The organism is Limisphaera sp. VF-2 (assembly GCF_049537125.1).
Lineage (GTDB): Bacteria > Verrucomicrobiota > Verrucomicrobiia > Limisphaerales > Limisphaeraceae > Limisphaera.
Genome location: NZ_JBMVQY010000005.1, coordinates 57,672 through 115,342, shown reverse-complemented (window position 1 = coordinate 115,342; position 57,671 = coordinate 57,672). Strand labels below are relative to the sequence as shown.

At 65.3% G+C, this 57,671-nt stretch carries 44 protein-coding genes (2 of these 44 cut by a window edge); 20 read left to right on the top strand and 24 right to left on the bottom strand.

Features of this window, described 5'->3' with window-relative positions; genetic code table 11:
* Nucleotides 1–107, bottom strand: the start of a protein-coding gene (locus ACPDIT_RS14230) for a DUF3568 family protein (protein WP_423444568.1). Its footprint begins 310 nt before the window's first position; 107 of the gene's 417 nt are visible here — the first part of the coding sequence; the start codon lies at nucleotides 105–107; the stop codon falls past the left edge of the window.
* Nucleotides 108–403: 296 nt separating this feature from the next.
* On the opposite strand from ACPDIT_RS14230, the gene ACPDIT_RS14225 reads away from it, so the two are divergent.
* The gene (locus ACPDIT_RS14225) at nucleotides 404–1,312 is read left to right on the top strand and encodes a DMT family transporter (RefSeq protein WP_423444566.1); all 909 of its coding nucleotides are present in this window, start codon (nucleotides 404–406) and stop codon (nucleotides 1,310–1,312) included.
* A gap of 42 nt (nucleotides 1,313–1,354) precedes the next feature.
* On the opposite strand, the gene ACPDIT_RS14220 is transcribed toward ACPDIT_RS14225, so the two are convergent.
* The gene (locus tag ACPDIT_RS14220) at nucleotides 1,355–1,879 is read right to left on the bottom strand and encodes a putative molybdenum carrier protein (protein WP_423444564.1); all 525 of its coding nucleotides are present in this window, start codon (nucleotides 1,877–1,879) and stop codon (nucleotides 1,355–1,357) included.
* Nucleotides 1,880–2,176: 297 nt separating this feature from the next.
* Between ACPDIT_RS14220 and ACPDIT_RS14215 the strand changes: the two genes are divergently transcribed.
* The 5 genes from ACPDIT_RS14215 to ACPDIT_RS14195 all read left to right on the top strand — a co-directional run bounded on the left by ACPDIT_RS14215 (nucleotide 2,177) and on the right by ACPDIT_RS14195 (nucleotide 10,866).
* Entirely contained in the window at nucleotides 2,177–3,403 is a 1,227-nt protein-coding gene (locus ACPDIT_RS14215) for a DUF362 domain-containing protein (protein ID WP_423444562.1), read from the top strand.
* A 334-nt stretch (nucleotides 3,404–3,737) separates the two neighbouring features.
* On the top strand, nucleotides 3,738–5,327 hold the full coding sequence (locus tag ACPDIT_RS14210) for an AbgT family transporter (RefSeq protein ID WP_423444560.1): 1,590 nt from the start codon (nucleotides 3,738–3,740) through the stop codon (nucleotides 5,325–5,327).
* 492 nt (nucleotides 5,328–5,819) lie between these two features.
* On the top strand, nucleotides 5,820–6,512 hold the full coding sequence (locus tag ACPDIT_RS14205) for an alpha/beta hydrolase (protein ID WP_423444558.1): 693 nt from the start codon (nucleotides 5,820–5,822) through the stop codon (nucleotides 6,510–6,512).
* A 316-nt stretch (nucleotides 6,513–6,828) separates the two neighbouring features.
* Nucleotides 6,829–9,270 carry a glycoside hydrolase family 95 protein gene (locus tag ACPDIT_RS14200; RefSeq protein ID WP_423444556.1) on the top strand — a complete coding sequence of 814 codons (2,442 nt, stop codon included), beginning with the start codon at nucleotides 6,829–6,831 and terminating at the stop codon, nucleotides 9,268–9,270.
* A 231-nt stretch (nucleotides 9,271–9,501) separates the two neighbouring features.
* Nucleotides 9,502–10,866, top strand: a complete 1,365-nt coding sequence (locus ACPDIT_RS14195; protein ID WP_423444554.1) for a dipeptidase — start codon at nucleotides 9,502–9,504, stop codon at nucleotides 10,864–10,866.
* Between the two features lie 213 nt (nucleotides 10,867–11,079).
* Here ACPDIT_RS14195 and pyk read toward each other — a convergent pair whose 3' ends face one another.
* The gene (gene pyk / locus ACPDIT_RS14190; RefSeq protein ID WP_423444553.1) at nucleotides 11,080–12,525 is read right to left on the bottom strand and encodes a pyruvate kinase; all 1,446 of its coding nucleotides are present in this window, start codon (nucleotides 12,523–12,525) and stop codon (nucleotides 11,080–11,082) included.
* Between the two features lie 997 nt (nucleotides 12,526–13,522).
* On the opposite strand from pyk, the gene ACPDIT_RS14185 reads away from it, so the two are divergent.
* Nucleotides 13,523–14,935: a GntP family permease gene (locus tag ACPDIT_RS14185; RefSeq protein ID WP_423444551.1), complete on the top strand. Its 1,413-nt coding sequence runs from the start codon at nucleotides 13,523–13,525 to the stop codon at nucleotides 14,933–14,935.
* Nucleotides 14,936–15,013: 78 nt separating this feature from the next.
* Here the strand turns inward: ACPDIT_RS14185 and ACPDIT_RS14180 are convergent, their stop codons facing one another.
* The 3 genes from ACPDIT_RS14180 to ACPDIT_RS14170 form a co-directional block, all read right to left on the bottom strand.
* Entirely contained in the window at nucleotides 15,014–15,760 is a 747-nt protein-coding gene (locus tag ACPDIT_RS14180) for an SDR family oxidoreductase (RefSeq protein ID WP_423444549.1), read from the bottom strand.
* Between the two features lie 89 nt (nucleotides 15,761–15,849).
* Nucleotides 15,850–16,989 (bottom strand): Gfo/Idh/MocA family protein, encoded by a 1,140-nt coding sequence (locus ACPDIT_RS14175; RefSeq protein WP_423444547.1) that lies wholly within the window; start codon nucleotides 16,987–16,989, stop codon nucleotides 15,850–15,852.
* Nucleotides 16,990–17,038: 49 nt separating this feature from the next.
* Nucleotides 17,039–18,115: an NADH-quinone oxidoreductase subunit D gene (locus ACPDIT_RS14170; RefSeq protein ID WP_423444621.1), complete on the bottom strand. Its 1,077-nt coding sequence runs from the start codon at nucleotides 18,113–18,115 to the stop codon at nucleotides 17,039–17,041.
* 804 nt (nucleotides 18,116–18,919) lie between these two features.
* Between ACPDIT_RS14170 and ACPDIT_RS14165 the strand changes: the two genes are divergently transcribed.
* Nucleotides 18,920–21,307 (top strand): FG-GAP repeat domain-containing protein, encoded by a 2,388-nt coding sequence (locus ACPDIT_RS14165; protein WP_423444546.1) that lies wholly within the window; start codon nucleotides 18,920–18,922, stop codon nucleotides 21,305–21,307.
* Nucleotides 21,308–21,341: 34 nt separating this feature from the next.
* Here ACPDIT_RS14165 and ACPDIT_RS14160 read toward each other — a convergent pair whose 3' ends face one another.
* The 3 genes from ACPDIT_RS14160 to ACPDIT_RS14150 form a co-directional block, all read right to left on the bottom strand.
* Nucleotides 21,342–21,998 carry a response regulator gene (locus ACPDIT_RS14160; protein ID WP_423444544.1) on the bottom strand — a complete coding sequence of 219 codons (657 nt, stop codon included), beginning with the start codon at nucleotides 21,996–21,998 and terminating at the stop codon, nucleotides 21,342–21,344.
* A gap of 60 nt (nucleotides 21,999–22,058) precedes the next feature.
* Entirely contained in the window at nucleotides 22,059–25,235 is a 3,177-nt protein-coding gene (locus ACPDIT_RS14155) for an ATP-binding protein (RefSeq protein WP_423444542.1), read from the bottom strand.
* Nucleotides 25,236–25,812: 577 nt separating this feature from the next.
* Entirely contained in the window at nucleotides 25,813–26,778 is a 966-nt protein-coding gene (locus tag ACPDIT_RS14150) for an ArsR/SmtB family transcription factor (RefSeq protein WP_423444540.1), read from the bottom strand.
* Nucleotides 26,779–26,932: 154 nt separating this feature from the next.
* Between ACPDIT_RS14150 and metK the strand changes: the two genes are divergently transcribed.
* A complete protein-coding gene (gene metK / locus ACPDIT_RS14145; RefSeq protein ID WP_423444619.1) occupies nucleotides 26,933–28,129 on the top strand; it encodes a methionine adenosyltransferase in 1,197 nt (398 codons plus the stop codon).
* A 30-nt stretch (nucleotides 28,130–28,159) separates the two neighbouring features.
* Nucleotides 28,160–29,644 carry an adenosylhomocysteinase gene (ahcY, locus tag ACPDIT_RS14140; RefSeq protein WP_423444538.1) on the top strand — a complete coding sequence of 495 codons (1,485 nt, stop codon included), beginning with the start codon at nucleotides 28,160–28,162 and terminating at the stop codon, nucleotides 29,642–29,644.
* Nucleotides 29,645–29,860: 216 nt separating this feature from the next.
* Here the strand turns inward: ahcY and ACPDIT_RS14135 are convergent, their stop codons facing one another.
* From ACPDIT_RS14135 to ACPDIT_RS14125, 3 genes are all read right to left on the bottom strand, one after another.
* Nucleotides 29,861–30,286, bottom strand: a complete 426-nt coding sequence (locus ACPDIT_RS14135; RefSeq protein WP_423444537.1) for a cereblon family protein — start codon at nucleotides 30,284–30,286, stop codon at nucleotides 29,861–29,863.
* A 177-nt stretch (nucleotides 30,287–30,463) separates the two neighbouring features.
* Complete coding sequence (locus ACPDIT_RS14130; RefSeq protein WP_423444535.1) at nucleotides 30,464–30,925, bottom strand: aminoacyl-tRNA deacylase; 462 nt, start codon at nucleotides 30,923–30,925, stop codon at nucleotides 30,464–30,466.
* Nucleotides 30,926–31,233: 308 nt separating this feature from the next.
* Entirely contained in the window at nucleotides 31,234–34,044 is a 2,811-nt protein-coding gene (locus tag ACPDIT_RS14125; RefSeq protein WP_423444533.1) for a DUF5703 domain-containing protein, read from the bottom strand.
* A gap of 277 nt (nucleotides 34,045–34,321) precedes the next feature.
* Between ACPDIT_RS14125 and ACPDIT_RS14120 the strand changes: the two genes are divergently transcribed.
* The 8 genes from ACPDIT_RS14120 (at nucleotide 34,322) to ppk1 (ending at nucleotide 44,276) form a co-directional block, all read left to right on the top strand.
* Complete coding sequence (locus tag ACPDIT_RS14120) at nucleotides 34,322–35,584, top strand: glycosyltransferase family 4 protein (protein ID WP_423444531.1); 1,263 nt, start codon at nucleotides 34,322–34,324, stop codon at nucleotides 35,582–35,584.
* A gap of 332 nt (nucleotides 35,585–35,916) precedes the next feature.
* Nucleotides 35,917–36,771, top strand: coding sequence for a sigma-70 family RNA polymerase sigma factor (locus ACPDIT_RS14115; RefSeq protein ID WP_423444617.1), 855 nt, complete (start codon nucleotides 35,917–35,919; stop codon nucleotides 36,769–36,771).
* Between the two features lie 40 nt (nucleotides 36,772–36,811).
* Nucleotides 36,812–37,342, top strand: coding sequence for an adenine phosphoribosyltransferase (locus ACPDIT_RS14110; RefSeq protein ID WP_423444529.1), 531 nt, complete (start codon nucleotides 36,812–36,814; stop codon nucleotides 37,340–37,342).
* Between the two features lie 415 nt (nucleotides 37,343–37,757).
* On the top strand, nucleotides 37,758–39,005 hold the full coding sequence (locus ACPDIT_RS14105) for a phosphoribosylglycinamide synthetase C domain-containing protein (protein ID WP_423444527.1): 1,248 nt from the start codon (nucleotides 37,758–37,760) through the stop codon (nucleotides 39,003–39,005).
* Between the two features lie 39 nt (nucleotides 39,006–39,044).
* Nucleotides 39,045–40,304 carry an alanine racemase gene (gene alr / locus ACPDIT_RS14100; protein WP_423444525.1) on the top strand — a complete coding sequence of 420 codons (1,260 nt, stop codon included), beginning with the start codon at nucleotides 39,045–39,047 and terminating at the stop codon, nucleotides 40,302–40,304.
* Entirely contained in the window at nucleotides 40,301–41,158 is an 858-nt protein-coding gene (locus ACPDIT_RS14095; protein ID WP_423444523.1) for a hypothetical protein, read from the top strand. The genes alr and ACPDIT_RS14095 overlap by 4 nt, the downstream gene beginning before the upstream one ends.
* Nucleotides 41,159–41,202: 44 nt before the next feature.
* Nucleotides 41,203–41,931 carry a zinc ribbon domain-containing protein gene (locus ACPDIT_RS14090; RefSeq protein ID WP_423444521.1) on the top strand — a complete coding sequence of 243 codons (729 nt, stop codon included), beginning with the start codon at nucleotides 41,203–41,205 and terminating at the stop codon, nucleotides 41,929–41,931.
* A 149-nt stretch (nucleotides 41,932–42,080) separates the two neighbouring features.
* Nucleotides 42,081–44,276: a polyphosphate kinase 1 gene (gene ppk1, locus ACPDIT_RS14085; protein WP_423444519.1), complete on the top strand. Its 2,196-nt coding sequence runs from the start codon at nucleotides 42,081–42,083 to the stop codon at nucleotides 44,274–44,276.
* Between the two features lie 247 nt (nucleotides 44,277–44,523).
* Here the strand turns inward: ppk1 and ACPDIT_RS14080 are convergent, their stop codons facing one another.
* The 3 genes from ACPDIT_RS14080 to grpE form a co-directional block, all read right to left on the bottom strand.
* Entirely contained in the window at nucleotides 44,524–45,288 is a 765-nt protein-coding gene (locus ACPDIT_RS14080) for an RsmE family RNA methyltransferase (protein WP_423444517.1), read from the bottom strand.
* A 169-nt stretch (nucleotides 45,289–45,457) separates the two neighbouring features.
* Nucleotides 45,458–46,612 carry a molecular chaperone DnaJ gene (dnaJ, locus tag ACPDIT_RS14075; protein WP_423444515.1) on the bottom strand — a complete coding sequence of 385 codons (1,155 nt, stop codon included), beginning with the start codon at nucleotides 46,610–46,612 and terminating at the stop codon, nucleotides 45,458–45,460.
* A gap of 15 nt (nucleotides 46,613–46,627) precedes the next feature.
* Nucleotides 46,628–47,308: a nucleotide exchange factor GrpE gene (gene grpE / locus ACPDIT_RS14070; protein ID WP_423444513.1), complete on the bottom strand. Its 681-nt coding sequence runs from the start codon at nucleotides 47,306–47,308 to the stop codon at nucleotides 46,628–46,630.
* 334 nt (nucleotides 47,309–47,642) lie between these two features.
* Between grpE and zwf the strand changes: the two genes are divergently transcribed.
* Together zwf and pgl are read left to right on the top strand one after the other, a co-directional pair.
* Nucleotides 47,643–49,190 carry a glucose-6-phosphate dehydrogenase gene (gene zwf / locus ACPDIT_RS14065; RefSeq protein WP_423444511.1) on the top strand — a complete coding sequence of 516 codons (1,548 nt, stop codon included), beginning with the start codon at nucleotides 47,643–47,645 and terminating at the stop codon, nucleotides 49,188–49,190.
* The gene (pgl, locus tag ACPDIT_RS14060; RefSeq protein WP_423444510.1) at nucleotides 49,187–49,921 is read left to right on the top strand and encodes a 6-phosphogluconolactonase; all 735 of its coding nucleotides are present in this window, start codon (nucleotides 49,187–49,189) and stop codon (nucleotides 49,919–49,921) included. The genes zwf and pgl overlap by 4 nt, the downstream gene beginning before the upstream one ends.
* Nucleotides 49,922–50,058: 137 nt before the next feature.
* Here the strand turns inward: pgl and ACPDIT_RS14055 are convergent, their stop codons facing one another.
* From ACPDIT_RS14055 to ACPDIT_RS14015, 9 genes are all read right to left on the bottom strand, one after another.
* Nucleotides 50,059–51,096 (bottom strand): beta-ketoacyl-ACP synthase III, encoded by a 1,038-nt coding sequence (locus tag ACPDIT_RS14055; RefSeq protein ID WP_423444508.1) that lies wholly within the window; start codon nucleotides 51,094–51,096, stop codon nucleotides 50,059–50,061.
* Nucleotides 51,093–52,136, bottom strand: coding sequence for a phosphate acyltransferase PlsX (plsX, locus tag ACPDIT_RS14050; RefSeq protein ID WP_423444506.1), 1,044 nt, complete (start codon nucleotides 52,134–52,136; stop codon nucleotides 51,093–51,095). Before plsX ends, ACPDIT_RS14055 begins: the two co-directional genes overlap by 4 nt.
* A 61-nt stretch (nucleotides 52,137–52,197) precedes the next feature.
* Nucleotides 52,198–52,386 (bottom strand): 50S ribosomal protein L32, encoded by a 189-nt coding sequence (gene rpmF, locus ACPDIT_RS14045; RefSeq protein WP_423444504.1) that lies wholly within the window; start codon nucleotides 52,384–52,386, stop codon nucleotides 52,198–52,200.
* Nucleotides 52,387–52,396: 10 nt separating this feature from the next.
* Nucleotides 52,397–52,888, bottom strand: coding sequence for a YceD family protein (locus tag ACPDIT_RS14040; RefSeq protein WP_423444502.1), 492 nt, complete (start codon nucleotides 52,886–52,888; stop codon nucleotides 52,397–52,399).
* On the bottom strand, nucleotides 52,885–53,385 hold the full coding sequence (gene coaD / locus ACPDIT_RS14035) for a pantetheine-phosphate adenylyltransferase (protein WP_423444500.1): 501 nt from the start codon (nucleotides 53,383–53,385) through the stop codon (nucleotides 52,885–52,887). The genes ACPDIT_RS14040 and coaD overlap by 4 nt, the downstream gene beginning before the upstream one ends.
* Nucleotides 53,386–53,490: 105 nt before the next feature.
* Nucleotides 53,491–54,381: a LysR family transcriptional regulator gene (locus tag ACPDIT_RS14030; protein ID WP_423444498.1), complete on the bottom strand. Its 891-nt coding sequence runs from the start codon at nucleotides 54,379–54,381 to the stop codon at nucleotides 53,491–53,493.
* A gap of 869 nt (nucleotides 54,382–55,250) precedes the next feature.
* Nucleotides 55,251–56,108 carry an aminotransferase class IV gene (locus ACPDIT_RS14025; RefSeq protein ID WP_423444496.1) on the bottom strand — a complete coding sequence of 286 codons (858 nt, stop codon included), beginning with the start codon at nucleotides 56,106–56,108 and terminating at the stop codon, nucleotides 55,251–55,253.
* Nucleotides 56,105–57,592, bottom strand: a complete 1,488-nt coding sequence (locus tag ACPDIT_RS14020) for an anthranilate synthase component I family protein (protein ID WP_423444494.1) — start codon at nucleotides 57,590–57,592, stop codon at nucleotides 56,105–56,107. The genes ACPDIT_RS14025 and ACPDIT_RS14020 overlap by 4 nt, the downstream gene beginning before the upstream one ends.
* Before the next feature lie 27 nt (nucleotides 57,593–57,619).
* Nucleotides 57,620–57,671, bottom strand: partial view of a TIGR00730 family Rossman fold protein gene (locus ACPDIT_RS14015; RefSeq protein WP_423444492.1) — the 3' portion only. 629 nt of this gene lie beyond the right edge of the window; the window shows 52 of its 681 coding nt (coding positions 630–681); its start codon lies off the right edge, out of view; it ends in the stop codon at nucleotides 57,620–57,622.

Sequence of the window (57,671 nt, the reverse complement as noted above, 5' to 3'; positions counted from 1 at the left end):
CCGCCCACCAAGAGGGCCACACAGCCGACATTCAGGATGCAGCCCAGCAGCAGCCCGAGCAGCAGCACCGGTTTTCGGACACCGTTCCCAATCTTCTCGGCATGCATTCCGTGCCACCAAACGCCAGCCGCGCCCGCCTGTCAATGCTCAAACCGAAGACCCCCGAACGGGCGACAGATCGTGATCGAGCCCCGGATTCGGGAAGCCCGAAGAGACGACGCCGCACCTCGGGTTCCCCGGGCCGACGACGCCGGATCTTCCGTCCAGCCAAGGGGAGGATAAACCTCAAGTGGGTCCCCCGTTTCGCCGGCGGACTTCGCAAAACCCCGCGGCTCGGGGCAGTGACGTGCGTGCGGAGCTCGCGGATTGTGCTTTTGCGCGCCAATTCGCAAAACTGGACCCCGTGTTGGCCGCGTGCCTCACCACCATTTGCTGGGCAGCGTCTGCTGTGTTCGCCGCCCGTTCCAGCCGTCTGCTGGGCGGGACGGAGGCAAATTTCTGGAGGCTGACGGTGGCGCTGGTGCTGCTCGGGCTCTGGGTCCTGCCCCGGGGGCGCGGCCTCGAGAATGATGGTTGGCCGTGGTTTGCGCTGAGCGGCCTGGTCGGGATTGGCCTCGGCGATACCGCGTTGTTTCAGGCGCTGCCGCGATTGGGGCCCCGGCTGACCATACTGCTGGTGACCTGTTTCACGCCGCCTGCTGCGGCAGTGCTCGAGTGGGTGTGGCTGGAAACAACGCTGCGCTGGGACCAAATCGTGTGCGGGCTTTGTACGCTGGGCGGGGTTGCTCTGGCCCTGTCGCCGGGTCACGGACGTGGGGCTGATTCTGGTTGGATGGCCGGCGTGAGCTGGGCGTTGGCCTCCGCCGTGGCCGGCGCGGTCGGGGCGGTGCTCAGCCGGGTCGCTTACGGCATCGCAGCGGCGGGAAGCGCCGTTCCGGATGGGGCGACGGCTGCGTTCGAACGGGTGTTGGGCGGATATGGAGTCGTGGCCCTGGCCTGGTACTGGGGGAAACGGGCAATCTTCGCAACGTCCACCGGTACCGGCCAGCCTGACGATCCCGCCGCGCGTCGGCGCCGGGCAGCCCCATGGATTCTCGGAAACGCGGTTTCCGGCTTGGTGCTGGGCGTAAGTTGTTATCAATGGGCGCTGTCTCAATTGCCCGCAGGGATTGTCCTTGCCGTCGTGAGTCTCACGCCCTTGACCATCATTCCGTTGGCCTGGTGGCTGGAAGGCGACCGGCCCACGACCCGATCGTTGATCGGCAGCATCATCGCTGTAGCGAGCGTCATCGGCCTGGTGCTGGTTTCGTGACGGAGAGGGCACAGGAGCGGCGCACGGTTTTCTCGGCGGCGCTCAAGGTCCGCTCAGGGGCCGGCCGGAGGCGTCCGCGGGCCAGCGTCCGTTGGTTTCCGACGGGAGATCGCCGAGGGCCCACTCGAGCACGCGCGCCGCGTAGAGGGCGGCTTCGGGTTCCGTGCTGGCGCGGGGCCCCGCCACGTTCAGGACCCGGACCCGGAGAGTATGCAAGAAGTCGCGCAACAGCCGGGCCGCCTCCTGCTCGGGACAAGTGGCCCGGGCCAGATGCAGCCAGGGCTTGCCCATGCGTTCGGCCGCCTCACGCGTATAAGCCGACCCGCCGGTCAACTCCGAAGAGATGCTGAAAATCACGGTGGCGTCCGCGTCGCGCACGTTCCATTCCGTGCGTTGTTCGCAGGCGTCGCTGGGAGTTTCGCGCAACTGATACACGTCGGGAATGCGGCCGTCCTCGGCCCATCGTCCCCGTGGGCACCAGCCTCCGTGGGGAATTCCCAGGCGAAGGGCAACGTCGAGAGCGGCCCGGTCGACTCCGGTCTGCCCACCGGAAATGATGCGTTCCAAGGACCGGCCGCTTCGCCCCAGAGCAGTGGTTTGAAGCTCTCGCGGTGCCCGTGCACCGGTCTCCCCGGGACCGGAGTCCCTCCCTTCACGCCATGGGTTTTGCATTCCCGTCATCTTGCGTTTCTTCAGGCGCTTGGTAGCGCGGCTACCGCAGGGTGCATTGGCGGATCTGCTGCGGCGCGCCCGCGGATGCAACGCCATGGATGCTCCTGTCAGCGCTTCCGGCCGCTGTTCCGCCCGTCCCGATCACAATGACAATTGCCCAAGAACCGAAAGTCGGCAAAGCTGGGATTGGCCATGACAGCCGGCCCGACTGCCCTGGTGAGCCTTACAAAGCTCGCAACTTATGAGCCAACGGCCGTCTTGCAGGCCATGCGGACCTGCCTGGAGCCGTTCGGCGGCATGGCCACGTTTGTCAAGCCGGGCCAGAAAGTGTTGCTCAAGCCGAACCTTTTGGGGCCCTTCCCGGCTGATCAGGCCGTCACCACTCATCCTTCGATCGTGCGTGCGGCGGCCATCCTGGTGCGTGAAGCCGGTGGCCGGCCCTACATTGGCGACAGCCCGGCGGTGGGCAGGCTTTCTCAGGTGGCTCGCGTCACAGGCATGCTCGATGTCGTCGCCGAGACTGGCGCACCTTTGCTGGAGCTCGAGGAGCCGGGGGAGTTCGAGGTGCCGGGCCATGGCATTTTCCCCCGCCTTGTGCTGGCCCGGGCGCTTTCGCAAGTGGACGTGGTGATCTCGCTGCCCAAACTCAAAACCCACTCCCAAATGATCCTGACGGGCGCGCTGAAGAATCAATTCGGCTGCGTTCCCGGCCTTCTCAAGAGCGAGTGGCATTTCCGGCTCCAGGAACGGAAATGGCTGGCAGCGTTGCTCTTGGACATTCACCGGGCCATTCGGCCCTGCCTGGCGATCATGGACGCGGTGGTCGCCATGGAAGGGCCGGGGCCCAGTGCAGGTCATCCCCGTTCTTTGGGCGTTTTACTGGCCGGGACCGACTTTGTCGCCGTGGACGCAGTGGCCTGCCATCTGATCGGTTTGAGCCCCGCCCAGGTTCCCTCGTGCCGCGCAGCCCACGAACAGGGAGTCGGCGAAACGGATTTGCAGCGGCTTCGCCTTGTCGGACCCGACTGGCGGACACTGCGTGTGTCCGACTTTCAGCCGCCGCCGCAGCCGGCCGAGGTCTTGCGCCTGCTGCCGTTGCCGCCTGCACTTCTGCGCGGGTTGCGCCGCCAGTGGACGCTTCGGCCCGTCATTCTCCCCGGACGTTGCACCCGATGCGGCATTTGCGAGGAACGTTGTCCGGTCCGCCCCTCCGCCATCCATCCTCGAGCGTGTCCGTCCCACCAGCTGGACGACCGACGCTGCATCCGTTGTTACTGCTGTCATGAATTCTGTCCGGCCCATGCCATCGTTCTGCGATCGTCCCGGACAAGTCGTTGGCTTCCGCTGCGACCGGTGGCCCGGGGAGTGAACCGATTGCTCGGCTGGCTGGGCGCACTCCGACAGGATCGCACCCACTAGGCATGGGCTTTCCATTTGCGCTTTCCAAGGCCGGAGCCGGGCGACCTGCCGAGGGGATGCCCCGGTGCAAGCTCGCGGCCGGCCGGCTGTTTTCCACAATGAGAGCGGATCCGCCAATCGCATCTCCCCGCACTGACGCAGTCCTTCCGCCAGCGATGCCGCGTGCCGTCGCTCCCCGGGCAACACATGCAGGCAGGTCGCTGGAAGTGCCCCCGGTCTCGGGCCGCCCCCGGTTGCCCGCGCGGGTGACGTTCTTGGGGAATGGCTCGATGCGGGGCAACCGCGGTCCCGGCTTGACCCTCGGCCGGCGCCCGCGGCACATGCAGGACCTGGTATGAACGCAAACCCGGACCTCACCCAGTCACCGCCTCCTCCCGCCTCACTCAGTCAGCGGTTTCTGGATCTCTTGGAGCGCTGGGGCAACAAACTGCCGGATCCGGCTTTGATTTTTGTGCTGGCGCTGGGGTGCACGTGGCTGCTTTCGGCCTGGCTGGCTGCGGTCCCGTTTACGGAGACGGATCCGCGCACGGTGGTTCGCAACGCGGCGGGAGAAGTCGTTTCCGCCCAACCCATCCGGGTGCAAAACCTGTTGACGGGCGAGCGGATGACGCAGTTCCTCACCCGGATCGTGAAAAACTTCACGGAGTTTCCGCCCCTGGGGGTGGTGCTGGTGGCCATGCTCGGGGTGGGCGTGGCAGAACATTCGGGATTCGTTCGTGTCGCGATGCGATCTCTGCTGCAAATCACGCCGCGGTGGGCGCTGACTCCCATGCTGGCGCTGGTGGCCGTTCTCAGTCATTCGGCCGGGGACGTGGGTTATGTAATGGTGATTCCGCTCGGGGGAGCCATGTTCGCGGCGGCGGGTCGGCATCCGCTGGCGGGCATTGCCGCAGCCTTTGCGGGTGTCTCCGGCGGATTCAGTGCCACGTTTCTTCCGTCGAGCCTGGATCCGCTGCTGCAGGGTTTCACCCAGGCGGCTGCCCAGATTCTGGAGCCCGAGCGCACCGTCAACCCGTTGTGCAACTGGTATTTCATGAGTGCCTCGTCGCTCTTCATTATCTTGGCCATTTGGGTTCTGACCGACCGCGTCCTGGAGCCCCGGCTGCGCCGGATTTCGGTCGACGGTGAAATGGCCGGTGAGTTGCGCCTGGAAAGGGTCAGCCCGCGGGAACGGCGGGCCTTCTGGATGGCGCTGGTCGCCGTGGTGGCCTTGCTGGGGGGCCTGGCACTGGCAGCTGCCCCGACGGCCTCGCCCCTGCGCGCTCCCGATGGTCGGTTGACCTCGCACGGCGCGCCGCTGATGGAGGCCCTGGTTCCGCTCATCGCCCTCTTTTTCTTCATCCCCGGCCTGGTCTTTGGCTATGTCGCCGGCACCCTTCGGAACCACCGGGATGTGATTCACGGCACTGCCCGGGTCATGAACACAATGGGCTATTACCTGGTGATGGCGTTTTGTGCTGCGCAATTCACCTGGGCCTTTCGCGAATCGAACCTGGGAGCCCTCACGGCTATCAAGGGGGCGACCTGGCTCCAGGCAATTGGCCTGCCGGCGGCCGTGACCGTGGTCGGCATCATTCTGCTGTCGGCAGGAGTCAATCTTCTGGTGGGATCCGCCTCGGCGAAGTGGGCGTTGCTCGGCCCCATTTTCGTGCCGATGCTCATGGAGCTGGGCCTCTCCCCCGAATTGACGCAGGCGGCCTATCGCATCGGCGACTCCAGCACCAACATCGTCACGCCGTTGCTGCCCTATTTTCCGCTCATCTTGGTTTGTTGCCAGCGTTATTGCCGCTCCGCCGGGGCCGGGACCTTGCTCACGACCATGGCCCCGTACTCGATCGTTTTTCTTACGCTGTGGAGCCTCCTGCTTCTGCTCTGGTGGGCGCTGGGAATCCCGCTCGGGCTGCAGGCGACCTATTCGCGGTAAACTCCGGGAACCCGGGATGTTCCGGTCGGAGCAACGTCCGCGGACCCGCAGGGCGTTCTCCGGCCGGGCTGAACCGCAGGCAACAGACCCGTGTGCGGAAGGGAATCTTTCGTTGGCATTGCACCCCGGCCACGGTATGAGAAGCGCATGACGAGTGCCTTGTATCACCGGAGCGCCCGTGGACGTCCCATGGTCCGTTGCTGCGGAGCCGATCCAGCGAACCCTTCCAGCGTTTTTGGTTGCGGGCTGTGGCGCCGACTTCTCCTCGTGGTTCTTGCGGGATGCGGGTGCATGCTGTGCGCTTCGAAAGTCCCTGCTCAGTCCAACACTGAGTCGCGGGTCACGGCACCTTCGTCTCCCGGCGCGACCGGGCCGCGCCGGCCCGGGGCCGCCCCCATCACCCTGCAGTCGGACGACAAACCTGCTTTCCCCGATCCGCCGGCCGGCTTCGATCAGGCGCGCCCGGGGGAGCCTCGGGGGCGTTTGGAGTTCATGGAATACGATTCCAAAACCGTGGGCACGCGCCGGCGCCTCCAGGTTTACCTTCCCCCCAACTTTTCTCCGACCCAACGGTATCCCGTGCTCTATTTGCTCCACGGCATCGGAGGCGATGAAACGGAGTGGGAACGGCTGGCCAACGCGTCCACCATCCTCGACAACCTGATCCGCGAAGGGAAAGCCGTGCCGATGATCGTGGTGATGCCCAATGGCCGCGCCCAACCGAACGATCGGGCGGAGGGAAATGTTTTTCAGCACGCGCCGGCGTTCGCACGTTTCGAGCGCGACCTGCTGGAGGACGTCATCCCGGCCATTGAGGCGCGCTATCCGGTCCGGGCGGATCGGGAACACCGCGCGTTGGCCGGGCTTTCCATGGGCGGAGGTCAGGCGCTGAATTTCGGGTTGGCCCATCTGGACGTGTTTGCCTGGGTGGGTGCCTTTGCCCCGGCGCCCAACACGAAGCCGCCAGCGGAGCTGATCCCGGAGCCGGCAGCGGTCCGGGGCCGGCTGAAGCTGCTCTGGCTGGGTTGCGGCAACAAGGACGGTCTGCTGCGCATCAGCCAGCAGTTGCACGCCCATCTCAAGCAGCACGACATTCCCCATGTTTGGCACGTGGACAACCACGGCCACGATGCCGGGGAATGGAAGAGCAACCTGTACTGGTTTGCCCAGCACGTTTTCCGCTAAACGGGAGCCGTCGGGCGCTCGGCGATGGAAGCTCTAGCCGCCGTTCGCGTTGCATGCCGGAGGGACCGACTCGATCACTCTGGGGGGCGCCATTTCCGGGCACGGATCTGCGCCGGGCCATCGGGGTTCGGCTTCCGGCCAGCTTCTCGGTATCGGCCAGAGGCAAGGCTTTCGCTCGAAAGCGATCGCCAGGCTGCTCCTGCCTCTCACGTCGCGTTTCTTTAATGCGGGGGACACCTGCCCGAGGAGCCCCCGCGCCATCTCACCGGACCAGAAGGTCTCGACAACCCGGGCCCGGCCGCACTATTTCCCAGACATGCGGACTCTCTGCCACTGCTTCGTCGCTGTCTGGGTGGTCGCCCTCCCCGCCTTGGCCACGACCCTGTCCGGGCTCGAGTTGTGGTATGACCGGCCCGCGGTGCGCTGGACGGATGCCCTCCCCGTGGGCAACGGGCGACTCGGCACCATGGTGTTCGGGGGCGTACCGCGCGAACGCCTCCAAATGAACGAAGCCACCCTCTGGTCCGGTGGACCGCGCGACTGGAACAATCCCGCTGCGCGCGAGGTCCTTCCACAAGTGCGCGAGGCTTTGTTCGCCGGGGATTTCGTCCGCGCCACGGCCCTGTGTCGCAAAATGCAGGGCCCCTATAACCAATCCTATCAGCCGCTGGGCAATCTCTGGCTGGAGTTTCCGCATGGCGAGTACGAGACGAACGGTTATCGCCGGGCTTTGGACCTGGATCGGGCCGTGGCCACGGTGCAATACCGTGCAGGCGGGGTGACCTTCACGCGCGAGGTTTTCAGCAGTTTTCCCGATCAGGTCATCGTGGTTCGCGTTACGGCGGATCGGCCCGGCCAGCTTCACTTCACAGTCAAGGCGGACTCGCCGTTGCGGCACGAAGCAGTGGTGGAGGAACCGCATGCGCTCGTCGTGCGGGGCCGGGCCCCTTCCCATGTGGATCCCAACTATCTGCGCTCCGAACGTCCGATCGTTTATGACGAGGGACCGAACCCGGAAGGCATGACCTTTGAGTTCCGCGTCGAGTGCCGCGCCGAGGGTGGGCGGATCTTGCCCGGGCCCGGAAGTATCACAGTGAGCAACGCCAACGCGGCGACCCTGCTGATCTCGGCTGCGACAAGCTTCAACGGGCCCGACAAATCGCCGGGGCGCGAGGGACGGGACCCCCACGTCGAGGTGATGAAGCCCTTGCGTTCCGTCCGGGATCGGAGCTACCGGCAGCTACTGCGTCGTCACACTGCGGACCATCAGGCGCTGTTCCGGCGGGTCCACCTGAACCTGGGGCGCAATCCGGCGGTGCAGCATCTTCCGACCGATCAACGGCTCTTGCGCTTCATGCGTGGCGGCGAGGATCCGGAGTTGCCGGTCCTGCTGTTTCAGTTTGGTCGTTATCTGTTGATCGCCAGTTCGCGCCCCGGGGGCTGGCCGGCCAATTTGCAGGGGATTTGGAACGAATCCGTGCGTCCGCCCTGGAGCGCCAACTGGACGCTCAACATCAACACGGAGATGAACTACTGGCCGGCCGAACCCGCCAACCTGGCCGAGTGTCACGAGCCGCTCTTTCGACTGATCGAGCACCTGGCCCGTCACGGCCAGGAAACCGCCCGGGTCAACTACGGCTTGCGCGGCTGGTGCGCGCATCACAACGCGGACCTTTGGTGCCAGACCGCGCCGGTCGGCAATTACGGTGCTGGCGATCCGGTCTGGGCCAACTGGTGCATGAGCGGACCCTGGCTGGCCACTCATCTGTGGGAACACTTTGCGTTCGGACTCGACACCAACTTTTTGCGCCGCGCCTGGCCCCTGATGAAAGGCGCTGCCGAGTTCTGTCTGGACTGGCTTGTCGAGGATCCTCAAGGTCGCCTTGTCACCGCTCCCTCCACCTCGCCGGAGCTCCGGTTCGTACTCCCAGACGGCCGCCGGGCCGCCGTGGGCATCGGCGCCACCATGGATTTGTCCCTCATCTGGGAGCATTTCCAGAACTGCATTCGGGCGACCCGAATCCTGAACACCGATGCTGAATTCGCCCTCCAACTGGAACAGGCCCTGCGCCGATTGCATCCGTTGCAGATCGGCTCGCGGGGCCAACTGCAGGAGTGGGCCCATGACTTTCCCGAAGAAGACCCGCATCATCGGCATGTCTCCCACCTGGTCGGGGTCTATCCGGGACGACACATCACCCCGGCCCAACCCGAATTGTTTGCCGCCGCTCGTCGCGCCCTGGAACTGCGCGGAGACGAGGGCACCAGCTGGTCGCTCGCCTGGAAGATCGGCCTCTGGGCGCGATTTCGCGACGGGGATCGCGCCTACCGTCTGATCCAGAACATGTTCCGGGTGGTGGGGCATTCCGAGGTGCAGTACGACCGGGGCGGCGGGATTTACCCGAACCTTTTCAGCGCTCATCCGCCGTTTCAAATCGACGGCAACTTTGGCTACACCGCCGGGGTGGCCGAAATGCTCTTGCAGAGCCACCTTGCCCACCGCATGCCCGACGGCCGGGAGGTTCCTGTCCTGGACCTGCTGCCTGCCCTCCCCCGGGTGTGGAGCCACGGCACGGTCCGCGGTCTCCGTGCCCGGGGCGGGTTCGAACTGGACCTCGAGTGGGCCAACGGCGCTCTTCAGCGTGCCGTGGTGCGAAGCCGCGGAGGCACGGAATGTTTCGTGCGCAACGGGAGCCGCGAGCGTCTTCTGCGATTCCGGCCCGGCCAGCAAATTCGTCTGGACGCCCGTTTGGAGTGACGACTCGCGAACGCTCCGGCATCCCGGGGCCGAGGTGCCGGCGCATTTCAAGTTATGGACGCCACTGAAAACTCGGCGGAGTTCCGGGGGCCTCATCAGGGGAACGCCGAGCGGAGGGGGCCTTTCCCCGGGATTCGCGGCCCCGGAGTTCCAAAAACCGAATGCACAGCCGACGTGCGGTTTGGCTTCTCGGTGCTTGGCATGAGCACCGGTTCCCGGATACTCGGACCCATGCAGACAGTCTTGGATTACCTGGCCCGGCATCGGGCACGTTTCGTGAGGGAACTGATGGAGTACGTGGGGTTCCCGTCCGTGTCCGCCCAGACACGACACCGTGCGGACATGCGGGCGTGTGCAGAGTGGCTGGCACGACACTGCCAGAGTCTGGGGCTGGCGGCGCACGTCCATTCCACGGAGGGGCATCCGATTGTTCTGGCCCGTACCCCGCGCCGTCGTGGCCGCCGTCATTTCCTGGTGTACGGACACTACGATGTCCAGCCCCCCGAGCCCCTGGAGCTTTGGGCCACGCCACCGTTCCAGGCCACGGTGCGGAACGGCGCCCTTTATGGCCGCGGGGCCAGCGACAACAAGGGCCAGCATTGGGCGCACCTTAAGGCCGTCGAAGCCTACCTTCGCACGGGAACCGAACTGCCGTGCGACCTGACCTTTTTGCTGGAGGGCGAAGAAGAAGTGGGCAGCTGTTCCCTGAGCAGCTTTCTGCGCAAGAACCGCAGGGCGCTGCGGTGTGATGCCGTCGTGGTTTCAGATACCGGTTTGCCCGCCCGGGACCTGCCTGCGCTCACGTACGCGCTCCGCGGCATTGCGGCCTTTGAAATCACGTTGCACGGCCCCAATCGGGACCTGCATTCGGGGATCTTTGGCGGGTCGGTCCATAATCCCGCCCTGGCGCTGTGTCAGCTGCTGGCCCGTGTGCATGACGCCAAGGGGCGTGTTGCCATCCCGGGCTTCTACAAGGATGTCCTGCCCCTTACAGCCGGGGAGCGCCGACAGCTTCAACGGCTCCCGTTTTCTGCCGCGGCCTATAAAAAGCTCCTCGGTGTGCCTGCGCTGTATGGGGAGTCGGGCTACAGTCCGAACGAACAACGAATGGCCCGGCCGACGTTCGAGATCAACGGCCTGACGAGCGGTTACCAGGGCGAAGGCAGCAAAACCATCATCCCGGCCTGGGCGCGGGCCAAGGTCACCATGCGTCTGGTCCCCCACCAGACGCCGGAAAAGATCTTGCGCTGTGTAGAAGCCTTTTTCCGCCGCCACTGTCCTCGCACCGTGCGCATGGAGTTCCGACGCGGCCATGGTTGTCCGGCTTATCGCCTCGACCCGGGCCATCCGGATGCCCGGGCTGCGCTTCGTGCGTTGCGCCGTGCATTCGGACGCGAGCCGGTGCTGCTTCGGGAGGGCGGGTCGATCCCCATTGTAAACGAGTTCAAACAGGTTCTTGGGGCGGAGACCTTGTTGTTGGGCCTGGCCCTGCCCGATGACAACGCCCATTCGCCCAACGAGAAATTCGATCTCGAAATCTTCGCCCGCGGTCAGCAACTGAGCGTGTGGCTCTGGCAGGAACTGGCACGGGGCTGAACGGCTTGGATCGCCGCACGGCGCGATCTTCTTCGGCGAAGCGATGGTTCGGCGCTGCTCGGCCCCCCGGGTGCAGGTCTGTTCCGGCCGCCCGGGCGAACCAAACCGGCCTCTTCTGCCACGGGTCACGTGGGCAAGGGGCGCGCAGAAGGCATGGCCAGTGCCCGGGGCCGGGGCTGACGGGCTTTCTTCAACACATGCGCCGGCCCGCTCTTAAGGCACGGTTTGCACGTCCGGGCCCAGTTCGATGATTTCCATGCGATGATTGGCCCGTGGATTCTCCGGGGAGGGACCCTCGGTGAGCAGCACCCGGCCGCCCTGCAATCCGTACCGCCGTGCCCGGGTCCGTGCGTACGCATTCCAATCCATCGGCCGTTGTGGCTCGTACTCGGGCCACACGCCGTAACTGAGCAGAAGGCGTTGACAGGTCGCTTCGTGGGGACTGACGGCGATCACCCACGCCGGAAGTCGAAATCGTGCCACGCTCCGGGCCGTGGCGCCGCTGAGGGTGGGCACCAACACCGCCGCCGCTTCCGTGCACGCGAACGCCTCCACCACGACCCGCGCAATCACATCCCGCAGGTCCGCGCTTTGCCCCGGGGGCCGCAGGCACTCGATCTTGCGCCCGCCCACCCGGTCCCATTCCGGCTCCACCGCGCGGGCAATGCGCGCCAGCATGGCCACCGCTTCCACCGGGAATCGTCCGATGGCAGACTCTGCCGACAGCATAACGGCATCCGTACCGTCCAAAATCGCATTGGCCACGTCCGTGGCTTCGGCGCGCGTCGGCAGGCGGCTGGCCACCATGGATTCCAGCATCTGCGTGGCCGTGATGACAGGCTTGGCCGCCTGCACGGCCGCACGGATGATTTGCTTTTGCACCAGAGCCATCCGTTCGATCGGCACCTCCACGCCCAGGTCGCCACGGGCAATCATCAACCCGTCCGCCGCAGCCAGGATTTCGTCGAGATGCTGCAGCGCCAGACCGCGTTCGATCTTGGCAATCACCATGGGTTGGTACCCCCATGCACGGGCCGCCTCCCGGACGGCGGTAACGTCGGCGGCCCGCTGGACAAACGACTGGCTCACGATCTCGATGCCCAGTTGCCATGCCTGCTGCAGGCAGGTCCGATCCCGCTCGGTGAACGCCGAAAGCCCCAGGTCCACCCCCGGCACGTTGAGTCCCTTGCGCGAGCGCAGTTCGCCTCCGACGCGGACGCGGCCGTGGACGGTCGTGGGTTCCACCCGCTCCACCTCGATTTGCACCAGGCCGTCGTTCAGGTACAGCATCTGCCCGGGGCGCACGACCCGGGGTAGCGCCGGGAATTCCACCGAAACGCAGTCCCGAGTGCCCGGCAGCGGCTCGGTGGTCAAACGAAACGGGTCTCCCGCCATCAACTCGATGGGCTCCTCGGCCAGCGGGCCGATGCGCAGTTTCGGCCCCGGCAAGTCGGCCAAAATCGCCACCCGGCGTCCCACCGCGGCTGCGGCGGCGCGCAATCGCTGAACGAGCACGGCCTTTTCTTCGAAACTACCATGGGAGAAATTCAGGCGCGCCACGTTCATTCCTGCGCGGATCATCGCCTCCATCATGGCGGGTTCCGAGGAGGCCGGCCCGATTGTGGCCACGATTTTGGTTTTGTGCGGAGGCAACTCCATGAAATCGACGCTGCCACCGGCGAGCGGGCAAGGCAATGCACATTCTTCGCCCGGGCTTTTGGATGAGCGCGCCCGGAGTCCAAGCCGTGGAGCTCACCGGCGGGGGCCGTCGGTTTCCCAGGTCGTGGCGGACGGCACAGTGGCAGGGCGCACTCGGTTTTCGAGTGCCACATTCGAGAATCTCAAGGAGACGTCCTTTTCCCCCGACTTTCCTGTGCCGGGGCTGCGCGACATTCCGCCGTGCTTTGCGGATGTCAGAAACCTGCATTGCGCCGGGCCGCAGATCTCCCGCGGCGGGACACCCGGGCTGCACCAACAGGGCAAGCAACAAGCTTCCCGGGAGGCTCCTCGAAATCGATTTCCCGCCGATGACACCCAAGGCTCGAAAGTGCTTCGCGCCTTCAGCGTGCGGCGGGGATGCCCCAAACCGGGCGCGGAATCCCGACCCAAGACAGCACCTCGGGCAACCGGACAGTCTCGAAAACGGGTGAATCGTTACACTTCGAGCGCGCCCTGTGGTTGCCCCAGCAGGGCGTCAATCACCAACCATGGGCAATGCTCTGGGTGACCGAAGTCCGCATTGCACCCCGTCCTGAAGGGGCGGGATTCGGTGCGGCTACCCCGGCTCTCGCAATCGGGATCAATCGGATGGTGTCCTTTGAGGGCGCGGTGGGTTTGGGCGACGGTGTAATCGGGGCGTTGCTCGGGGCTGGTGAATGGGATGCGCCCTGGGCACGGAGATGGGCCTGCGCGATGCTTTGACTGCGGAGGGCGCATTTCGGGCCCCGGATTCGAGGATCGCACGGAACGCCGTTTCCCCTCAATCTTTCGCGTCCCGGGGACGCCCGATCTTGCTCTGAGCTTTGCCGGAGAGCGTCCAAAACCTCAAATGCACCGGCAGCGGTGTTTGCATGCGTTGATGGTTTGCTGCGGGGTCCAAGGTCGGTATGCTGCGGGCCCGACGGGTGGACCGAGTATGCTGCTGTCCCTGATGACGATGCCGGAGACGGTGAGGCCCCTGGCAATTCTGGGCGTTTGTGTCCTGTTGCTGGTGTTTCTGATCGGTCGCTTGCGGGTGCATCCGTTTTTGGCATTGTTGGGGGTGGCCTGGCTGGCGGGCTGGGCCACCCCGGCGGAGCGATTGTCGGTTCTGCCGGGAAACCTGCCGGGCGCGCATGGACTGCGAGTTGTGGAGGTAGCGGCGACGGAGCTGGGCAGTCTGTGCGGCCGGGTCGGCATTGTGATTGCCCTGGCCTCGGTGCTGGGGGCCTGCATCCTGGAAAGCGGTGCAGCAGACAAGGTGGTGCGCCGGTTTCTGGGAGTCTTTGGCGAGCGGCGCGCGGGCTTGGCCCTGGTCTGCGGGGGGTTCCTGATCAGTCTGCCGATTTTCTTCGACACCTTTTTCATGCTCCTGATTCCCCTGGCGCGGGCGCTCCGGCTGCGGACCGGCCGGGATTATACGTTGTACGTCATGGCCATTTGCTGTGCGGGCGCGGTGACCCATTCCTTGGTGGCGCCGCACCCCGGGCCGCTGGCCATGGCAGAGATCCTGAAGGTGGACCTGGGTTGGTCGGTGATCGTGGGCACGCTGACCTCGGTGCCGGTGGTGGCCGTGGGTTGGCAGGTGGCGCGCTGGCTCAACCGCCGCCACGATCTGCCCCTGCGAGAGACGCCCGGACTGGGTTTGGCGGAGCTGGAGCGGCTGGCACAACGACCGGATCATGAGCTGCCCACGCTGGTCGCATCGCTTGCGCCCGTGCTGTTGCCGTTGTTGCTGATCTCGACGGCATCGTTCGTGGTCGCGTTTGTGCCGGCGGAAGCGCGGGGCGGTTGGGGCCCGGTGGTGGAGTTTCTGGGGCACCGCAATGTCGCCCTGTGCATCGGGACTCTGCTGGCCATGGGGCTGGTCTGGCGGCAGTCACAAGGGAACTGGTCGGTGATGAGCCGGCTCACGGGTCAGGCGCTCGAAACTGCTGGTGTGATCGTGTTGATCACCTGTGCAGGGGGCGCGTTCGGCGCAATGCTCAAGCACGCTGGAGTGGGCGAAGCCGTCCAGGCCCTGGCGGTGGGCCGGGAAGCAAACCTGCTGGTGCTGGGCTGGGCCGTGGCGGTACTTTTGAAATTCGCCCAGGGCTCGGCCACCGTCTCCATGCTGACGACCGCCGGGATGGTGGCGGCGATGAGTCAGGGGACGGAGCTCCCGTATCATCCGATGTACTTGTTTTTGGCGGTCGGGTTTGGGGCGCTGGGAATCTCGTGGATGAACGACAGCGGTTTCTGGGTAATTGGCCGGCTGAGTGGCCTTACGGAGCGCGAGACGTTGCGGACATGGACGGTTTTGGCTTTCTCCATGTCTTTTGCCGGCCTGTTGGTCACGTTGCTCCTGGCCGCCATTTACCCGGGGATTTGAAAAGCCCGGGGGTGCGGCGGGAAGACGTCTCGCAGATCGCCAGCGGGCATGCCTCCGGTGCCACGGGACTGCGCGAGCTCAACGGGGGCGCACGAGCAGTTCCTCGATGATCACGTGAGGCGGTTGCTCGGCGCAAAACAGCACGCAGGCGGCCACATCTTCAGGGCGCAGCATTCGGGCCCGGGCAGACTCGGGCGGCGGTTCGGGCCGCTTGTCGAGCAACGGCGTGTCGATGTCCCCGGGGAAAATGGCGCAGGCACGGATTCCGTGCTGGCGTTCTTCGGCGTTGATGCTCTGGGTCAGGCCGGCGAGCCCGAACTTGCTCATGACATACGCCGGTCCGGCTTTCGCCGAGGCCCATTTGCCGGCGTCTGACACGACATTGACGATGGTGCCGCGCCCTTGCTGTCGCATGGCCGGCAGGAAGGCCCGCACACAATAGAAGGCGCCGTCGAGATTGGCCCCAAGAATGGCGCGGTAGTCTTCCAGGGAGAGCTGAACCAGAGCGCGGCGGGGCACGTTGGTGCCGGCGGCATTCACCAGGAGCTCAAGATCCGGCCAGCGGGCCAACACGGTCTGTGCCATCTGTTCCACTTGCGGGGCCTCGCTGACATCGCATACCAGCGGCCAAAGCAGTGCCTCGTGCGGAGTGGCCAGCCGGACTGTTTCAGCCAGGGCCTCCGCTCTGCGCCCCACGATGGCAACCCGCCAGCCGCGTTGCGCCAACGCCACAGCCACTGCTCGGCCCACGCCACTGCCGCCGCCGGTGACCACGGCCGATCGTTGCTGATCCATGTGGGGGTCGGGAATCTCACTTGTGCTCATCGGTTTCTCCGGAAAGGTCGGGAAGAAGGCATGGAGCGATTTCCTCTGTGGGCTGACGGCAGGAGCTTCAAAAGGTGAGGGCGCAGGGCTCATGGAGCGGCGGCTGGGGTCGGGTGCGCAGCCGGTCCGGTGTGGGCGGGCCGGGGTAGCTCGACCCACTGGCGGGATTCAGCCGATTGCACAACGGCGTCCATGACTTCTTGGACGAGGGCGCCATCGTGGAACGTGACGGCGCAGGGGCGCTGTTGGCGGATGGCGTCCACGAATTCCCAGATCTGATCGTAGCGGAACGTGACCAAGGGGTCGCCCTGGAGAGGATCTCGTGGCGAGCCGGGCCATTTCCAGAACTCCCGGGGTACCTCGAGGGTTTCCAGATGCGAGCCGCCGGGCCGACCCAGGCGGAGGGTATTCCACTGGCGGGTTTCGTAAAGGAAGGTGGCATCGCTGCCGTTGAGCTCGACGGTGTCCGGTGCCCGCCAGCTCTCGTTGTGGCCCGTCGCCAGCTTGCTGCTTTCCCAAACGCCCGTTGCGCCGTTGTCGAAGTCGGCCAGCACCGCGACCCATTCGTCCAACTCGTTGGGTTGACCGCCGCGTTCTTCGTGCCATCGCCGCCAGTGGGCGACCAGGCGACGGATCCGTCCCACGAGGAGATGGGCAAAATCGATCCGGTGACTCAGCATGTCGCCCAGCTCCCCCGTACCGGCCAGGGCCCGGACTTGTCGCCAACCCAGGCCGCGTCGGCCCCAGTCCTGCAATCGGCAGGCGCGAAAATGATACACCGTGCCCAGGTCCCCCCGGCGCACCAGGTGGGCCAGATATCGCATGGCGGGGACGAACCGGTAGGTGAACGCCGTCATGTGCCGCACACCGGCTTTTTCCGCGGCCCGCGCCATCGTCCAAGCCTCCTCTGCATTCATGGCCAGGGGCTTTTCGCAAAGGACGTGTTTGCCATGAGCAACAGCGGCCAGGGCGATGGGGGCATGAGTGACGTTGGGGGTGGCAATGATGACCGCATGGATGTCGTCGCGCTCAATCAACTCGCGGTAGTCGCGGGTCACCTGCGGCGCGCCGGTTTGCTGACGCGCGGCTTCCAGTCGAGCCGGATCCGTGTCGCAAAGCGCCTCCAGGCGCACGTTCGGACACAGGGCCAGTCCGGGCAAATGATTCTGGAGTGCGATGGCACCGCAACCGATCAATGCCACGTTCAAGGGGTCCGGAGTGGTGCTCATGATTGGAAAGAAGCCCTGCCAGGGCGGCAAAGGATTCCGCGGCCCGAGGTCAGCGATCGACTTCGCCCATCACGATGTCGATGCTGCCCAGGATGATGACAACGTCCGCGACCAGGTGACCACGGCACATGTCCTCCAAAACGGTGAGATTGATAAAGCTCGGGGGGCGCACGCGATAGCGATAGGGGTTGGGCCCGCCGTCGCTGATGAGATAGAAGCCCAGCTCTCCCTTGGGCGCCTCGATGCGTGCATAGGCCTCGCCGGGCTTGGGCCGCAGACCGCGGAGTTTGACCTGGGGATTCTGGACCGGCCCCGGCGGCAGGTCCCGCAGGGCCTGCTGCAGGATCCGCACCGACTCGCGCATTTCCAGGACGCGGACCATGTAACGGTCGTACACGTCTCCGTGCTCGCCCAACGGAATGCGGAACTCGAACCGGTCATAGATGCCGTAGCGGTCCACCTTGCGGATATCGTAGGGAACGCCGCTGGCGCGGAGCACGGGCCCCGTGACCCCGGCATTGATGGCCAGTTCAGCGGGCAAAACGCCCACGCCCTGGGTGCGGGCCATGACGATCTCGTTTTCCGTCAGCAGGGCTTCGAATTCATCGAGGAATCGCGGGAAATTGTCCACCACGCGTCGGGCTTGTTCCACCCAGCCGGGCGGCAGATCGCATCGAACGCCCCCGAACCGCATGTAATTGCACATCATGCGGGCTCCGGTGAGGGATTCGAACAGGTCCAGAATCTTTTCGCGTTCTCGGAAGGCGTACATGAGCGGGGTGCCGGTGGCCCCCATGTCCTGGAGCAGAAAGCCCGCCAAACAGGCGTGGTTCTGGAGTCGGGTCAGCTCGGCCAGAATCACGCGGATGTACTCGGCCCGTTCGGGGACGGTGAAGCCGCAGAGCCGCTCCACGGCCAGGGCGTAAGCCCAATTGTTGGTGAGGGAACAAAAGTAATCGAGCCGGTCGGTGTAGGGCATGGAGCCGAGATAACTGATCTGCTCGGCGATTTTTTCGTGGTTCCGATGCAAGTACCCAAAAACGGGCTTGAGTTTGACGACCCGTTCGCCGTCCAGCACCACGTCCATGCGGAAGACGCCGTGCGTGGACGGATGCTGCGGACCCATGGAAACTTCCAGCAGGTCCGCCTCGGTTCCATCCGGGGCCCGGGCCGTGACCCAACGGGCTTGGCGGGCCGGCTCGGTGAAGGTCGAGTCGTGCATGGCCCTAAATCCCCTGCCCTCCCGGGTTTCCGGCCGGCCGCGTCATGCATTGGCGCCCCGAAATGTTTGCCGACAAGCCCGGGATGGTCCGGCTGCCAGGTTCTGCCTCCCGAAACAACATCCCCATGGCAGGCAATCTAGAGAGCGGGACGATCCGTGACAATGCACAACACGGCAATCCTCGAACCGACGGTGGGCGACGAACCGGCCCGGCCCTGGGTCGGGCGCGCACGAGGTTCTTGGCAGCGCCGCGAACGGTCACAAGCCATCGCCAAGCCGGGCGCTCGGAACAGGATGAGGAGCACGGGATGCTGCGGGCCTCAGTCCAACCGGACTCGGGACTTCAGCCGGGCAGCGACGTATTTTTCCGGTGCGAAAAACGATTCGCTGCAGAACCTCCGGTCGGACGCTCATGGGCGCAGGCTGCGCGACGGAGCCCGTCTTTAAGGAGATCCCGCTCAGGCCGCATTGCGCGCACACCCAAGGCCGCGCCCTGCAGCAGGGTCAGATGCCCCTCCCGGATCCGCGAACCCGCCTTCATGGGCAGCGGCCGCCAGCTCGGAGCAGTTCCGACGGGCCGAGGGAGGTTGCGGCGCCCGCAAAAGGTGCGCCCCCGGGTCCGTGCGCGCGATTCGGGACAACCCATGGGCGGCGTCAGAACCCTTCTCCAACTTGCACGTGGCCTCGAAGCCGCTACTTTGCCGCTCCATGACATGGCCATGGCCAGGCGGGTTGACTCCGGTGGATCCGGAGCAATGGACAGGGCAGAATGCGCGACGGGCGTTGTCTGCCTATAGAGGCAGGGCTGCGCTGTCCGGCGCAAGCTGCCTGTGGTTGCTGATCTGGCTGGCGGGCTTGGGAGCATCGCAAGGGGGCTCCTTCGGGTTCACGGGTCCGGAACTCTTCCCGATCGATCCGGCGATTGCGCATCTTCGCGTCGCGGATCTGGATGGAGACGGCCTGAATGACCTGGTGCTGGCCAACAACACGCGGGCCCGCCTGACGATCCTCTACAATCGGACCGGCAAGGATCCGGTCCCTTCGGCAAGCCGGGACCGGCAGCCGGTCGAGCCCAATGAGCTGCCCCCGGACAGCCGGTTCGAAATCGCCTCGCTCGCCGTGGAGAAGCGGATCAGTGCGCTTGAAGTGGCCGATCTCAATCAGGACGGTCGCCCGGACCTGGTGTATTTTGGCGATCCGAAGGAGTTGGTCGTCCAATACAATGAAGGTTCCCGTCAATGGAGCTCGCCCCGGCGTTGGTCGCTGCCGGATGTGCCGTTTTCTCCGAATGTGCTGGCCACGGGCGACCTGAACGGCGATGGGCGCACGGACGCTCTGGTGCTCGGAGAACGTCAGATTCATTGGTTCAAGCAGACGCCGGAGGGCCGGCTGGCCGATCCGGAGCGACTTTCCCTGGGACAGCCCGCGTATGCGCTGCAGCTGTTGGACCTGAATGGTGATCAGCGCCAGGACCTGGTGCTGGTTCATTGGGAAAGCGCAACTCCCATTCGGGTCCGGCTCCAGCAGGCGGAGGGCCATCTGGGTCCGGAACTTAGCTTTCGCTGGCCGCCCTTTCGGGCCTATTGGGCGGACGTGCTCGCTTCCAACGGGCCGGTTCACATCGTGACCATCGGACAGGCCAGCGGGCGTGCCGTTCTGGCGCGATTCGAGGCCCGGCCCGCCGAGCCGCTCGGACCCTTCCGGCAGGGCCAGTTCCATGTGTTGCCCCTGCCGGCGACCGACCGGCCGCGCCGGGGCGTCGCCCAGGCAGATCTCAACGCGGATGGTTGGCCTGATGTGCTGGCGGCCGAGCCCGAAAGCGGTCGGCTGGTGCTCTGGTGGGGAAAGCCGGCAGGGGAGTTCGGCGCCCCCCGCGCTTTCCCCAGCCTGATGGGGATCACCGAGATTGCCGTGGGCGACTGGGACGAAGACGGTCGCCCCGAATGTTTCCTGCTCAGCCCCGATGAAAAGGCCGTGGGGGTCGCCACTGTGGAACCCCGGGGAACCATTCCTTTTCCCGTGCTCCTTCCCGTCGAAGGGCGTCCGCTGGCCATGGCCCTGGGCCGCGCCGTGCCGAATGGCCCGGTCACACTTGCCGTCGTGGTGGACCAGGAGGGGCGCCGGACACTCCGGCTGCTGCGCGCAGGCGCAGACCCCGCGTCCCGACCGCTCTCGGAGAGTTTCAAGGGCCAGCCCACGCGCATGGTTTGGCACGATGCCGATGCAGACGGCAGGGCGGATTTGATGGTGCTGGTTCCGTTTGAGCGGATCCGGGTCCTTCGCCAACTGGAGGATGGTTCGTTCGAGGAACTGGAGGTCTCCCCTCCCGGTGGCGTGCTGGAGAATCCCTGGCTGGCCCAGGCGGATTTGGACGCAGACGGTGCCCCGGAGCTTTTGTTGGCCCAACGGAATCTGATTCGTGTGGTTCGACTCCAGGCCCATCCCGGCGGCGGAACCCCGACAGCCTGGTCGTTTCAGGTAAGGGAACAGATCAATGCAGCCACGCGGGAAGCGCGGCTGACGGCCGCCACCGTGGCGGTCGCCCCGGGCCGGACGCCGGTGTTGTTTCTCCTGGATGCCGAGACGCGCACCCTGCAGGTGTGCCAACGCGATTCCTCCGGCGTGTGGCGGGTCGAACAGAACGTGCCCCTGCCATGGGCCGACTTCTCCAGCCTGCAATTCCGCCCGGGGAACGACCGTCAAGCGCCCTCGCTCTTTTTTCTGGGAGGACAGGCCTTCGCCTGGCTGGACCTGGATGGAACGGTTTTTGACCTCAAAGAGCTGGCCCAGTACGAGACGCCAATCCGCAACGGTTACCTGCGAGATGTCATTTCCGGGGACCTGGACCAGGACGGGCGAAAGGAGCTCGTCTTCTTGGAAACCGCGCGAAACTACGTGGACGTGGTCCGCGTGACTCCCGACGAACGTCTCCTGCCGGGCGACCGATGGCCGGTGTTCGAGCAACGAACCTACCGGAGTCGGTTGACGGAAATGTTCGAACCGCGCGAGGCGGCGGTGGCCGATGTCACCGGCGACGGCCGCAACGACCTCATCTTGATCGTGCACGACCGCGTGTTGGTGTATCCGCAGGAGTGAGTCCGCCTCTTCCGCTCCGGGACGTGGGCGGACTTCAGTCGCCCGGCTCCCCGGGCTTGCGCCACTCGGGATACACTTCCTCCGGCAGCTGTCCCCGTCGGATGAGCTCCTGCAGGTCCCGGATGATCGTGCGTCGCGCCACCTTGAATTCTCGCGCCAGGGCCGAAATGTTGGCTCGCTGCCGCTGCCCTCGCAGCCGCGCCAGGATCTGATTCTGGCGACTCAACCGGTCCGTGGACCGGCTCAGCAACTCCACGGCATCGATGCGCTGGGACCGCTCCAGGGCTTCGAACTGCCGCACCACCTCCTGCGGACCGCACTCTCGGAGCGCCTCTTCAACAGTGCGGCGCAACTGCCGCAGATCCACCGGCTTCGGCAGGCAGTAATGCGCCCGCCGCGGCCCCTGTAGGGCGCGAAGCTGCTCGTGGACCTCCAGGGCGCCCGAGACAATGATGATGGGTACGTGCGGCAGCAGCTCCTTGAACTCGGGCAAAAAATCCAACCCCAGCTCGCCCTTCTCCAAAACGTGGTCGAGGATCAGCACATCCGGCTGGACCCGGGGAAGAGAGGCCAGGGCCTCGGACCCGGTTCGGACACGCACCAGTTGGTAGCCCTCGAGCGTCTCTTCGTAGAGCTCGTACTGATAATCGTCGTCCTCGATCACCAGCACGGTGGGCGCTTTTTGAGCCATGGCCACATTCCAGCTGTTGTGCGGGTTCGCCGCGCCGGCCCCGGGGCCCCGGAAGCCGGTTTACTCCCGAGTCTGTTCGCCGCTCGCCCGCGCGGCCGGCGCACCCGCAACCGTGCTCGCATCGTTGACCCTCTCCCCGGTCTGCGGAGGCTCCGGCGGACGGACAGGTAACAGCAGAGTAAACGTGCTCCCCTGCCCCGGCCTGGATTCCACCGCCAGCCCGCCCCCCAGACGTTTGGCCATTTCGTACACCATGGTCAATCCCAGGCCGGTGCCTCGCCGACTGGAAAGGGCTTTCGTCGTAAAAAACGGCTCGAAAATTCTGGGCAGGTGTTCCGGGGGGATACCGCAACCGAAATCCCGCACGGCCACGTAACCGTACAGGCCGGCCGGAGCCGGTCGCAGCGCCAGCCCCGCGGGCAAATCCTGTCTGCAGCCGGTGCGGACCACCACCGGGGCATTTTCGTCGCTCGCCTCGAGCGCGTTGAACAGAAGGTTCAGCAAAATCTGCTGCACCAGATCCCGGATCATGGGCACGGGCGGCAGATCCGACCCGGCCTCGAACCTGATGCGGGGCGCGTCACGCCAGCGCTCGCCCATCAACGCCAGCGTATCTTGCACCACCTCGTTCAGATCGGCGGGGCTCAGATGTTCTTGCGAACTGCGGCTGAAGCCCAACATCGCCTGCACCACCCGGGTGCCCTGCTCGACCATGGTTTTGATGCGGTCCAATCGCCGCCGCACCTTCACCGGGTCGTCCAGGTGATCTTCGATGATCTGCACGGAACCTTTGATGATGGACAGCAGATTGTTGAAGTCATGGGCCACGCCGGCGGCCAGGGTTCCCAAGGCCTTCATTTTCTGGCTCTGCAGCAGCTCCTGGTAGGCCGCTTCCAACTGCCGGGTCCGCTCGGCCACTTGCCGTTCCACTTCGGCATAACTGCGCCGCAATTGGCGATGCCGGTTCCAGGCGAGCAGGGCAAAAAACGACGCCCCCAGAGCGCCGGCCACGACGCTCACGAGCAAGCGCGGATCCCGGTACCAGGCCAGTTGAATGATGAATTCGCGCTGCGCAGGCGTCGGCTCCACGTTGCCGCTCCGGTCCACGGCGCGGACCTGCAGCAGGTGTCGCCCGGGACGCAGGTCTCCCCACATGAGCACGGTGCTTTCCTGGGGGGCCGACCATTCCCCCGCATCGAGCCGGTAGGAATAGAGAAGCCGCGCCGTCGGCGTGAACTTCCACCGGTCCCGGGCGCGCACCCCGACGGTGAGAGTTGCGCCCTCGGGCAGGCGCAATCCCTCGGGCAGGTTCAGCTCGGTCCGTGGCGGGTCGCGATCCGCCTCCGGATGCCATCGGATCAGGCCCTGGGCCGTGCCGGCCCAGAACCGACCGCGCTGGTCCTCCCAGAAGCAGTACACCGGCCCCGGCGGCAGGCCCTCCTCCGTTCCGTGCGCAATCCATCCCAGGGGACCCCGCCGCAGCAGCCCGTCTTGAGAGCCCAGCCAGAGGGAACCGTCCCGGCTGCACCACACCGCGTGCAAAAGATCGCTGCCGCTCCAGACCAGCGTCCACTCGCGTTCGTCCCAACTCCAAACCTGCTCGGTGGTTACGGCGTAAAGGCGCCCGTCGGGTCCTTCGGTCAGCGCCCCGATCCGGTTCACGTCCATGGTTTCTCCGACGGCGAAGGCCTGTTCACGGCCGTCGCGAATCCGCACCAGCACGCCCTCGCCGGCAAACCATTGGTCGCCGTTCCGTGCCTGCCAGTAAGCTTCCCAATGAGCCGTGGTGGTAGGACAGCTCAGGCCCGGCTCGCCGGCACTCCAGCCCTGGGCAAGCCAGAACCACACTGCCGGCCCTGGGGCGTCCGGGGGCGCCGGGGCGTGGACCCGCACCACCACGGCGCCGTCGGCGCGCACGCCCAGTGCGCGAGCCGGTCCGGGACCTGGCCCCTGCAAAGGTTGCCAGGTTCGGTTCGAGTCTTTCCACAGCCAGAGGCCGTGCCCGGCATCCAGCAGCAAGTCGCGCCCGCCCACTACCCAGAGTCTTGGTCGGGTTGCCGGGTCCCAAGAGGATTCCGCCGGCAACGGGAGGGTTTCCTGCCTGCCTTCCTGCCAGGCATCCACACGATCGGGTCGCAACATCCATAAGGTGCCATCGCCCCGCTCCGCCAGCGCCAAGACGGGATCGCTGTCGTGTCCCCAGGGAGGTCTTCGCCACAAGGGAGGGCTGTATTTCAGCAGACCATCCGAGGTCGCCAGCCAGAAGGTTCCCTCTGCCCCTACTGCCGCATCATAGACCTCGCGCGCAGGGCACGTCTCGTCGCGCTCCCATAAGCCTGTGCTGGCGTCCCGTTGCCACAATCCGGTGGAGGTCGCGGCCCACAGGACGTGGCCCGGGCCATGCCAGGTTCGAAACGTGTCTTCGGGCAGTTCCGGCCCAACCCACCATCGGACGCCATCAAATTCGACCGCCACCAAACGCGCGTCCCGGGACCGGCGAGCCAGCATGACCAAGTGATTGAGCCCATCTTCACTCAGGCCCTGGAATCCACTCAGGCCAAGCTCCACAGGGGCGGGCCAGGTCTGCCATTCGATGTCCGGCCGGGCGTTTCGCGCCGGAACCCGGGCCCGGGCCAGACCTCGATCGGCGCTGATCCACAGACTCCCATCCCGGCTCACCACCAGGTCATAGAGCGGGCCCAGTTTCAAGGCATCACTGGTCACGATCTGTTGAACCTCGATCTCTTCGTCCCGCCCCAATTGAAGAACCAACAACTGCTCGGGCAACAGCACCAGCACCCGCCCCGTGCGCACCGGTCGCAGCGGTGTCTGGGGCCCCACGGGGGTCACGGCGTTGCCCGAAGGCACCGTCGGAGGCGTCACCGGAAGCCAACGCCAATGGCCGCCCTGCCAGACGTATACGCCCCCCAGGCCCGGCGTCCAAAGCTGGCCCGTGTGCCATTCCCACACGCGCAAGCCGGCGCGCGCCGGCAATTCGATCACCGACGCTTGATAGCCGTCCACGCGTGAGACCGCATTGGTCCGACGGTGTCGAACGACCACATTGCCGCGGCTGGAAACCGTAACGGAAGCGCACGGGGCCTCCGCCAGACCATCCATGGCCTTGAAGGAACGCCACCAGGGTGTCGGTTGGGCGCCGGCCGGCCAAATGCTCCCGGCGATCACCAGCGCAGCCAGCCACCCTCCGAGCCGGGCTCGTTGCTTTTGTGCCGACATTGCGTCCCACGGGCACAGTAGGCGGCGCAAACTCCCGGGGCAATCCCCGGGACAGCCCCTGTGCATCCAAACGCACACTACCGCGCCAACCGTTTTGGCCCAAGCTGGTCACAGAGATTATGACCGCACAACCTACGGCTCCGCCTTCTTTGGTTCGGGATCGAGCCCCGCGCCCGGCCAAGGCAATCGGCCCTGCGGCTTTTGCCGCCGCTGCCGCGGGGGATTCCCACTCCCTGACCGACCAGTTTCATCCCATGCCGGATGCTCGGAGCCGCCGGGTCGGCTGCCGCTGGCTCCCCACGGTCCGTTGGCCGGTGCCGGTCCGCATTGCAGGCCGACAAGCACCTCCGCGTCGCGAAGATTGGTCGAGCCGGTGCTAATGTGAACCGGCTGTCGGCCGTGGATCGCAAGCCGGCCTCACACCTCCTGGGCGCGGCGCTTCTGGAGCTTTGCCCTTCAGCCCGCCAGGGACGCTGGCATCGGGCCGCCGTTCGAACGTTCGAAAAACCAACGCTGGGGAAGCCCCTGAGTGCGCCGGCAGCCGAGGCAGCCGGGGCTGGCCCAAGGCCCCCGCCGCTTACGCTGCGCCCGTGGGGCGTTTTCGCCCTGCCACCGGCTTGGTCCCGCCCGCCAGAACCGTCTCGAAATGCGGCGGAGTTTCTTCGCGCGCCACGACGCTGACTTCCACCTCGCGGAAGCCGGTCTCTTCCAGCCAGCGCTGCAGATCGGCTTCGGAAAAGCCGAGCCAACGGTCGCCGTACAACTCCCGCGCCTGCTCAAATTGATGCTGCCGCAAGTCCAGGATCCAAACCTGGCCGCCCGGCTTCAGAATCCGCCACGCGCTGCGCACGGCACGCGGTGGGTCTTCTGCGTGGTGGAGTGCCTGGCTCAGCAGCACCAGGTCCACGCTCGCATCCGCAATCGGAGGGTCCTGCAGATCGCCCAGCCGGAATTCCAGGTTTTTCAGCCCGATGCGACGCGCTCGTGCGGCGCCATAGGCCACGATGCGTTCGGAGTTGTCCACGGCGATCACCTTCCGGCAGCGTCGGGCCAGCAGTTCGCTCACCAGTCCTTCCCCCGAGCCCAGGTCGGCCACCACCAGGGGCGGCAGGATCCGCAGAAGCAACTGACCGAGGGCCTGCCAAGACCGCCCGGGGCCATAGACCCGGTCGAATCGACCCGCCACCTGATTGAAATAGAGCTGCCGTTGATCCTGACGCAGTTGCAGCACCCGCCGAAGATTTACGGCGTCGTGCTCCGCTTCAGGCAATTCGCGGACCCCGGCCAGCGCCGCCTTCACCAGACTGTCCCGATCCGTTCCGGCTCCGTGCACCAACCGGTAGTACGCCCGACGTCCCTCTCGACGGCACCGGACCAACCCGGCCTCCTGCAGCTGCGCCAGGTGCGTGGAAATGCGCGACTGGCCCAGATGGGTGATTTCCTGCAGCTCGTGGACGGAGAGCTCCTCTTTTTCCAGCAGCGCCAACAGCCGCAGACGGGTCGCATCCCCCAACGCCCGCAAAGCCCGCAACGTCTGACTCATGCCTGTGTTGCCCTTGTCGTGTGCGTCTCTCCAAAACCGCGAGCGTCTGCCCCGGCGCCGCAAATTCCGGTTGACGCTGGCCACAAGCGATATATCTTCGCATCCTGATTTGTCAATGGAACAACAGCGCATCGGCAAGGGCAAAACGACCGTCATGAACCCGAGTTTCATCTTCTCCTCGGAATCCGTCGGGGAAGGGCATCCGGACAAGGTTTGCGACACCGTCTCGGACTACGTCCTGGATGCCTGTCTCAGCGTGGATCCCAACAGCCGCGTCGCCTGCGAGTGCTACGCCAAGTCCAATGTCCTCATCGTCGGCGGCGAAATCACCATCCCCAAACTGGGTTCCAAACACCCCAGCGAGGTCATTGATTTTGTCAACATCGCCCGCCAGGCCATCCGCGACATTGGCTACACGCACGACGACGACGTGTTCCATGCCGACCGCGTGTTCGTGCATTTGCTGATCACCGGCCAGTCGCCGGACATCGCCCAGGGCGTGGACGCCCGCAAGGCCAAGGGGAAGAAAACCGCCAAACAGGGCGCGGGCGACCAGGGGATGATGTTCGGCTATGCCTGCGATGAAACGCCGGAACTGATGCCCGCCCCGATCATGTTCGCCCATCGACTCGGCCGCGAGCTGACGCGCATCCGCAAATCCGGCAAAGTGCCCTGGCTGCGTCCGGACGCCAAATCCCAGGTCTCGGTGGCCTACGAGAACGGCCGGCCCGTGGCCATCACCAACGTGGTCATTTCCACGCAGCATACTCCGGACGTGGACCATGATGAGATCGAGGATTTCTGCATCCGGCAGGTCATTCAGAAGGTCCTGCCCCGGAACATGCTCACCTCCAAGACTACGTACCTGATCAATCCCACTGGCCGCTTCGTCGTGGGCGGCCCCCAGGGCGACACCGGCCTGACGGGACGCAAGATCATTGTGGACACCTACGGGGGCATGGGCCGGCACGGCGGCGGCGCCTTTTCCGGAAAAGACCCCACCAAGGTGGACCGGAGCGCGGCCTACATGGCGCGCTGGGTCGCCAAGAACATCGTCGCTGCGGGCCTGGCCAAGCGCTGCGAGATTCAGTTCGCCTACGCCATCGGATACCACCAGCCCGTAAGCGTCAGCGTGGACACCTTTGGCACCGGCACCGTGCCGGACGACCGCATCCTCAAGGCGGTTCAGAAAGTGTTCTGTTTCGAGCCGGCCGAGATCATCCGCCAGCTCGATCTGCGCCGGCCCATCTACAAGAAAACCACCAATTACGGCCACTTCGGCAAGGACGATCCCGATCTTACGTGGGAGCGCACGGACAAGGTGGAAGAACTCAAACGCGCCCTTTCCTGAGCTTCTGGTTGCCAACCAAAACCCATGCCTATGCCCACGACGTTCAAATCCTCGACCACAAAGTCAACCGCCGCCCGTCGGACTGCGAACCGCCGATCCCGGACGCAGGCGACGCCCAATTTCATCGTCAAGGACCTGAGTCTGGCCGATCTCGGACGCAAAGAGATCGAGGTCGCGGAACACGAGATGCCGGGCCTCATGGCCATCCGGACCAAATACGGTCCCCAGAAACCCCTCCAGGGCGTGCGGATCTCGGGGTCCCTTCACATGACCATCGAGACCGCGGTCCTCATCGAAACATTGGTTGAACTGGGAGCCTCGGTGCGCTGGGCCAGCTGCAACATCTTTTCCACGCAGGATCACGCCGCAGCGGCCATCGCCCGCGCCGGCATCAGTGTCTTCGCGTACAAAGGGGAAACGCTCGAGGACTACTGGCAGTTCACGCTCCATGCCCTCACCCACCCCGGCATGAAAGGCCCCCAGCTCGTGGTGGACGACGGAGGCGATGCGACCCTGCTCCTGCACAAAGGGTACGAAATGGAACAGGGCGACGACTGGGTCCACCGGCCGGCCGAGTCCCGGGAGGAACAGGTCATCAAGAACCTGCTCAAGCGTTGTGCCAGGGAACGGCCCGGCTGGTTCACCGAGGTGGTCAAGGAATGGAAGGGCGTGAGCGAAGAAACCACCACCGGGGTGCACCGCCTCTACCAAATGCTCCAGCAGGGCAGGCTGTTGGTCCCGGCCATCAACGTCAACGACTCGGTCACCAAATCAAAGTTCGACAACCTCTATGGGTGTCGGGAGTCACTGGCCGACGGCCTGAAGCGCGCCCTCGGCGTCATGATTGCCGGCAAAACCGCCGTGGTTTGCGGCTATGGCGATGTGGGCAAGGGAAGTGCCCAGAGTCTGCGTGGGTTCGGTGCCCGGGTCATTGTCACCGAGATCGACCCCATCAACGCCCTTCAGGCCGCCATGGAGGGGTACCAGGTCACCACCGTCGAAGACACCCTGGGCGTGGCGGACATCTATGTGACCGCCACGGGCAACTGCGATGTCATCACACTGGAGCACATGTTGCAGATGAAGGACCAGGCCATCGTTTGCAACATCGGCCACTTCGACAACGAGATCCAGGTGGACCGTTTGAATGCCCTGCCGGGGGTCCGCAAGGTCAACATCAAGCCCCAGGTCGACCGCTACGATCTGCCCAATGGCCGGAGCATCTACGTGTTGGCCGAGGGACGCCTCGTCAATCTGGGCTGTGCCGAGGGCCATCCCAGCTTCGTCATGAGCAACAGCTTCACCAATCAGTGCCTGGCCCAGATGGATCTCTGGCAAAACCGGGACACCTACAAGGTGGGGGTCTATCGGCTGCCCAAGAAGCTGGACGAGGAAGTGGCACGGCTCCATCTGGAACGTCTGGGGGTGAAACTCACCCGTTTGACGCCCAAGCAGGCGGCCTACATCGGCGTGCCGATCGACGGCCCGTACAAACCGGAGCACTACCGGTACTGAATTCCATCGGGTCCCGCCGGCGCGGCCGGTGGGTCGGGGCCTCTGCGTCCGCCCGCGAAAGACTTCGGACGCAGGACGAATCCGTCACGGCCGGTCCCTGATAGACCCCGGGCAACAGACAAGCAGGTCAGGTCGCGGTGCTCAAGCCGGCCCGCGCCACCGCGGCTCCCCCGCCACCGGGCCCGTGGATGTCAGCGTCTGCCCGAAGGATGCTCTTCAGTTTCGCCACTGAGCGGCGTTCACAATCCGGGAACGAATCAAACCCGCGAAACGGCCCTCTCCTTCATACCACCAGCCCAGTTGCAGACCGCATCCCCGGCAGAGGCAGTAGCACCAGGCGTACCCGGGAAACCACGTGTGCAACGTCGTGGGGATCCCGGCGGTTCGCCCGCCGGGACAATCGGCAAAAAGCAAAATATGGAATTTGTGGCCCTCCGGATTGCGGAAGACGAATTCGCTTTTGCCTTCGCGGAAGATGCGATCGCGGTCCCGTGCCACTCCCCGCAGACACCGAATGCAATACCAGTCCAGGGACGCATCCGTCTCCGCCGGTTTCTCGGCCGGCACCCCCAGTTCGACCACTTGTGCTGTGCCGCTTGGTCCCATCTGCAAATCTCCCTCGAACGTCCCGGTTTTCTCCACCGGCCGGGATTGTTGGGCAGGCTTGGCCCCAACGGCAAGAGGCGGAAGCACGAGGCGCTGAGGGTTCCGCGCGGGCGACTCGAGCAGCTCTCAGGGCATCGCACTGGAAGGGGTCCCTTTTCAAGCGCCCTGCCTCCCCCGCCTCCGGCGGGTCGCGCAACGGTCCGTGCGCCTGGCTCAGGTGGTGAACATCGCCAATTTCGGTTTCACCAGTCGCTCGAAGTCCGACCACGCCATCTTGATCACCTCGGTGTGCGATCCGGCGTTGAAGGCGATTTCCGGATTCTCCCGAAGCGACTCGGCGGCGTACACCTCCATGCCATACAGGTTGCCGAAGGGCGGCATGGCACCGATCTCGCAATCCGGGAATCGTGCCTGGAAGGCCTCTTCCGAGGCAAACCGGGCCCGTTCGCATCCGGTCAACTCGCGCAAGTCTTGCAACACCACGCGCCGGGTGGCCGGCAACACAGCCATCGCCAGCTCGCCGTCCAGATCCACGATGACCACCTTGGCCATGGCCCGGCCCGGGATGTGGGCCGAAGCTGCCACCTCTTGGGCGGTGTAGGCCGGCGAATGGATGATGCTCACATACTTCACGCCATTGGCGTCGAGGAACTCTTTGAGTTTGCGCACGGGCATAACGGGCTCCTTTCTCTGTCTGGGATTGGGGACTTGTTCGGCTCACCCTCACCCTAGGCCCGATCGGCGGAATTTCAAGATGCAGCCGCGTTGGCCCGATGGGGTCCCGGACCAGCACGCCCCTGCACAGTTCGTCCACGCCCGGAGCATCCTCGAGCCGCGCGGGAGCACCGGGTCTCGGCCTCCTGCATCCCTTCGCAGAATGCAGGAACCGGCATCCGAGGGTTCCCCGAGAAGCGACCGCCAACCTGCAGTGGTCATGACGCCGCCGCTTGCTCTTGAGCTTGAGCGACGGCTCCACCCGGGCTTTATCGTGCTGGTAACAACACCAGGTCTCGTCGGCGCTCCGGCGGTTCGACGACCAGTCGGACCCACCGCCCTTCCTCGAAGCGGCCTTCCACCACGGTGCGTTTCGGGGCATGCAGCCGGAAATCGACGTTCCAGTCGCGGGGCCACGCCGGTAGCAGAAAGATCTGGTCGCTGTCCGTCTGCAGGACCATGCCCTGAAAGGTGCGCATCAGGACCCCGCCGTGACACTGGTCGGGGGTCCAATCAAAGTTGGGTCCCCAGAAGGCCGGAAACCGCTGCCCTGGGTCGTGGCGTCGGGCGCGGTCCACCACCGCCCGGCGAGTCTCATGCACCAGGCCCAGGTAGGCCATGAACAAGTCGTCCTGACGCCACCCCACATGGCCCCGATCCAGCCGGTGCTCCAGGGCCGCAACGGCCATTTCCACGCCGGACCGATTGAAAGCGAACAACCGGAAGGGGAACACCGGGTACAGCTCCGGGTTCTCGATGTTCCGCTTGTCTGCGAAAAAGGCGGCAGGTGCCAGGGCTGGCCGGCCGTCAATCAGGCGCACGGGGACCGGGGGCAGTTTGGCTCGCAGCCGCTGCGCCAGGGCAAGGTCGGCCGCCGGCACCAGATCGGCCGGCAACCGCAGCAACCGTTCCGTGAGTGCGATGCACCCGCCAACCTCGGGTGCAGCGTTCGTGCAATGCCACCAGGTTTCCAGCGCTTGGGAGGGATGGAACACCATCTCGCCCCGGGCATTGGTGGGATAGTGCTCCTCAAAGAACTTCAAAACCTCACGCGTCACCGGCAGGGCACGGCGCTTCAAGAAGTTGCGGTCTTCCGTGTGCTCATAGTAGTCCAGTGCCAGCCAGGCCAGCTCCAGGCCACCCACCCATTCCCATTTGTGCCAGCGACTGCTCTGCAACTTGTCGGTGCGTTCGGCAAACGGGGTCCATCCATAGGACTCACTGAAGATGGCGCCCCAGAACATCATGCACTCCGGATAGAAGGCGCCGCCGTGGCCCAGATACAGTTGCGTCCGATACACACACAGCGGCAACAAGTCGTCCACGTACATGCGGAAGAGCGGCTCCATCAGATCGAAGTCGCCGGCGGCGCACATCGCGTAGTAGGGCAGTCGCGTGTTCTGCCACCAGTAGCCCGGTCCCCAGCGCCGGTAATCCGGGTCCGCCTCGGTGGGCCCGGGTGGCACGGTGAACAGCGACCCGTTGAACTTGATCGGGTAGCGCCCGCGGCCCGCGGCAGCGGTGATGAACCGCTGCAAATGGTACATTTGACTCACCCAGGCCGCCTCGTCCTCGATGGCGGGCCCGTCGGACCGTGCGACCAGTTGCCCGTTGACGTAGAGGCGGCATCCCGAACGTTTGGGATCCGCTACGGCCACGACGTGGGTCCATTGCCCCGCGGGTGCGGCCTCCGCGCTCCGCAAGGTGTGGGACCCGCAAATGAACCGGAGGCTGTTGCCCGGCCAGGTGTCCAGCAAAAAGCCGTCGTCCACCCCGGGTGTCACCTTGTCCACGATGCGTGCCCCACCCGGACCGAACGCCTCCGGCCGAACCCACGCTTCCACGGTCAAGCCCCTGCGAAAATCCCAACTCGTTGAGCTTTCGATGGGGCCGACAACGGGATTGCGCACTTGATGTACCGAAGGAGGCAATCCCTGCGGAAGCTCCTCGGGGGCGGTTCTTGCAAGCTGCACCAGAGCCTCCTCGGACAAGGGTTGGTCCCAGATCGTCAACCGACCGATCCTGCCGGCCCAGCGGTTTCCTCCATCCCGGTCGTGGCCGATCCGTACCGGATGCGCATTGGAAGGCACCAACACGGGCACGGTTGGCGGCGCAGACGTCGCCTGCCAGGCGTGAATCCAACTCCTGTTCCAGAAGGCCGACCACCAGGATTCATGCAGGGCCCGGCGTCGCGCCAATCCGTCCGATTCCGCTTGCCTCAACACCTGCTCCGCGGATGCCAGCCATTCGTCCGGCGTCGCGGGATGCCGGGTCAAGACCACCACCCGAAAATGGTGTCTGCGGGCCGGGCCCGACCGCAGTCGCCGATCATCCAAGCGGTGGGCCGTGTCCGCCGCGACCAGCCCGCCAAAGGTTCGGTGCAGCAACGGGTCCGGCTGCGGATAGTCGGCGAGCCCCTGGATCTCCGCCATGAGCCGCGGTCCAATGGATTTGCCATTGTGATGATACCAGCCGATGCGGTTGTCGAGGCCCGTCACCAGCACATCCGGCTCCAAAACCATGGTCGCTTCTTCACTCTTCGGGCGCGGGTGATTCTTGAAAACGTCGCTGACTTCCACCTGCTGGGAGGGCGTGCGGTTGGTTCGCCACAAGTCCACTTCGGCCGTGACCGTAAACGCGTTCACCCCTTCTGCCACCAGGTGCACCACTGGCAAATGGGCGTCCACCCAAAGCTGGATTCGCATGGTCCCGTTGCTGCCGGTCTCGATTTCCATTGTGGCGGTCTGCAGGTCCAGTTCCTGCCGGTACGGTTCCGCGGCCCGGATGGGGTTGGGATCGAAGACGAAACGGACCTTTCCCACCTTGACGAGTCGTGCATAGTCGTCCCAGGCATCGCCCCGGGCCAGGTAACAATGGAGTTGCCCATCCGGCGTCATCCATGCGTTGACGCCGACACTCCCATTGCCCAGGGGCATGGACCCGTGATGGTTGGTGCTGGGACTTTCCCAGACCACGTCGTACCGGTCCGACGGGCTCGCAGGATGGCCCGCCCCTGACACCGGGCTCGACAACCATGCGCACAGCACCAGGCCGCCCCAGATTTTGCATGCAGCCGCCATCGCCCGGGCGCACCGGGAGGGTCCGTGCACCCACCCCGGCCGGCCCTTCACGGGCCGCTCCCTCGCATCCCCAGACGGCCGCCGAAGCCATGTGCCTTTCGTCATGCCCCGAATGGTCTGCGAACTCTGGCAGCTCGCAAGCAGGAACGGCCCGGACACACCGCGGCGCTTGAGAGCGTGGCCCGCGGTGCACGGGCTCTTGTGCTGAACGGCCGCCAGTGACTCGGTCGCAAGCTTGCTCCTCACTGCTCTTCTTGCCTACGTTGGCCGTCCTTGAATGGACCATCGACGCAAGGTGTTGCTTTCCGCGTACGCCTGCGAGCCGGGCCGGGGGTCGGAACCGGAGGTGGGTTGGCGGTGGGCGGTGGAGCTGGCGCGTCACCACGATGTCACCGTGCTCACGCGCGCGAACAATCAACCCGCCCTGGAAGCTGCCGTGGCCTTGCTCCCCGAGCCACGCCCGCGATTTCTTTATTACGATCCGCCCGGGCCGTGGCTGCGCTGGAAAGCCCGTGGCCTGCCGGTGAGTCTGTTCTACGCCCGATGGCAGTGGGGAGCACGCAAGTGGGTGCAGCCGCGGCTCAAAGAGTTCGACCTGGTTCACCACGTTACTTTCAATTCCTTTCGGCAACCGGGCTATTGGTGGCAAGCGGATCCTCCCGCGGTGTTGGGGCCGCTGGGCGGCGGCCAGATTTGTCCCTGGCCGTTTCTTTGGCACTTCGGGCGGCGACTCGTCCCTGAACTGGCGCGCTCGCTCACGGTGCTGATGGCGCCTGCGCTGCCCCATCTCCATTTGAGCTTTCGCGCCGCGGCTGTCATTCTGGTCGCAAATCGAGAGACCGCCGAAAAAATTCCCGCCGTCCACCGTGCCAAGGTCCGCATGATGCTGGAAACGGGCGTCGCTCCCGAGCAGGTTCTCGCGCCGCGTCCCCTGACGACCTCCCCCACGGTCCGCGTGCTCTGGCTGAGTCGGATGGAAAAAATCAAGGCCGGAACGCTGGCCGTCACTGCGTTTGCGCGGGCACAAAAGGTCGAGCCCACCCTTCGGTTGAGCATGGCCGGCGACGGTCCGGATGCCGGCGCGATCAAAGCCACGGCCGCCCGCCTCGGCGTGGCCAGTCTCATCCAATGGTACGGCCGCGTGGACCGTCAACAGGTTCCCGACCTTCTACGCGCTCACGACGTGTTCCTCTTCACCAGCCTGCGTGACACTTCCGGCAACGCGTTGCTGGAGGCGATGGCGGCGAGCCTGCCGGCCGTCACCCTCCTCCATCACGGGCAGGCTGAAATCGCCACCGACGCCACCGCCATCCGGATCCCTCCAACTCGCCCGGACGAAACCGCATCTGCCCTGGCGGAGGCGTTGGTGCGACTTGCCCGGGATCCGCAACTGCGCCGGCGCCTGGGGGAAGCCGCCCGTCAGAGGGTGTTGGATCACTACCTCTGGCCCCGCAAAGCCGAGCAAATGAACGCAATCTACCAGGAGGTCTGGGACCGCAACCAGGCGCGGGCCCGCGCTTCCGAGGCGCCGGCGGTCTGACTCCCGCTGGCCGGCCTCTCGCAGACCGGCCCCTCGCCGAGGCAATTCGATTCTGCTTGCGCCTCTTCCCGGCTACTTTCCATGCTGACGCCGAGCCTATGGGCGCTCAAAGACGCTCCCGCAAAACACAAAATGGATCCAAGGCGGCCCGGTCTTCCAAAAGCGTCCGCTCCCCGCGTGCCGCCCGGTCGCGTGCTGCAACCTCCGAACCTGCCCGGGCTCCACAAACCCCTCCGCCGTCGACCCCGGCGGTACAGGAATCTGGCACTTCGCCTCCGCCCCCCGCTTCCGCAGACGAGGTGCTCGTAGAACGTGAGACGGCATCGGAGGTCCTGGAGGCTGAGCAGGAGCGGGACGATCATGAGACCGAGACGGCCTTCCGCCTCTACCTGCGCGAGATCGGTCAGGTCAAACTGCTCACGCCGCAGGAGGAGATCGAACTGGCCGCCCGCATCAAGGCCGGCGACAAAAAGGCCCGCGAGCAGATGATCAAGGCCAACCTCCGGCTCGTGGTAAAAATCGCCCGCGATTACGAAGGCCTGGGACTGCCGCTGTTGGATCTGATCAGCGAGGGCAACATCGGCCTCATGAAGGCCGTGGAGCGATTCGATCCGAAGAAGGGGGGAAAACTCTCCACGTACGCCGCCTGGTGGATCAAACAGGCCATCAAACGGGCCCTGGCCAATCAGGCCAAGACCATCCGTCTGCCCGTGCACCTGGTGGACAAAATCGCTCGCATGCGCCGGGTGGCCATGGAATTGCAGGAAGAACTGGGCCGCGAACCCACTGATGAAGAACTGGCTGCCGAGTTGGGCACCACGCCCGCCCGCGTGGCGCAAATGCGCACTGCCGCCATCCGACCCGCTTCCCTGGACGCCCCCCTGTCCGAAGAGGAGGACTCCAACAGCTTCGGGGAGATCGTCCAGGACGAATCCGCCCACACACCCTACGAGGAACTGGAGGAAAAAACCGTCACGGCGATGCTGCGCGAGCTGCTGCAGCGCCTGGATGCCCGCGAAGCCGCCATCCTCAACCGCCGGTTCGGCCTGGACGGGAATCCTCCCCAGACGTTGGAGGAAGTCGGGGCCCAGTTCGGCGTCACCCGCGAACGCGTCCGACAGATCCAGAACATTGCCCTGCGCAAACTGCGCCGCATGATCGAAAAGCTGGAAAAGGTGAAGGACTGACCCTGCGGAACGACTGACCCCGCCCCTTCCTGCTTCAGCCATGGCCACGGTCACACCCGCCGACATTCAACGCGCCATTCGGAACATCCCGGATTTTCCCCAGCCGGGCATCCAGTTCAAAGACATCACCCCGGTCCTGGCAGACCCCGAATTGTTTGCAGGAAGCATCGAGCTTCTGACCGCGGGCTTTCAGCCGGGGCAGGTGGACGCGGTTGTGGGCATCGATGCGCGCGGGTTCATCTTCGCCGCAGCGGCGGCTTACCGCCTGCGGGCGGGCTTCGTCCCGGTGCGCAAAAAGGGCAAGCTCCCCTACCTGACGCACGAGCAAACCTACAACCTCGAGTACGGCACCAACACCATTGCCATCCACGTGGACGCCATCCGACCGGGCGCACGCGTGCTCTTGATGGACGATCTGCTGGCCACGGGAGGAACGGCCGCGGCTGCCGCGGAACTGGTCAAAAAAGTCGGAGGCCAGATCCTGGAGATCTCCTTCCTTATCGAGCTCACGTTCCTGAACGGCCGCAGCCGCCTGGAAGGCTACCCCGTGCGCTCCGTGGTCGTCTATTGACCCCGCACTGCGCTGGTTGTCCATGCACGGCGGTTGCGCACCAGCGGGCGCGCCTCGTTCTGCCGCGGCGGATCCCGGACCTGCCGCGGTCGATCAGGGCCCGCATCGTTGAGTCCGGAACCTGTCTGTTTCCGACTCCCGGCCCCCTCTCCGTGTCCTTACCAGCGCGGCTTCCAACGCTCTTCGATGCCCTGCCCGACGGTCGTGCATGGGCGGGGTTGCACGACTGCTCGCCGGCATGCATCCAAGCGTGCCGACGTGACCCGACTGGTTCCATGAACATGCGTGCCCGCAAGATGGTCACGCTCGCGCTTGATTTTGTTCGAGGAAGGACCGAGTTTGCCCCCCGGTTCGAAGCGGCGAGGGGAAACACATGCCGGCTGCAGCCCAGAGATCGGGAGAGAACCGCACGCTTATGGTGCTGGGCGTGGGCAGTTTCGCCCACAGCACCACGCGGATCCTCCAGGAGGACGGCGCGCGCGTCATGACGTATCTGACGCGCGACTATGCCCATTGGCCGCCGTCGTTGAGCGGGCCCGCCTATCGACACGACGCACATCCCAGTCCCGTGCCGCTGATTCAACGCGAGGGCGTCAACTTGGTGATTCCCCAGTCCATCGACTGGGCGCAGGCCCGCTGGGCGGACGATCTTCTGCGCTGCGGCGTGCCGTTCCTTTGTCCCACCGGCGAAGCCCTGCGCCTGGAGCGCGAAAGGGACTTCGCGCGCAACCTCTGTGAGAGGTTCGGGATTCCGTATCCCCCCTCCGTCTTTGTGCGCAATCGAGCCGAGGCCCTCGAATGGCTGGCCCGACATCCCGCTCCCTATGTCATCAAAAACCCGCTCTGCGGCCCGTTCAGCCCCGTACACACCATCGTGTGCGAAAGCCCCGAGGCCACACGGGCCTGGCTCGAACGCGTGAATGATGCAGAAGGACTCTTTCTTCAGCAGTACATGGGCCGCGCCGAAGCCGGACACATCGTGCTGGTGAGCCGGGGCGAAATTGTTTCCCTGGTCACCAACCAGGAGTACAAGCGCGCCTTCCACGGGAACATGGGAATCGTGGCCGGTGCCCCGTTGGGGGGGCTGGTGGAGGCCGATCCCGGGGATCGCTACGGCCTGGCTCGGGCACTGATTCATCCCCTGCTGCCCTGGTTGCGGGAGTCCCGATTCCACGGGCCTTTGCAGGTGACCGCCGCCTGGCAGGACGACCGTTGGTGGGTGCTGGAATACAATGTTCGGTTGGGCGTCACCTCGGGTGCCATGCTGTTGCGCATGCTCCGCAACCCCTGGGACACCTTGTATCGCACGGCGCGCGATGAGAAACTGGAACCCCGGTTTCACTCGCACCGCCATTTCGGTTGCTCGGTCACCCTGGCCGGCTACGGCTACCCCTACGTGCAATTGTCCGGCCCGGAACTGCCGCTGGAGGTCCGGCAACCTTTGGAGAATGAAGAGGCCGACGTTTGGTGGAACGAGGTTCGGCAAGATCAGCAGGGTCGGCTTTGGGCCACCGGTCACCGGTTGGCCGACGTCATCGGCTTTGGCCCCACTCTGGAGATCGCGCGCGCCCGGGCCTATGCCAACATCGCCCGCTTGCATTGTCCGGGGAGCTATTACCGGACGGACATCGGCCAGTCACTGTGGCCTCCCGGGTCCGCTTGACCATTCTGCAGACGCCCGATGAATCCACTGCCACCATCCATGGGAACGACTCGGAGTTTGCCCCACGCAGAGGCACCAGCGGCGTCCGCCCCGGCCGTGATTCATTCGGAAGCTCCGGTCTCACAACCGCTGCCCCAAGGCTGGCCTGCGGAAAGGCCCCCTCGACCGGCATGGATCGAGATCGACCTGGCCGCCATCGCCCGCAACTTCGAGCGGATTCGACAGGACGCACCCCCGGGGCTTTCTTTCCTGGCCGTTGTAAAGGATGATGCCTATGGTCACGGCGTCCTGCCCGTCGCCCGATTGGCCCTCCGGGCCGGTGTGCGGTTTCTTGCTGTGGCCACCCTGGAGGAAGGGGTTCGGCTCCGGGAATCCGGCATCCGCGCACCAATTCTTCTCCTGGGCGAACGCGCCCCAATGGAATTCCCGTGGGCCGTCAGGTACGATCTGACTTGCGTGATCGGCGAGCGGGCGCTTGCCCTCGATCTTGCCCGGTGCGCCGCGCGCGCAGAAAAACGCGTCCCGGTGCACGTGAAAATCAACACGGGCATGAACCGCTACGGCGTGCGCTGGGACGAGGCGGGGCACATGTTTGAACAGATCCTGTCGCAACCGTCTCTCCGTCTGGAGGGGGTGCTGAGCCATTTCGCCCAGTCGGATGAACGCGACAAGACGTTTGCGCGCACTCAGCTGAGTCGCTTTCAAGAGGTGCTGCAGATGCTGGAAGGCCGGGGTGTCCGGCCCTCTTGGCGCCACCTTTGCAACACCGGCGGCTACCTTGATCTGCCGGAGGCGCACTTTGACATGGTCCGCGTCGGACTGCTGCCCCTGGGGGTTTATCCCTCCCAGGTCTGTCGTCGCATCCCCGATCTGGAACCGGCCATGACCGTCAAAGCCCGCATTGTCGCCCTGCAACAACTCCGGCCCGGCGACACCGTCGGATACGGCATGCACTACCGCTCGGACCGTCCCCGGCGCATCGCCGTGTTGCCTGTCGGCTACGGGGACGGTTTCCCTCGCGTTCGCAACCAGGGGGCGGTCCTCATCCACGGACGGCGTGCGCCCTTGGTCGGGGGCGTGGCCATGGACGCCTTTATGGTGGATGTCACCGACATCCCTCAGGCCCGCCTGGGCGATGAAGCGGTCCTCCTCGGTCGCCAGGGGAATGAGGAAATTACCGCGATGGAACTGGCCGGCCTCCGGCACTCGGTCGTCTACGAAGTGCTGGTAGGGTGGCAACCCCGCCTTCCGCGGGTTTACCGGAGTCTGCCCGGACCGGACAACGCGTCGGCTCCATGAAACTGCTTTTCTCGGAAGGCCGACCCGATTATTCGCACTACCTTTTCCCTTACGTCGTCTGGGCGTTTCCGGAGCCCGGCGAAACTCCGGCCGATCTTTTGGCCGCCGGTTTCCTCCCCTCGTCGCGCCAGCTCGACCGTTTCTACCTCTGCCGGCAGATCCGGGTGCACCTGCCGAGTTTCCGCCCCTCCTCGGAGAATCGTAGGATTTTGCGCCGCGGCGAGGCGTTCGAAGTCACCCTGCTGCCGCGCTCGCAATTCGACTGGACCCCCGAACGACGCGATTTCTGCCTGGCCTACGCCCGGGCCCGGTTCGGTCCGGAGGTCATGACCGGGGCCCGGCTGGACGAGTTGATGAACTCCCCCATGACCACCCATATATGGCAGGTCCGGCTCCGGGCCGGGGGTGCCGAGGTTGGCCTGGCCACCCTCTACCTTGAACCGCCCCGGGCCGCCTACTACTCGTACGCATTCTATGATCTTGGCTGGCGTCAGCTTTCCCTGGGAATGTTCATGATGACCTCCGCCGTGGAGTGGCTGGCGCGCCAACGTTTTGAGTTTCTTTATCTCGGGACCTGCTACTCGCGAAATGCGCTTTACAAGACACAGTTTGCCGGTGCGGAGTTCTTCAACGGCTTCCGCTGGTCGCGCAACCTGGACGAACTCAAACACCTGCTCGCCCGCGACAGCCGTCCCGCCCTCGAATCGCACCTTCTCGAAAGCCGCGATTATCGGGAGTCATTCTGCCCCGCTCCGCTCTCGAGCCTGGCCGCTCAGCACGGTTTCCGAGCCGTGCCGCCGCATCCACAGGCACCGGACCGGCCTGACTTCTCCTCTTCCGGCACCCATCATTGACGCTGCCCGGTCGCATCACTAGCATCGCGCTACTGGTGCGCACCATGCTTGAAGCTTTGGAAAAACTGCTGATTCTGCAGGATCGCGATCATCAACTGCGGAGGGTTCGCGACGAGTTGGCCCGGCTCGACCCGGAACGCCAGGCTCTTCAGCAGCGCCTGCAGACGGCCCGCAACGCCGTGGAACAAGCACGGCAACACCTGCGTCAGCTGGAAAACCAGCGTCGCCAACTCGAGTTGGAGGTCGCCGGGAAACAACAACTCATCGAACGCTACAGCCAGCAGCAACTCCAAACCCGAAAAAACGACGAATACCAGGCCCTGGCGCAGGAGATCGAGCGCCTCAAAACTGCCATCCGCCAAATCGAAGACCAGGAGCTCGATTTGATGGAACAGGCAGAGCAGACGCAAAAGGAAATCCATGCCGCCCAGGAGACCCTTCGCCAGACCGAAAGCTTCGTGCAAGAACAACTCGCCACGCTCCAGGCGCGCGAAAAGAACCTCCTGGCCGAAGAAGAACAGTTGGCGGCCGAACGCGAACGTCTGGCGGCCGCCCTGGACCCTGCTCTTCGTCAACGCTATGAACGTCTCCTGCGCAGCCGGGGCGGCAATGTCGTGGTGGGCATCGCTCACGGGGTGTGCGGCGGCTGTCACATGCGCCTTCCCCCGCAGGTCGTTGTCAACTGCCGGTCCGACCAGGAAATCGTAACCTGCACCAACTGCGGACGCATCCTCTATTACAGCCGCGAGATGGACATGGAAGTCGTGGACTAGCTTCCCCCGCCCGCTGGTCGCGCTGCCGAGTCGGTTCTGCCTTTGTTTTCCGCCCCATGTGCCCGCTCTCGAAGCGCCCCCTCGCCGGAAGCGGTTCCCCCCGCGGGCACAAGGCCGCCTGATCCCGCAACCCATCGCATTCGCGCACCGTGCCCTCTGCCCCGCAAAAGAAACAGACCCTGCGCCAGCCTCCCGCGCCGGATCCCGGCCGACCTGCGGCAGTCCCGGCGTTCGGCCCGGAACATTTCCTCAACCGCGAATTGAGCTGGCTGGAGTTCAATCATCGTGTCCTGGAGGAAGCCCTTCGGCCCGACAATCCCCTGTTGGAACGGCTGAAATTCTTTTGCATCGTCAGCAGCAATCTCGACGAGTTCTTCGAAATTCGGGTGGCCGGACTCAAACAACAGGTGGAGACCGGTGTCACAGAACGAAGCCCCGATGGACGGACCCCGCGCCAAACCCTTGCCGCCATCCGGCGGCGTGTCTGCCAGATGGTTCGCGAGCACAATGCCTGTTGGCGCGAGCGGCTGGTGCCCGAACTGGCCCGTCACGGCATCCGGTTCCTTCGGCCTGCCGACCTTGACGGGGCGGACCTGGAATGGTTGGAACAGTTCTATCGCACCACCGTCCGTCCCGTCCTGACGCCGTTGGCCATCGACCCGGCACATCCGTTCCCGCTGCTGGTCAACCGGGCCCTCAATCTGGTTGTCCGCCTCGGGCCCGAGTCGCAAACGCGGGCCGCCCCCCGGCTCGCCGTCGTCGAAGTCCCGCGGGTCCTTCCCCGGCTGGTGCGCCTGCCCCGGCAGGACGGTCGTCAAGAGTACGTGTTCCTCGGCGAGTTGATCGGGCATTTCCTTCCCGATCTCTTTCCCGGCCGCGCGATTCGGGGCTGGTGGCCGTTCCGTGTGACACGCAACAGCGAGCTCTATATCGACGAAGAGGAGGTGGCCAACCTGCTGGCGGCCGTCGAGCAGGAATTGCAGCGCCGCCGCCGCGGCGCCGCCGTCCGACTCGAAGTGGCGAAACGGTGCCCGTCCGGAGTCCGCCGGGAACTGTTGCGAAACCTCGGGCTCGGCCCCGAGGACCTTTACCTCATCGACGGGCCCTTGAACCCCGCTCGCCTGATGGTCCTTTATGAGGGGGACCACGCACCCGAGCTGCGATACCCCTCATGGATTGCCCCCACCGCACCCGCCCTGCGGGACCAGGCCGACTTGTTCGCTGCCATCCGCCGCAGCGACATCCTGCTTCACCATCCCTACGAATCCTTTGAGACCATCGTCAGCCTGCTCCAGCAGGCCGCCGCCGATCCCGACGTCCTGGCCATCAAACAAACCCTCTACCGCACCGGAGGAGATCCCCGCATCATCGGCGCCCTCATGGACGCCGTCCGCAACGGCAAAACCGTCGCCGCCGTCGTCGAACTGCGCGCCCGTTTCGACGAGGCCAACAACATCCGCTGGGCCCGTCAACTGGAAGAAGCCGGAGTCCACGTGGTTTACGGGCTGGTCGGCTACAAAATCCACTGCAAGGCAACCCTCATCGTTCGGCGCGAACCGGACGCCATTCGGCGCTACGTGCACCTGTCCACGGGCAATTACAACCCCAATACTGCCCGGCAATACACGGACGTCGGCTTGCTGACCTGCCGGCCCGACATCGGGGAGGACGTCACGGACCTGTTCAACCTGCTGACCGGCATGACCCAGTTCCGCCCGTTGCGTCAGCTGTGGGTGGCCCCGTTTGACCTTCACGCGCGCCTCAAAAGCCTCATCGAACGCGAAGCACGCCACGCCGCTCAGGGACTCCCGGCCCGCATCATTGCCAAAATGAACGCCCTGGTCGATCGCGACATCATCGAAACCCTGTATCGCGCCTCTCAAGCCGGCGTCGTCATCGATCTCATCGTGCGGGGCATCTGCTGCCTGCGGCCCGGCGTCCGCGGGGTCAGTGAGAATATTCGGGTCCGCAGCATCGTGGATCGCTTCCTCGAACACAGCCGCATTCTCTACTTCGAAAACGGCGGGCAACCGGAGGTCTTTCTCAGCAGTGCCGACTGGATGCCGCGCAACTTCTACCGACGCATCGAAACCACCTTCCCGATCCTGGATGGCAACCTTCGCGATCGCGTCATCCACGAATTGCTCGCGCTGCCCCTCGCCGACAATACCCGCGCCCGCATTCTTCAGCCGGACGGTTCCTACCGCCACGCCCGGCCCCGCCCCGGCGAACCCGAACGCCGCAGCCAGTTCGAATTCCTCGCGCGAGCCCGGGCCGCTGCCCAATCGCCCCGAGGTCCCAGCCAGCCCTGGCCAAAACTCCAGGTCCGCCCGCGCCCTGCCTGACCGGGCCTGCCTTTGACAACGCGCAGCATCGGGCCGTTTGTCTCCCCCGGCGTCGCCAAAGCGGATGCGACGGTCCTTTCGAATCTCCTGCTCCGCTCGAACCCTGCCCTCCCGCAAGTCCCGCTGCGCGGGTCCGCTCGGCTCGCGCCAGACCGCAGGTGGCCCGCCCCGAGTTTGGCCCTCCGGGCCCTCGAACATGTCCTTGTGCCCCGCGGGGTGGGCCGATTTGCCCCTGGGCGATCCTCGATCAGGTTCCCATGTCGTCCCCGAGTCCTTCGTACTGGAACACCACCGCCATGTACAGCGCCGCAGTCACGCTGCGCAGGATCCGCGGCCCCAAAGACACCCCCTCCACCCCGGCGCGATCCAGGGCTGCCCGCTCCTCCGCCGTGAAATCGCCCTCCGGGCCCACATACGCCGCGACCGCGTGTGGTAATCGTCCGCCGTGCGCACTTCGATACGCCAAAAGTCGCTGCCTCAATGTGCCACGGGTTCCGTCCAACGTGCCGTACACCTGCCAGTCCCAGCCCCGCGATCGCTCCAGCCAGGACTCCAACGGTTCCGGACCGCCCACCTCCGGCAACCACGCACCTCCGCACTGCTTCAGCGCGTCCACCGCAATCCAGCGCCACTTTTCCAGTTTCGAGGCAATCGCCTCCGCTTCCAAGCGGACCACAACGCGGCGGGTCCAAACCGGCTGCAGGGCTGTCACCCCGAGCTCGGTTGCCCGTTGCAGGATTTCCTCGAAGGCGGCGCCCTTGGTCAGGCCCACCACCAGTGCCAGACGCCGTTCCGGCGGCGGGAAGTGACGTCGTCCGCCCACATGCAACTCCACCTCCCGGCGTCCCGCCCGCACCACCTCGGCTTGCATCACCTGTCCACGACCGTCCAGGAGCTGCACCCGCTCACCCGTGCGCACCCGGAGTACATGCAGCGCATGGTGCGCTTCCCGTGGACACAGCATTATCCGATCGCCCGCGGCCTGTTCCGGCGTGACGTAAAACCGATGCATGGGGAGATCTGATCTTGCGCCTGGTGTTTTGAGGGAGGCATCCCGAGCTCGAAACGCCCTTTTCGACCTTGCGAGCTCGCCTTTCCGGGGCACGCCGGCTGCGGGCCCCCGAGGCCGAGGCGAACTCGTTTGCGTTTTCCGTCCCGCGTTGCCCCGGCGCTCGCGCTCTTCAACGGAAGAACCGTTTCGCCTTCTCGATGAAGCGCTGCACAATCGGGCTCTCCTGCCCGCTGCACAGCGCCGCGAATTCCTCCAGCTTCGCCCGCTGGGCCGGCGTCAACCGCGTCGGCACTTCCACCGTGATTCTGACATGCAGGTCGCCCCGACCGTACCCCTGCACGTTCGGGACGCCCTTGCCTTTCAGCCGGAAGACCGTGCCCGGCTGCGTGCCTGGCGGGATCTTGATCGTGGCCTTGCCGTTCAACGTGGGCACTTCGATTTCTCCCCCCAGGGCGGCCTGGACGAAGCTGATGGGGACTTCGCACAAGAGATCGTCTCCTTCCCGGTGGAAAATCTCGTGGGGCCGCACGTGGATCACCACGTACAAATCCCCGGGCGGGCCCCCGCGCAACCCGGCTTCGCCGTTGCCCGCCGACCGCAGCCGAGCGCCCGTGTCCACCCCGGGCGGGATCCGCAGTTTGATCCGCGTGGAGCGTTCGCGTCGGCCCGTCCCTCGGCACAACCGACACGGCCGCTCGACCACCACGCCCGCCCCCTGACACCGGGGACAGGTCTGGGCAATGCTGAAAATCCCCCGGCTGGTGAACACCTGTCCCCGGCCGTGACAGGCGTCGCAGGTGCGGGTACGGGAACCCGGTTCACGGCCCAGTCCGCGGCAGGCCTCGCACCGCTCCGGCTTGGTCACCGTGATCTCTTTCTCGCAACCGTGAACGGCCTCCTCGAAATCGATCTCCAAATCATACCGCAGATCGTCGCCGCGCTCGGGCGCCAGGGGATCCGACCGGCCGCCTCCGCCGAAAAACTCGTCGAAAATACTGCCGCCGGCCGTCCCGAACACCTCCCGGAAAATCTCGAACGGATCATGGAACCCGCCGCTCCAGCCGGCCCCGGCGCCCGCCCCGGCCGCCCGGGCGCGCGGATCGAACGCCGCATGGCCCATCTGATCGTATGCCGCACGCTTCTGCGGATCGCTCAAGACCTCGTACGCCTCCGCGATCTCCTTGAACTTCTCTTCGGCCGACTTGTCGCCGGGATTTCGATCCGGATGATACTGCAGCGCCAGCTTCCGGTACGCCTTCTTGATTTCCTCCACCGAGGCGTCCCGGCTCACCCCCAACACTTCGTAATAATCGCGCTTGGCCATGCGGATCCAAACGCCTCAGTTCGCCGCGGGTTGCTCGGCGCGGCCCGGAGGATGCGCCACCACCACGCTGGCCGGGCGCAACAGGCGGTCGCGCAACTTGTAACCCTTGCGCAGCTGCCGCACCACCTGGCCATCCGGCACGTCCGTTCGTTCCTCCGTGGCCACGGCTTCATGCAGTGCTGGGTCGAACCGCTGTCCGGTGGCGTCCACCTCCGTCAGGCCCGCCTCCTGAAGGACGGCCCGCAACTGTTGCCATACCAGCTGCACGCCCTGTTGGAGGTTTTGCACGGACTGCGGATCGCCGGCGTTCAACGCGCTCAGGGCCGCCTCGAAGCTGTCAAGCACGGGGATCAGCCGCGTCAACAATGCCTGCTGCGCATAGTCCATCACCTCCTGCCGCTCCCGGGCCGCACGCTTCCGAAAGTTGTCGAAGTCGGCCGCGGTCCGCAGAAGCCGCTCCCAGTGCTCGGCCGCCTGGTCGGCCTTGCGGCGCAGCTCCTCGAACTCCTGCGCGCTCAAGGTCACCGAACCAACGCCAGCCGCCTCCGCCGCCGCGCCGGCGGTTGCTCCCGGGGCCGCCGTTTCTGCGCCCGACGCGGCCGCGGCGCCGGTCCCCGTCTCGGCAGAGGCCGCATTCTCCGGCTTCGGCTCGGCCGCCCCCACTTCATTCACAGGTTGTGCCTTGGGTTCGCTCATGTTCCAAATCCAGTTCCATTTCAAGCAATCAGAGCATACGCGATGCAGCCGTGCGGAGCAATCGTCCCGTCGTCTGCGGGCTTGGCACTCCGACCTGGCCGCATTCGATCCGGAGAATATACTCGCCCGGCTGCGAGCCGTGGAGCCCACCGGGTCGGTCCCGGCTACGAACGGCCGGGCCGCAACCCGCTCCCTTTCCTCGCGCGTTTTCGGGGACAGCCACCCGCCACGGGGAGCTCCTCTGCCCCCACTCCGGGGAGTGAGGTTTCCCTCCCCGCCAGTCTGCCTTCCACTTGCAAATCGTTTTCCCCGCACCATCTTTGCCGCGTTTGTTATGGATGAGCCCCTGGTAAGTTACTGTTCGATCGGGGCCGGTCGACAGCCGCTGGCCCCGTGTACGATTGTCATCTTCGGCGCCAGTGGGGATTTGACGCGGCGCAAGCTCATGCCCGCACTCTACCACCTGTTCCACGCCCGGCAGTTGCCGGAGTCGTTCCAGATCATCGGCGTGGCGCGCCGTCCCTACTCCGAACTCCAGTGGCGCGAAGAGCTCCTCCAAAGCGTCCGACAATTCGGCCGACCTCCCGCCCCTGATTCCGAAACCTGGGAGGCGTTTGCGCGGCGGGTGTTCTATTGCGCAGGCGATCTCGAGGACCCGGCCACGTACAGCCGTCTGGCAGCGCGGCTGCAGGCGTCCGAGCCGGCTGAGCTGCGTCACCACATTTTGTACTATCTGGCGACCAAGCCCAGCCAGTTTGCCCGGGTCGTGGAACGTCTGCACGCCGAGAACCTGCTCCAGCCGTCGCCGGCCCACGGTTGGCAGCGGGTGGTCGTGGAGAAGCCCTTTGGCCATGACCTGGCCTCGGCACGCGCCCTGAATCAGATGCTGGCGCAGCACGTGGCCGAGGACCAGCTCTTCCGCATCGATCATTATCTCGGCAAGGAAACCGTCCAGAACATCATGATGTTCCGGTTTTCCAATGCCGTGTTCGAGCGCCTCTGGAACCGCGATGCCATCGAGCACGTCCAGATCACCGTGAGCGAAACCGCCGGCGTGGGCGACCGCGCCGGTTATTACGAGGAGGCCGGGGCCCTGCGCGACATGCTGCAGAACCACCTGCTGCAGGTGCTGGCGTTGGTCACCATGGAGCCGCCCGTCTCCCTCGACGCAGAGGCAATTCGGGACGAAAAGGTCAAGCTGCTCCGGTGCGTGCGGCGCTATACCCCGGAGGAGGCCGCCCGACATGTCGTGCGCGGCCAGTACACGGCGGGAACTCTGGACGGCCGGTCCGTCCCCGCCTATCGGCAGGAGCCCCGGGTCTGCCCCGATTCCATGGTGGAGACCTACGTGGCCGCCCGACTTTACCTGGACAATTGGCGCTGGAGCGGCGTGCCCTTTTACTTGCGGACCGGCAAGCGCCTGGCCCGAACGGTGAGCGAGGTGCGCATCCAGTTCCGTCCCACTCCCCATGTCCTCTTCGCGGCGCTTTGTGCCCCCACCCCTGCCCCCAACGCCGTCACCCTCCGGCTCCAACCGCGCGAAGGCATCTCCCTTCGGTTCAACGGCAAGGTCCCCGGCCTCGACCTCCGCGCACGACCCGTCCGAATGCATTTCGATTACAACGCCGAGTTCGGCGCCTACACTCCGGAAGCTTACGAACGGCTCCTTCGCGACGCTCTGGCGGGTGATGCCACACTCTTTCTGCGCAGAGATGAGGTGGAAACGGCCTGGGCCATTGCCGACAGCCTGCGTGCCGGGTGGGCAGACCAGCCACTGCGCGAAAACGAATTTTATGCTGCCGGAACCTGGGGACCGCCGGCAGCCGATGCCCTGCTGGCCTCCACCGGCCACGCCTGGCACGAACCCCTTTTGCTCCCATGACGCCTGAACCCCGCGTGCAGGTGTTCACAGATGCCACGGCCCTTGCGGCCGCGGCTGCGGCTGACATGGTTGCCTGCCTCCAGGCCGTGAGGGCCAACCCCTCCCCGGTCACGATCGCTCTCTCGGGGGGCCGCGTCGCCATGCCTCTGTTCCGGCACCTTGCGTCCCTCTTGGCCGCACGACCGGAATTGGTTCGCCGGCTTCACTGGTTCTGGGCCGACGAACGGGCCGTACCCCCGGACCACACCGACAGCAACTACGGCCTCGCCCGGAAACATCTCCTCGAGCCCCTTCACATCCCCCCCGGACAGCAGCACCGCATCCACGGCGAACTGCCCCCCATGGAGGCCGCGGCCCTGGCCGACGTTGCCTTACGCGATCGAGCCGAAACGACCTGTGGAGGCGTTCCGGCTCTCGATGTGGTGTGGTTGGGGATGGGCGAGGACGGCCACGTGGCCTCCCTGTTCCCGAATTGCCGCGTCGAACTGCCGCACCCGTCCTCCACCTACGGCGTCGTCCAAGACGCTCCCAAGCCTCCGCCCGTGCGCATTACGCTTACATGGCATGCCCTGACGGCCGCGAGAAACATCCTCGTTCTCGTTGCCGGTCCCGGCAAGGCCACCGCTTTCCAGCGCGCACTGCGGGGCGACACTGCTCTGCCCCTGGCCCGGTTGCTCCGGACGCGACCGGACACGCGGCTTTACGTGGAAAACGACGCCTTGCGGAAGTGATTACCAGCGCAGGGTCCTGCCCGGGATCCGCGAAGGCAGATTGCGCCGCATTCCCCGACGCCAACGCAGGACCCATCCCCCGGGTGCGGTTCGGGGGCTTTGCCCACGGCCGGGACGTACCTGCCTCTTGTGCGATGTCACCACTCGACAATCGCCGCCGCCCAGGTCAAACCCGCGCCGAAGGCCACCAGCAACACCAAATCCCCGCGCTGGATCCGGCCCGAGCGCACCGCTTCGTCCAGGGCGATGACCACCGAGGCCGCCGACGTGTTCCCATACCGGTCCAGATTCACAAACACCTGCTCCGGCCGCGCTCCCAACCGCTCGGCCACGGCATCGATGATGCGCCGATTTGCCTGATGCGGAATGATGCAGCGGATGTCCTCGATGCCCAGACCGCACCGCTCCAACGCCTCCCGGGCCGCTTGATGCATCGCCGTCACCGCGTTCTTGAACGTCTCCCGACCGTCCATGCGAAGATAGTGCAGCCGCGCCGCCACCGACTCCGGCGTGGCCGGATGGCGACTCCCGCCCCCGGGCATGCACAACGCATCCGCTTTCGTCCCGTCCGCTCCCATGACCGTGGTCAGCAATCCGTGGGAATGCGGCCGGTGTTGCAGGACCACCGCGCCGGCTCCATCCCCGAACAACACGCAGGTGTTGCGATCCTTCCAGTCAATGATGGACGAGAGTTTCTCCGCCCCGATGACCAGCACCGTTTCACAAGTGCGCGAAACCACGAACTGCTGGCCCACCTCCAGGCCGTACAGGAATCCCGAGCACGCCGCCTCCAGATCGAACGCGGCCGCCCGCGTCGCCCCCAACCGGGCCTGCACCAGACAGGCCGTGGCGGGAAATGGCATGTCCGGGGTGATGGTGCAGACGATGATCAGGTCCACGGCCTCGGGACTCACGCCGGCGTGTTGCAGGGCACGCCGGGCCGCCTCCGTGGCCAGGTCCGACGTGCACTCGTGTTCGGCCGCCAGTCGCCGCTCCTTGATGCCCGTGCGCGTCGTGATCCACTCGTCCGTGGTGTCAACCATCTTCTCCAGGTCCGCGTTCCGCAAGACCCGGTGCGGGACATAACTGCCCACGCCCGTAATGGAGCAGGTCCGCGCCAAAAACTGATGCTGGGCACGCGGGTGACGTACGCGCCGGCCGGAGGGAGGGGTCATGAGGCGACTGCGGTCGGGGAGGCCGTGGAACCGGCCAAGAGGGCATTCACGGCGGCCACGCGTTCGGCGATCTGATCCCGCACGTGGTGTCGCACGGTCTCGGCGGTGATCAACAGCGCGCTGCAGAGGGCCCGTTCCCGCGCCGCTCCATGGGCCTTCATCACCGTGCCCCGGAAGCCCAACAAGGGCGCGCCCCCGTACGCCTCCGGATCGAGGCGCCGTCGCATCGACCGAAACGCGTTGCTGGCCAGCAGAGCCCCCAGCCGGCGCTTGAAGTTGCGGTTCAGTTCCCGCTTCAACATGCCAAACATCGCCAGCGCCAGACTTTCGCAGGTCTTCAGAATCACGTTGCCCACGAACCCGTCGCACACCACCACGTCCACACGGTCCGCGAACAAATCGTGACCTTCGATGTTCCCCACGAAGTTCAAATCCGTCTGCTTCAGCAACCGGAACGCCTCCTGGGTCAACTCATTGCCCTTGCCGTCTTCCCGGCCGATGTTCATCAACCCGACGCGCGGCCGGGCCACCTGCAGCACTTCCCGGGCATAGACACTGCCCATGACCGCATACTGCACCAGGTGCATGGGCTTGCATTCGATGTTTGCGCCCGCGTCCAGAAGCACAAAGGCCCGTTCCGGGGTGGGGATCACCGTGGCGATGGCGCCCCGATCCACGCCGGGCAACCGACCCAGCTTGAGCGTGGCCGCGGCGAAAATGCCCCCGGTGTTGCCACGGGAAACCACGGCGTCGGCCTCCCCTCGCGCCACCAGCTCCATCGCCCGGGCGATCGAACAGTCGGGCTTGCGGCGCAGCGCCTGCACGGGCTTGTCTTCCATCGTCAGCACTTCGCTCGCATGGACAATTTGAATGCAGTCCGCGCGCAAGCCCGCGTGCCGCAACGCCGCTTCGATGGCGTCCTGCTGCCCCACCAGGTAAACGACGGCGGGCCGCAACCCCGACCGCAGGGCCTGCTGCAGGCCGCCCACCACTACTTCGGGGCCGTGGTCGCCCCCCATCACGTCCACCGCAATCCGCATAAAGCGACGGCGGCGGTAGCACCCCTTGCACCGCCGCCCGACAGACTCGATCCGCGCCCGTTCAGTCGCCGACCGTCGTCGTGAAGATTTGACGGCCCTTGTAATACCCGCAGGCCGGGCACACCCGGTGCGGGCGCGCCGGCTCTCCACATTGCGGGCAGGGGCTCAACTGCGGCAACCGCAGGACGCTGTTGTAGGCCCGGCGCATCCGCTGCCGGCTTCGCGATGGCTTCCTCTTCGGTACACCCATAAATCGTCCTTCACTCGAATTTCAGTTCATCCAGTTTTGACCAGACAGACGGCGACGCCAACCCGTCCAGGGATTGAGGGAAGCGAGCCCTGCCCGGTTCCGAATGCAGCAAGCCGGGGCATCCCGGCTCGCACAACGGATGGAGCGGAAACGCGAGCAAAATATCCTCGCGCACAAAGGGCGTCAAGTCCACCAGGTCGCCCTCCGGCATCACCCGCTCCGGTCCCGTCAGCGGAATCACGCACTGCCAGTCCTTCAGTCGCACCCAATGGACCACCGGTCGCAAACAGCGTACACACGTGCAATGGAGTTCCAGCTCCAGAGAGCCACGGACCACCAGCTCATCCGAGACCCGGCTCACTTCCAACTCGTACAGCAACGGACCTCCCAGCCGGATCATTTCGTCCCGCGTGTCGATGTCCAGGGCCTCCACGGCCAGCTGGCCCTCCAGCCGCACCTCGCGACGCACCAAGTGCTCCAGATTTACCTGCAGGGCTTTCATGGGTTGGTCCTCCGCGACCCTTCCTTCAATTTTCGCGCCAAGGCGCGACGCACCACGGGCGGCACAAATGCCCGCACGTCTCCCCCCAGCGCGGCAATCTCCTTCACCAGACGGGAGCTCAAAAACGTGTAGCTCTCGTTCGGCATCATGAAAATCGTCTCGAACGACTCGTTCAACTTCCGGTTCATCAGTGCCAGCTGGAACTCGAACTCGAAATCGGACACCGCCCGCAACCCGCGCACCACCGCCCGGGCCCCGCGGCGCTTGACGTAGTCGGCCAGCAGGCCCGTGAACGTGTCCACCTCCGCATTGGGAATGTGGGCAATCGCCTGCCGCACCAGCTCCACCCGTTCTTCAATGGTAAACAGCGGGTGCTTGCCGTCATTGCGGGCCACCGCCACCACCACCCGGTCGAACAGCCGTGCCGCACGCTCGGCCACATCCACGTGACCATACGTGATGGGATCGAAGCTGCCGGCGTAAATCACCAGTCGCATGCAGGCCAATCTAGCACGCGGTCGCCCCCGGACCAAACCCGGCCGAGGGTCGACCCGCTTGTTTGCCGCGCTCCCTCCAAACCCGGCCACGCGTCCCCGTGGAACTCAGGACGCCGGCACTTCCTCCTTCAGCAACGCCAGGAAATGCTTCATGGCCGGCGACAGTACCTTGTTCTTCTTGAGCACCGCGGCCATGGGCCGCTCGATCTTGCCGTCTTCCAGTGTCACCGCCACCAGTGTCCGATTCGTCACCTCCTGGGTAACCGTGCTCTGCGGAACAATGGAGACGCCCGCCCCGATTTCCACCGCCCGCTTCACCGTCTCGATGTTGTCGAACTCCATCACGTACTGCACCGTCACCCCGTGTTCTCGCATCACACGATCCAACGCCTTCCGCGTCGGAATGTCCGGCCGGAAGCCCACGAACTTCTCGCCGTTCAGGGCCTTGAGCTTCACATTTCGCACCTTCGCCAGCGGATGCTCGGGATGACAGATCACCACCATCGGCGTCTTGCGCAACGGGATGATCTCCAGCTTGCTGTCCTTGGTCGGATACGCCACCAGCCCCATGTCCACCACGTTCCCCAACACGTCCTCGTAAACCTGGTCGGCATGCCGGTATTCCACCTGCACCGTCACCGTCGGATAGGTCTTCATGAACTGCTTGATGTACGGCGGCAGGTCGTGCAGGCCGATACTGTAGATCGTGGAGACACGCACCGTGCCGGAAATGATGTCCTTCAATTCCTGGAGCCGGTGATGCAGGGCCTCGTAAGTGGCGATGATCTGCTTGCTGTACTCGTACAGGACCTCTCCCTCCCGCGTCAGCCGGAACTTTTTCTTGCTTCGCTCGATCAACAGAGATTTGAACTGGCGTTCCAGAGAGCTGATTTGCTGACTCACCGCGGACTGCGTCACCCCGTTGATTTGTGCAGCCTTGGTGAAGCTCTGGGTTTCCGCCAGATCACAAAAGACTTTCAAACTTTCGATTTGCATAAGCGCAGTAAAAGCTAATCCAGCGAATGAGTCAATCGTCCTCGGGGCGAGGGCCTTGCCCTGGCGCGCTTCGGTTTTGGAGCCCCGGGTTTACGAATCCCAACCAACGGCCCTTCTCCCCCACCCTTCCGGTGCCGATGGCGACCGAAATTGGGGCCGAGCCCTTGGAGGTGTTCGAAGCGCCGCAATGCCCTGGACACCGGATCTGCAGCGCCGGAGCCCTCCCCGGGGCAATACTGCAAGTGAGAATTCCCCACAGCAGCCCATGCCCATTCATTCCCACCGAACCCATGAAGAGCCGGAAAGGCTTCACGCGTTCAGCACGCCGTGGGCCCGCCCCACCGGGGCGAGAGCTTCACCAGCCCGGGGCAACGCCCCGGGTGGCCGGATCCGAGAATTCACCCCGCCCTGAAGGGGCGGAATTCCGTGTGACACCCCGGCCCTCGCGGTGGGGGCATCGGCTGAAGCCCTCTTGGGCGCGGTGAGAACTGGAGACGGAGTTCCCGGGCCGCTGCCCCGACGGATTGGATGAGCCTCGGCACGTGGATCAGCCGGCGCAATCGGGGGCCAGCAATGGCCGCATCCGGTCGTGAGCACCGGATTCCGCCATCCCTGTGAACGGTTTCGCATCGGCTTTTCTGTCCCGGTGACACCCGGATCCCGCCACGCTTTCCCGGATGTTGAACACACGAACCGCACCGAACTCTTCGTGGACGGCCGCACACGTGCCCTCCCGGCCCTTGAAGATCTCTTCGAAACGGCCGAGGAAGCCGCCGCAAGGATGTACACGCGACGGACCTTCAGCTGGCCGGGCTCCCGAGCCTGCCCGTGTTGTCGGTACTGCGTTTGTTCGTTCCCGCCGGGTCGCGTTACCACGCTTCCGCTCGCTGTACCGCTTGCAGGGCCTTTTCGTAAAGGCCCCACAGCTCTGCCACGCCCGGCCAGCGCCGCAGCGGCCGGCCGTCCCACTCCGTCACCTCGACGATGCCCCGCGTGCTCAAGGTCACAAATACCCCGTCGGCCTCCCAAACCTCTTCCGCCGGGGCCGTCGCCTCCACCACTTCCCAACCCCGAGCCCGTGCCTCTGCCATGACCCATCCACGAGTCACCCCCGGCAATGCCCCCTGCTCGGGTCCCGGAGTGACCAGCCGGTCCGATTTCACCCAAAACACGTTACAGCTACTGCCCTCGATCACGCACCCGTGGGAATCCAAGAGAATTGCCTCATCCAGACCTGCCGCGTCGGCCTCGGCGCGCGCCAGCACCTGCAGCAGGCGATTGCAGGTCTTGAACCGGCTCAAGGGATCGGCGCCCGCCAACCGCACCCGGCTGGTGCAAACTCTCCAAGTCGCGCGCGCTTCCGCCCCGGGCGGGATCGGGTGCACCGTCATGACCAGTGTAGGGGGGCCCGCACCGCGCGGCGAATATCCCCGCGGACCCGGGCCGCGGCTCAACGTCAACCGAAGCACGCCCTCCTCGATTTGGTTGGCCTCCACCAGTGCCAGGATTCCGGCCCGCAGCGACTCCTCGGAAACCGGAATCTGGATCCCGAGAAAACTGGCGCCTGCCTGCCACCGGGCCCAATGTTCTTTCCACAAAAACGGGCGACCACCGGTCAATCGCACGGTCTCGAAGACGCCGTCCCCAAACAAAAACCCGCGATCCATAACGGAGACGCACGCCTGCTCGGCAGGCACGATCCGCCCGTTCCAATAGACCATCATCATCCCTGCCCTGACGAATCCACCTCCGCCAATTCCGTGCGTGCGCCGGGTTTGCCCCATCCCAACGCGGCCAAAAATCCCCCGGCCTTGGCCAGCGTCTCACGGTATTCAGATTCAGGATCCGAATCGGCGACAATGCCGGCTCCCACGGGAAAATGGACCCACCCCTCCAGACAACAGGCGGTTCGAATGATCATGCTCAATCGGCTTTCGCGGTTGAAGCCCAGGAACCCGAGGGCTCCGGTGAAAAAGTGCCGCGCCACGGGTTCCACCTCCTCGATGATTTGCATGGCCCGGACCTTGGGGGCTCCGGTAACGCTCCCCCCCGGAAACGTGGCCGCCAGCGCCTCCAGATGCGAAACGCCCGGACGCAAGCGGCCCTCCACCGTCGAAACCAGATGATGGACCTGGGGGTACGATTCCAATCGGGCCAGTTCCCGAACGTGGACACTCCCGAATTCGCAAATCCGTCCCAGATCGTTTCGCAACAGATCGGTGATCATGACCAACTCGGCATTCTCTTTCGGGCTGGCCCGGAGCTCCAGCGCCAGTTGCGCATCCTCCTCCGGCGCGGCCCCCCGCGGGCGCGTCCCTTTGATGGGGCGGGTGATGATCTGTGAGGCGCTCATTTGGAGAAAGAGTTCCGGGGAAGCAGACACCAGCTGGAACGGTCCGCCGTTCAGATATGCCGCATAAGGGGCCGGAGACACTTCCCACAATCGACGGAACATCTCCCAGGCCGCAATGGGGCTCCTCACCATCAACCGCTGCGAGAGGTTCACCTGATAAATGTGGCCCTCGCGGATGTACTCCTGAACACGTTCCACCGCCCGCAGGAATGCCTCGCGGCTCAGAGTCGAGCCGACCCCCGACAGCAACGGCGCCGCCTCGGTCCCCTTCTCGGGTAGATCGGCAAGCGCATCACCCTCCACTTCCGCCAGGCGCCGCTCCCACGCATCCGCACGTTCCAGGGCCCGCCGTTTCAACCGCGATCCGTCGGGACACAGGCCGGCCGAAAGAATCCAGCCCCGGCCCAGGCAATGATCCCACACCACGACAGAATCGTAAAAACCCACCCAGCCGTCCGGCACCTCCAGGTCCCGGGGGGCACGCGGCGCCACCGCAGGTTCCACAAACCGATTCAACTCATAGCCCCAAAACCCAAACAGCCCGCCCAGGGGAAAGGGCAGATCGGGCTCATCCAGCAGCTCGAAGCGATCCCACACTGCCTGTAACACGCGCCATGGGTTGCCGTAATCCACCCAGACGCGCTCGGGTCCGGCCCCGCCTCGTTGGCTTTGCCACTCGAGCCGCGACCCCTGAATCGTCAGCGTCAGAAAGGGGTCGGCGACCAGATAGGAGTAGCGGGAGCCCTGCGCGTCCGGCCAGCCGCCCTTCAAAAACACGACCCCCGGCTCCGCCGCCAGCCGACGCGCCAGCTCTTCCAGCCCCGGTTGGCCGCGCCATTCACGCACCACCAGTTGCATGCAGGCAATCTGCCGAGAGGAACGCGGTTACGCAAACGCCTTGGGCACGGATTCCGGCGGGCCCACCCGGCGCTCATAA

What these genes read in the sequence shown, in the direction of transcription:
- ACPDIT_RS14215 (WP_423444562.1), top strand. Translation starts at nt 2,177, where the DNA reads ATGACAGCCGGCCCGACTGCCCTGGTGAGCCTTACAAAGCTCGCAACT.
- ACPDIT_RS14210 (WP_423444560.1), top strand. Translation starts at nt 3,738, where the DNA reads ATGAACGCAAACCCGGACCTCACCCAGTCACCGCCTCCTCCCGCCTCA.
- ACPDIT_RS14205 (WP_423444558.1), top strand. Translation starts at nt 5,820, where the DNA reads ATGGAATACGATTCCAAAACCGTGGGCACGCGCCGGCGCCTCCAGGTT.
- ACPDIT_RS14200 (WP_423444556.1), top strand. Translation starts at nt 6,829, where the DNA reads ATGCGGACTCTCTGCCACTGCTTCGTCGCTGTCTGGGTGGTCGCCCTC.
- ACPDIT_RS14195 (WP_423444554.1), top strand. Translation starts at nt 9,502, where the DNA reads ATGCAGACAGTCTTGGATTACCTGGCCCGGCATCGGGCACGTTTCGTG.
- pyk (WP_423444553.1), bottom strand. Translation starts at nt 12,525, where the DNA reads ATGGAGTTGCCTCCGCACAAAACCAAAATCGTGGCCACAATCGGGCCG.
- ACPDIT_RS14185 (WP_423444551.1), top strand. Translation starts at nt 13,523, where the DNA reads ATGCCGGAGACGGTGAGGCCCCTGGCAATTCTGGGCGTTTGTGTCCTG.
- ACPDIT_RS14180 (WP_423444549.1), bottom strand. Translation starts at nt 15,760, where the DNA reads ATGAGCACAAGTGAGATTCCCGACCCCCACATGGATCAGCAACGATCG.
- ACPDIT_RS14175 (WP_423444547.1), bottom strand. Translation starts at nt 16,989, where the DNA reads ATGAGCACCACTCCGGACCCCTTGAACGTGGCATTGATCGGTTGCGGT.
- ACPDIT_RS14170 (WP_423444621.1), bottom strand. Translation starts at nt 18,115, where the DNA reads ATGGGTCCGCAGCATCCGTCCACGCACGGCGTCTTCCGCATGGACGTG.
- ACPDIT_RS14165 (WP_423444546.1), top strand. Translation starts at nt 18,920, where the DNA reads ATGACATGGCCATGGCCAGGCGGGTTGACTCCGGTGGATCCGGAGCAA.
- ACPDIT_RS14160 (WP_423444544.1), bottom strand. Translation starts at nt 21,998, where the DNA reads ATGGCTCAAAAAGCGCCCACCGTGCTGGTGATCGAGGACGACGATTAT.
- ACPDIT_RS14155 (WP_423444542.1), bottom strand. Translation starts at nt 25,235, where the DNA reads ATGTCGGCACAAAAGCAACGAGCCCGGCTCGGAGGGTGGCTGGCTGCG.
- ACPDIT_RS14150 (WP_423444540.1), bottom strand. Translation starts at nt 26,778, where the DNA reads ATGAGTCAGACGTTGCGGGCTTTGCGGGCGTTGGGGGATGCGACCCGT.
- metK (WP_423444619.1), top strand. Translation starts at nt 26,933, where the DNA reads ATGAACCCGAGTTTCATCTTCTCCTCGGAATCCGTCGGGGAAGGGCAT.
- ahcY (WP_423444538.1), top strand. Translation starts at nt 28,160, where the DNA reads ATGCCCACGACGTTCAAATCCTCGACCACAAAGTCAACCGCCGCCCGT.
- ACPDIT_RS14130 (WP_423444535.1), bottom strand. Translation starts at nt 30,925, where the DNA reads ATGCCCGTGCGCAAACTCAAAGAGTTCCTCGACGCCAATGGCGTGAAG.
- ACPDIT_RS14125 (WP_423444533.1), bottom strand. Translation starts at nt 34,044, where the DNA reads ATGGCGGCTGCATGCAAAATCTGGGGCGGCCTGGTGCTGTGCGCATGG.
- ACPDIT_RS14120 (WP_423444531.1), top strand. Translation starts at nt 34,322, where the DNA reads ATGGACCATCGACGCAAGGTGTTGCTTTCCGCGTACGCCTGCGAGCCG.
- ACPDIT_RS14110 (WP_423444529.1), top strand. Translation starts at nt 36,812, where the DNA reads ATGGCCACGGTCACACCCGCCGACATTCAACGCGCCATTCGGAACATC.
- ACPDIT_RS14105 (WP_423444527.1), top strand. Translation starts at nt 37,758, where the DNA reads ATGGTGCTGGGCGTGGGCAGTTTCGCCCACAGCACCACGCGGATCCTC.
- alr (WP_423444525.1), top strand. Translation starts at nt 39,045, where the DNA reads ATGGGAACGACTCGGAGTTTGCCCCACGCAGAGGCACCAGCGGCGTCC.
- ACPDIT_RS14095 (WP_423444523.1), top strand. Translation starts at nt 40,301, where the DNA reads ATGAAACTGCTTTTCTCGGAAGGCCGACCCGATTATTCGCACTACCTT.
- ACPDIT_RS14090 (WP_423444521.1), top strand. Translation starts at nt 41,203, where the DNA reads ATGCTTGAAGCTTTGGAAAAACTGCTGATTCTGCAGGATCGCGATCAT.
- ACPDIT_RS14080 (WP_423444517.1), bottom strand. Translation starts at nt 45,288, where the DNA reads ATGCATCGGTTTTACGTCACGCCGGAACAGGCCGCGGGCGATCGGATA.
- dnaJ (WP_423444515.1), bottom strand. Translation starts at nt 46,612, where the DNA reads ATGGCCAAGCGCGATTATTACGAAGTGTTGGGGGTGAGCCGGGACGCC.
- grpE (WP_423444513.1), bottom strand. Translation starts at nt 47,308, where the DNA reads ATGAGCGAACCCAAGGCACAACCTGTGAATGAAGTGGGGGCGGCCGAG.
- zwf (WP_423444511.1), top strand. Translation starts at nt 47,643, where the DNA reads ATGGATGAGCCCCTGGTAAGTTACTGTTCGATCGGGGCCGGTCGACAG.
- pgl (WP_423444510.1), top strand. Translation starts at nt 49,187, where the DNA reads ATGACGCCTGAACCCCGCGTGCAGGTGTTCACAGATGCCACGGCCCTT.
- ACPDIT_RS14055 (WP_423444508.1), bottom strand. Translation starts at nt 51,096, where the DNA reads ATGACCCCTCCCTCCGGCCGGCGCGTACGTCACCCGCGTGCCCAGCAT.
- plsX (WP_423444506.1), bottom strand. Translation starts at nt 52,136, where the DNA reads ATGCGGATTGCGGTGGACGTGATGGGGGGCGACCACGGCCCCGAAGTA.
- rpmF (WP_423444504.1), bottom strand. Translation starts at nt 52,386, where the DNA reads ATGGGTGTACCGAAGAGGAAGCCATCGCGAAGCCGGCAGCGGATGCGC.
- ACPDIT_RS14040 (WP_423444502.1), bottom strand. Translation starts at nt 52,888, where the DNA reads ATGAAAGCCCTGCAGGTAAATCTGGAGCACTTGGTGCGTCGCGAGGTG.
- coaD (WP_423444500.1), bottom strand. Translation starts at nt 53,385, where the DNA reads ATGCGACTGGTGATTTACGCCGGCAGCTTCGATCCCATCACGTATGGT.
- ACPDIT_RS14030 (WP_423444498.1), bottom strand. Translation starts at nt 54,381, where the DNA reads ATGCAAATCGAAAGTTTGAAAGTCTTTTGTGATCTGGCGGAAACCCAG.
- ACPDIT_RS14025 (WP_423444496.1), bottom strand. Translation starts at nt 56,108, where the DNA reads ATGATGATGGTCTATTGGAACGGGCGGATCGTGCCTGCCGAGCAGGCG.
- ACPDIT_RS14020 (WP_423444494.1), bottom strand. Translation starts at nt 57,592, where the DNA reads ATGCAACTGGTGGTGCGTGAATGGCGCGGCCAACCGGGGCTGGAAGAG.